General features: G+C 44.7%; 51 protein-coding genes and 1 pseudogene (2 of these 52 cut by a window edge). 37 read left to right on the top strand and 15 right to left on the bottom strand.

Translation table 11 applies throughout. The features are described from left to right. A protein-coding gene (locus PPRES148_RS05225; RefSeq protein WP_149453546.1) for a hypothetical protein crosses the window boundary here: on the bottom strand, window positions 1-753 show its 5' portion. 696 nt of this gene lie to the left of the window's left edge; 753 of the gene's 1,449 nt are visible here — the first part of the coding sequence; the start codon lies at window positions 751-753; the stop codon falls past the left edge of the window. Between the two features lie 897 nt (window positions 754-1,650). On the opposite strand from PPRES148_RS05225, the gene PPRES148_RS11165 reads away from it, so the two are divergent. Together PPRES148_RS11165 and PPRES148_RS05220 are read left to right on the top strand one after the other, a co-directional pair. Beyond that, window positions 1,651-1,803, top strand: a complete 153-nt coding sequence (locus tag PPRES148_RS11165; RefSeq protein ID WP_187820643.1) for a hypothetical protein — start codon at window positions 1,651-1,653, stop codon at window positions 1,801-1,803. Between the two features lie 354 nt (window positions 1,804-2,157). Next, window positions 2,158-2,355 carry a hypothetical protein gene (locus PPRES148_RS05220; protein WP_149452698.1) on the top strand — a complete coding sequence of 66 codons (198 nt, stop codon included), beginning with the start codon at window positions 2,158-2,160 and terminating at the stop codon, window positions 2,353-2,355. On the opposite strand, the gene PPRES148_RS05215 is transcribed toward PPRES148_RS05220, so the two are convergent. Both PPRES148_RS05215 and PPRES148_RS05210 read right to left on the bottom strand, forming a co-directional pair. Further along, the gene (locus PPRES148_RS05215; protein ID WP_149452699.1) at window positions 2,352-4,427 is read right to left on the bottom strand and encodes an IS256 family transposase; all 2,076 of its coding nucleotides are present in this window, start codon (window positions 4,425-4,427) and stop codon (window positions 2,352-2,354) included. The two genes, PPRES148_RS05220 and PPRES148_RS05215, sit on opposite strands and share 4 nt — an antisense overlap. A gap of 575 nt (window positions 4,428-5,002) precedes the next feature. Continuing rightward, complete coding sequence (locus PPRES148_RS05210) at window positions 5,003-6,100, bottom strand: transposase (protein ID WP_149453545.1); 1,098 nt, start codon at window positions 6,098-6,100, stop codon at window positions 5,003-5,005. A gap of 448 nt (window positions 6,101-6,548) precedes the next feature. Between PPRES148_RS05210 and PPRES148_RS12900 the strand changes: the two genes are divergently transcribed. The 6 genes from PPRES148_RS12900 to PPRES148_RS05180 all read left to right on the top strand — a co-directional run bounded on the left by PPRES148_RS12900 (window position 6,549) and on the right by PPRES148_RS05180 (window position 10,202). Next, a complete protein-coding gene (locus PPRES148_RS12900; protein ID WP_281289929.1) occupies window positions 6,549-6,671 on the top strand; it encodes a hypothetical protein in 123 nt (40 codons plus the stop codon). A gap of 274 nt (window positions 6,672-6,945) precedes the next feature. After that, window positions 6,946-7,170, top strand: a complete 225-nt coding sequence (locus tag PPRES148_RS05205) for a hypothetical protein (protein ID WP_149453544.1) — start codon at window positions 6,946-6,948, stop codon at window positions 7,168-7,170. Between the two features lie 122 nt (window positions 7,171-7,292). After that, window positions 7,293-7,700 carry a hypothetical protein gene (locus tag PPRES148_RS05200; RefSeq protein WP_149453543.1) on the top strand — a complete coding sequence of 136 codons (408 nt, stop codon included), beginning with the start codon at window positions 7,293-7,295 and terminating at the stop codon, window positions 7,698-7,700. Between the two features lie 672 nt (window positions 7,701-8,372). Then, window positions 8,373-8,555 (top strand): hypothetical protein, encoded by a 183-nt coding sequence (locus PPRES148_RS05195; protein ID WP_149453542.1) that lies wholly within the window; start codon window positions 8,373-8,375, stop codon window positions 8,553-8,555. 700 nt (window positions 8,556-9,255) lie between these two features. Further along, window positions 9,256-9,471, top strand: coding sequence for a hypothetical protein (locus PPRES148_RS05185; protein ID WP_149452654.1), 216 nt, complete (start codon window positions 9,256-9,258; stop codon window positions 9,469-9,471). A 14-nt stretch (window positions 9,472-9,485) separates the two neighbouring features. Beyond that, the gene (locus tag PPRES148_RS05180) at window positions 9,486-10,202 is read left to right on the top strand and encodes a hypothetical protein (RefSeq protein WP_149452653.1); all 717 of its coding nucleotides are present in this window, start codon (window positions 9,486-9,488) and stop codon (window positions 10,200-10,202) included. Window positions 10,203-10,527: 325 nt separating this feature from the next. Here the strand turns inward: PPRES148_RS05180 and PPRES148_RS11160 are convergent, their stop codons facing one another. Beyond that, entirely contained in the window at window positions 10,528-10,698 is a 171-nt protein-coding gene (locus tag PPRES148_RS11160; protein WP_187820243.1) for a hypothetical protein, read from the bottom strand. Between the two features lie 661 nt (window positions 10,699-11,359). Between PPRES148_RS11160 and PPRES148_RS05175 the strand changes: the two genes are divergently transcribed. The 13 genes from PPRES148_RS05175 (at window position 11,360) to PPRES148_RS05115 (ending at window position 25,306) form a co-directional block, all read left to right on the top strand. Beyond that, window positions 11,360-11,659, top strand: a complete 300-nt coding sequence (locus PPRES148_RS05175) for a transposase (protein WP_149452652.1) — start codon at window positions 11,360-11,362, stop codon at window positions 11,657-11,659. Next, the gene (locus PPRES148_RS05170; RefSeq protein WP_187820242.1) at window positions 11,656-12,261 is read left to right on the top strand and encodes a helix-turn-helix domain-containing protein; all 606 of its coding nucleotides are present in this window, start codon (window positions 11,656-11,658) and stop codon (window positions 12,259-12,261) included. The genes PPRES148_RS05175 and PPRES148_RS05170 overlap by 4 nt, the downstream gene beginning before the upstream one ends. Then, entirely contained in the window at window positions 12,189-12,392 is a 204-nt protein-coding gene (locus PPRES148_RS13300; RefSeq protein WP_149454154.1) for a helix-turn-helix domain-containing protein, read from the top strand. The genes PPRES148_RS05170 and PPRES148_RS13300 overlap by 73 nt, the downstream gene beginning before the upstream one ends. A 36-nt stretch (window positions 12,393-12,428) precedes the next feature. Then, a complete protein-coding gene (locus PPRES148_RS05160) occupies window positions 12,429-12,929 on the top strand; it encodes an integrase core domain-containing protein (protein ID WP_149452650.1) in 501 nt (166 codons plus the stop codon). A gap of 2,095 nt (window positions 12,930-15,024) precedes the next feature. Further along, complete coding sequence (locus tag PPRES148_RS05155; RefSeq protein WP_149453541.1) at window positions 15,025-15,336, top strand: alpha-helical endospore appendage domain-containing protein; 312 nt, start codon at window positions 15,025-15,027, stop codon at window positions 15,334-15,336. Window positions 15,337-15,390: 54 nt separating this feature from the next. Beyond that, complete coding sequence (locus PPRES148_RS05150; protein ID WP_149453540.1) at window positions 15,391-15,756, top strand: alpha-helical endospore appendage domain-containing protein; 366 nt, start codon at window positions 15,391-15,393, stop codon at window positions 15,754-15,756. Between the two features lie 138 nt (window positions 15,757-15,894). Continuing rightward, on the top strand, window positions 15,895-17,037 hold the full coding sequence (wecB, locus tag PPRES148_RS05145; protein WP_149453539.1) for a non-hydrolyzing UDP-N-acetylglucosamine 2-epimerase: 1,143 nt from the start codon (window positions 15,895-15,897) through the stop codon (window positions 17,035-17,037). Further along, window positions 17,034-17,882 carry a hypothetical protein gene (locus tag PPRES148_RS05140; protein ID WP_246142905.1) on the top strand — a complete coding sequence of 283 codons (849 nt, stop codon included), beginning with the start codon at window positions 17,034-17,036 and terminating at the stop codon, window positions 17,880-17,882. Before wecB ends, PPRES148_RS05140 begins: the two co-directional genes overlap by 4 nt. A gap of 1,025 nt (window positions 17,883-18,907) precedes the next feature. Continuing rightward, complete coding sequence (locus PPRES148_RS05135; RefSeq protein WP_246142904.1) at window positions 18,908-20,989, top strand: glycosyltransferase; 2,082 nt, start codon at window positions 18,908-18,910, stop codon at window positions 20,987-20,989. A 7-nt stretch (window positions 20,990-20,996) separates the two neighbouring features. Continuing rightward, entirely contained in the window at window positions 20,997-22,136 is a 1,140-nt protein-coding gene (locus PPRES148_RS05130; RefSeq protein ID WP_149453538.1) for a glycosyltransferase, read from the top strand. 278 nt (window positions 22,137-22,414) lie between these two features. Then, window positions 22,415-23,770: a methyltransferase domain-containing protein gene (locus PPRES148_RS05125; RefSeq protein ID WP_149453537.1), complete on the top strand. Its 1,356-nt coding sequence runs from the start codon at window positions 22,415-22,417 to the stop codon at window positions 23,768-23,770. 85 nt (window positions 23,771-23,855) lie between these two features. Continuing rightward, the gene (locus PPRES148_RS05120) at window positions 23,856-24,593 is read left to right on the top strand and encodes a glycosyltransferase (protein ID WP_149453536.1); all 738 of its coding nucleotides are present in this window, start codon (window positions 23,856-23,858) and stop codon (window positions 24,591-24,593) included. Continuing rightward, window positions 24,590-25,306, top strand: coding sequence for a hypothetical protein (locus tag PPRES148_RS05115; protein ID WP_149453535.1), 717 nt, complete (start codon window positions 24,590-24,592; stop codon window positions 25,304-25,306). The genes PPRES148_RS05120 and PPRES148_RS05115 overlap by 4 nt, the downstream gene beginning before the upstream one ends. A gap of 723 nt (window positions 25,307-26,029) precedes the next feature. Here the strand turns inward: PPRES148_RS05115 and PPRES148_RS05110 are convergent. Next, window positions 26,030-27,706, bottom strand: a complete 1,677-nt coding sequence (locus PPRES148_RS05110) for a transposase (RefSeq protein WP_149453534.1) — start codon at window positions 27,704-27,706, stop codon at window positions 26,030-26,032. Between the two features lie 1,799 nt (window positions 27,707-29,505). Between PPRES148_RS05110 and PPRES148_RS05105 the strand changes: the two genes are divergently transcribed. Beyond that, entirely contained in the window at window positions 29,506-30,447 is a 942-nt protein-coding gene (locus PPRES148_RS05105; protein WP_223127963.1) for a hypothetical protein, read from the top strand. A 1,387-nt stretch (window positions 30,448-31,834) separates the two neighbouring features. Here PPRES148_RS05105 and PPRES148_RS12295 read toward each other — a convergent pair. Then, window positions 31,835-32,275, bottom strand: coding sequence for a hypothetical protein (locus PPRES148_RS12295; protein ID WP_223127962.1), 441 nt, complete (start codon window positions 32,273-32,275; stop codon window positions 31,835-31,837). Between the two features lie 26 nt (window positions 32,276-32,301). On the opposite strand from PPRES148_RS12295, the gene PPRES148_RS12290 reads away from it, so the two are divergent. The 5 genes from PPRES148_RS12290 to PPRES148_RS11135 all read left to right on the top strand — a co-directional run bounded on the left by PPRES148_RS12290 (window position 32,302) and on the right by PPRES148_RS11135 (window position 35,034). Then, entirely contained in the window at window positions 32,302-32,595 is a 294-nt protein-coding gene (locus tag PPRES148_RS12290; protein WP_223127961.1) for a hypothetical protein, read from the top strand. Between the two features lie 339 nt (window positions 32,596-32,934). Beyond that, entirely contained in the window at window positions 32,935-34,134 is a 1,200-nt protein-coding gene (locus tag PPRES148_RS11145; protein WP_223127960.1) for a hypothetical protein, read from the top strand. 21 nt (window positions 34,135-34,155) lie between these two features. Then, a complete protein-coding gene (locus PPRES148_RS11140) occupies window positions 34,156-34,572 on the top strand; it encodes a hypothetical protein (RefSeq protein ID WP_187820637.1) in 417 nt (138 codons plus the stop codon). A gap of 132 nt (window positions 34,573-34,704) precedes the next feature. After that, window positions 34,705-34,863 (top strand): hypothetical protein, encoded by a 159-nt coding sequence (locus PPRES148_RS05075; protein WP_187820636.1) that lies wholly within the window; start codon window positions 34,705-34,707, stop codon window positions 34,861-34,863. Between the two features lie 21 nt (window positions 34,864-34,884). Beyond that, window positions 34,885-35,034 (top strand): hypothetical protein, encoded by a 150-nt coding sequence (locus PPRES148_RS11135; protein WP_187820635.1) that lies wholly within the window; start codon window positions 34,885-34,887, stop codon window positions 35,032-35,034. An 886-nt stretch (window positions 35,035-35,920) separates the two neighbouring features. Here the strand turns inward: PPRES148_RS11135 and PPRES148_RS05070 are convergent. From PPRES148_RS05070 to PPRES148_RS05045, 6 genes are all read right to left on the bottom strand, one after another. Then, window positions 35,921-36,622 carry an ABC transporter ATP-binding protein gene (locus tag PPRES148_RS05070; RefSeq protein ID WP_149454242.1) on the bottom strand — a complete coding sequence of 234 codons (702 nt, stop codon included), beginning with the start codon at window positions 36,620-36,622 and terminating at the stop codon, window positions 35,921-35,923. 27 nt (window positions 36,623-36,649) lie between these two features. Continuing rightward, entirely contained in the window at window positions 36,650-37,453 is an 804-nt protein-coding gene (locus tag PPRES148_RS05065; protein WP_149454241.1) for an ABC transporter ATP-binding protein, read from the bottom strand. Between the two features lie 25 nt (window positions 37,454-37,478). Beyond that, a complete protein-coding gene (locus PPRES148_RS05060) occupies window positions 37,479-38,762 on the bottom strand; it encodes a branched-chain amino acid ABC transporter permease (protein ID WP_149453532.1) in 1,284 nt (427 codons plus the stop codon). A 66-nt stretch (window positions 38,763-38,828) separates the two neighbouring features. Beyond that, window positions 38,829-39,824 carry a branched-chain amino acid ABC transporter permease gene (locus PPRES148_RS05055; RefSeq protein WP_149453531.1) on the bottom strand — a complete coding sequence of 332 codons (996 nt, stop codon included), beginning with the start codon at window positions 39,822-39,824 and terminating at the stop codon, window positions 38,829-38,831. 151 nt (window positions 39,825-39,975) lie between these two features. Then, window positions 39,976-41,256 (bottom strand): branched-chain amino acid ABC transporter substrate-binding protein, encoded by a 1,281-nt coding sequence (locus PPRES148_RS05050; protein ID WP_149453530.1) that lies wholly within the window; start codon window positions 41,254-41,256, stop codon window positions 39,976-39,978. 811 nt (window positions 41,257-42,067) lie between these two features. Next, window positions 42,068-43,369 carry a branched-chain amino acid ABC transporter substrate-binding protein gene (locus PPRES148_RS05045; RefSeq protein ID WP_187820632.1) on the bottom strand — a complete coding sequence of 434 codons (1,302 nt, stop codon included), beginning with the start codon at window positions 43,367-43,369 and terminating at the stop codon, window positions 42,068-42,070. Window positions 43,370-43,529: 160 nt separating this feature from the next. Here PPRES148_RS05045 and PPRES148_RS05040 point away from each other — a divergent pair, with 160 nt between their 5' ends. From PPRES148_RS05040 to PPRES148_RS05030, 3 genes are all read left to right on the top strand, one after another. Beyond that, window positions 43,530-43,715 (top strand): hypothetical protein, encoded by a 186-nt coding sequence (locus PPRES148_RS05040; protein WP_223127959.1) that lies wholly within the window; start codon window positions 43,530-43,532, stop codon window positions 43,713-43,715. Window positions 43,716-44,432: 717 nt separating this feature from the next. Then, entirely contained in the window at window positions 44,433-44,666 is a 234-nt protein-coding gene (locus PPRES148_RS05035; RefSeq protein ID WP_149453527.1) for a hypothetical protein, read from the top strand. 913 nt (window positions 44,667-45,579) lie between these two features. Beyond that, complete coding sequence (locus PPRES148_RS05030) at window positions 45,580-46,629, top strand: M12 family metallo-peptidase (protein WP_187820630.1); 1,050 nt, start codon at window positions 45,580-45,582, stop codon at window positions 46,627-46,629. 305 nt (window positions 46,630-46,934) lie between these two features. On the opposite strand, the gene PPRES148_RS12285 is transcribed toward PPRES148_RS05030, so the two are convergent. Continuing rightward, a complete protein-coding gene (locus PPRES148_RS12285) occupies window positions 46,935-47,144 on the bottom strand; it encodes a hypothetical protein (protein ID WP_223127958.1) in 210 nt (69 codons plus the stop codon). 292 nt (window positions 47,145-47,436) lie between these two features. Here PPRES148_RS12285 and PPRES148_RS05025 point away from each other — a divergent pair, with 292 nt between their 5' ends. The 7 genes from PPRES148_RS05025 (at window position 47,437) to PPRES148_RS04995 (ending at window position 55,193) form a co-directional block, all read left to right on the top strand. Next, complete coding sequence (locus PPRES148_RS05025) at window positions 47,437-48,219, top strand: hypothetical protein (RefSeq protein ID WP_149453525.1); 783 nt, start codon at window positions 47,437-47,439, stop codon at window positions 48,217-48,219. Between the two features lie 832 nt (window positions 48,220-49,051). Continuing rightward, a complete protein-coding gene (locus PPRES148_RS05020; RefSeq protein ID WP_149453046.1) occupies window positions 49,052-50,389 on the top strand; it encodes an IS256 family transposase in 1,338 nt (445 codons plus the stop codon). Window positions 50,390-50,649: 260 nt separating this feature from the next. Further along, window positions 50,650-51,003 (top strand): hypothetical protein, encoded by a 354-nt coding sequence (locus tag PPRES148_RS05015; protein ID WP_149453524.1) that lies wholly within the window; start codon window positions 50,650-50,652, stop codon window positions 51,001-51,003. 18 nt (window positions 51,004-51,021) lie between these two features. Further along, window positions 51,022-52,080 carry a transposase gene (locus PPRES148_RS05010; protein ID WP_149453523.1) on the top strand — a complete coding sequence of 353 codons (1,059 nt, stop codon included), beginning with the start codon at window positions 51,022-51,024 and terminating at the stop codon, window positions 52,078-52,080. Between the two features lie 232 nt (window positions 52,081-52,312). Then, the gene (locus PPRES148_RS05005; RefSeq protein WP_149453522.1) at window positions 52,313-54,022 is read left to right on the top strand and encodes a transposase; all 1,710 of its coding nucleotides are present in this window, start codon (window positions 52,313-52,315) and stop codon (window positions 54,020-54,022) included. A 435-nt stretch (window positions 54,023-54,457) separates the two neighbouring features. Next, window positions 54,458-54,916 (top strand): transposase, encoded by a 459-nt coding sequence (locus PPRES148_RS05000; RefSeq protein WP_187820628.1) that lies wholly within the window; start codon window positions 54,458-54,460, stop codon window positions 54,914-54,916. Between the two features lie 91 nt (window positions 54,917-55,007). Further along, the gene (locus tag PPRES148_RS04995) at window positions 55,008-55,193 is read left to right on the top strand and encodes a hypothetical protein (protein ID WP_149453520.1); all 186 of its coding nucleotides are present in this window, start codon (window positions 55,008-55,010) and stop codon (window positions 55,191-55,193) included. A gap of 388 nt (window positions 55,194-55,581) precedes the next feature. Here the strand turns inward: PPRES148_RS04995 and PPRES148_RS13295 are convergent. Beyond that, window positions 55,582-55,909, bottom strand: a pseudogene (locus PPRES148_RS13295) (IS256 family transposase); the annotation flags it as partial. Between the two features lie 427 nt (window positions 55,910-56,336). Further along, window positions 56,337-57,671, bottom strand: partial view of a magnesium transporter gene (gene mgtE / locus PPRES148_RS04990; protein WP_149453519.1) — the 3' portion only. The gene runs 27 nt beyond the window's last position; the window shows 1,335 of its 1,362 coding nt (coding positions 28-1,362); the start codon falls outside the window, past its right edge; its stop codon occupies window positions 56,337-56,339.

Raw genomic sequence — 57,671 nt, 5'->3', positions numbered from 1 at the left:
TCTTTTATCCCTGCTACCCTCTCTCCCTTCTAAAACGGTCTTACTGGGATTGGATTCTGTGGACTTTCCTTTTTCATGTTCTCCGTTTCTAAGGGTATTTTCCTTCATGTTCCCATTGATAGATGGACTCCCCCCGGAATTTATAGTATTGGGTGGAACTTTTTTGGGATCTCTATTATTGGATAGGTCTTCTTTAGGATCCTTATTATTGGGTGGGTCTTTTTTGGGATCCTTATTATTTAATGAGTCCTCTTTAGGATCCTTATTACTGGGTGGGTCTTTTTTGGGATCTTTATTATTGAGTGAGTTCTCTTTAGGATCCTTAGGGGTGATCTCATTGGCATTTTTCTCCCCCGAAAGTGTTTTCCAGCTCTTACCATCGTTATCAAATTTCAATATCTCGGGTTTTTGATCTCCCTTTCGGAATCGGAAAACATAACGTATTTCCCCTTTTTGAACCTGAATGTCATCGTAGAGGCCACTCTTATGCCGGTAAGGATAGATGGTAAAACCGCTCGTGTCCCCCCCTGTTTCCTTCTTGAGTTCTTCCTCTACACGTCCTTTGTAGGACGATTCCAATGACTTATCGAGAACCCACTCCCCTGTACTTTGTGTTGTAGGGTTGTCCTCACCTACAGAGTTATTTACTGTCTCTCCTTTGCTTCCCTGTGCCATTACTGGGGGGAGGGCTGCTATGAAAAACGAAAGGTTTGCGGTTAAGGCAATAATAAAGTGTTGTCGTTTGTAATTCATAGTAAAGAACCCCCTCTTGTCTCATCTGTTTTTACCTCCATAGGCTTATGAAATAATAAATTTATTTTTAATTATGAAATTTCTTAATTGAACACACTTAATTTACTAAATAAGGGTCTCCATCGCATGTATTTAGTAAATAGGATTTCATTACGGAAAATATAACAATTTGGGGCATGCCAAGACGATCGGCCAGTATTATTCCATACCCCTGACTCCTTTTGCTTTGCTGTTCATATTCATAAAAAATATTATTATTATTTATAATATCATATCTGTTTTCATATTATCAATAAATATTTTTAAATTTTTTTTTGTATTTTTTTCATTTCTATATTATCTATATTATCTAATATTATGTTTTTTATTAAATTGTTTGTTCTTCACCAGTATTCCAGCTCAATAGACGATCCCGAAACTCTGTGCACTGCCTAAATTTCACTCCCCCTGGATCTATGCATGTACTATATGGGACCGTGCAATTTCTTGTGGGGAATGCCCTATCTATGAATCTAGTCTCACCTTTTCGTAAAGCAATTGAGTAACATAGTTCCTGTTTTTGTATCCACGGGGGATTTATCTTATTTCATATGAATTTTTATAAATTTTTACTAGATCCTTGCGCGGAAGACGAACATTGTGTTGTAGTAAGATCCATCCTGTTTATGGTACGTACAAAAACAACAAAAAATCCGTAATGTTGTCAACATTACGGATAAGATGGAACAAGGTTCCATTACCATGGACAAAGCGATCTGATCAACAAATAGGGCACGATCGCACGATCTGCAGTGAAAAAGAATGAAGCGTTATTATGTAAAAAGGGGATGACTCATGCCCCCTATCTCTGATAGAATATTGATCACCCAAAGACAATAAACCCAGAGGAGGGAAAACATGAGCATCCACACCCATAATACAACATTATCAGGAAAAATCAATATCCAAAAAGAAGAGTTATGGATAGAGGGGTGCGAACAGCCCCCTCCTATTTACGTCTATAAGTATTACTACCCAAAAAAAATGTTTATTGATATCGATATTGTGTAATAATATTTATAGAAATAAAATATACATATAGTTTATTAAGATGAACATAACAATCTAAAATCAAGGTACCTTCTTGGTACAACCGTCAATGTAATTGGAAATTGCTGCTCATTGGAATTATCCGGGACCGTGCAGTTTCTTGTGGGGAATGCCCTATCTATGAATCTAGTCTCACCTTTTCGTAAAGCAATTGAGTGACATAATAACATTTTGTTATGACACTGTTCCTGTTTTGGTATCCCAGGGGTATTTATCTTATATTTATAAGGTGTTTCCTTTAATCACGAATTTATTGTAAATTCAGAAAATGACGGGCTGGACAGACCGTTGCGAGATTTAGGGGTATAATGGATATTGAGATGGGCGGCGGATACCCAGTCTGATGCTGGAAGGATTGTACCACATAGGTTACCCCCAGAACTAGGCGGTGGGATTCTTGAGAAGGAATATGGTACCTCCGTTCCGTGGAAGAACTCGTCGGATGGAGGGAGTTTCCCGGGGAAAAACCGTCGTGGCGCCTTAGACGGATTTTCCCCGAAAGGTGCTAGCTAGAAATCAAGGGTATGGACATCGTCCATACAACCCTGCCCTTGTTCCGTGTATAAGAGGGGATGAAAGTCATAAGCCGTGGTGGGGAGAGGTTCTCCGTTCGAAATTTCGGACTCGTAGTCAGCAGGGATCGAAAGAAGATCCTCGACAGGCAATGGGTTGGGGTTTTCTTTTTGTTTCCCCACCCAATAGAAAGCGGTAAGCATCAATTCCTTCATCGCTACCTCAAGACCAACGAATCCACCTTTTTTGCTATTCGTTCTCTCACGAAACAAAGCATTCAGCGATTCCGTGTAGTTCGTGGACAGTATATAGGGCAGAAGTATGGGGTTTTGGGTTATGGATGCCGCTTGTAAGCTCAGGGAGATTTTTTTAGGACTGAGCCTTTCCCATGCTTCGCACGTCGCCTTATTTCCAAACCGATACTTCCCTGCACACTCAGACCACCGTTCTAGTGCCTGTCTCATATCCCCAGACCGTAAGACGTAAGAAGCGTCCTTAGCCATTTCCTTCTTCATACTTTTAGGAGCTGCATTCATGATGTTACGAATCGCGTGAACGTAACATCGTTGGTGAACCGTATGGTGAGGAAAATGCTTGCGTACAACTAAGGGAAAAGCCCTATGCCCATCTGTGGTAACGATACGTATATCGTTGACATTCAGGCCCCGTTCCTTTAGTTTCCCTATATGCTGATCATAGGATTCCACATTCTCATCAGGCGAGGGGGTGATCCCTATTATATCCCGCCTCCCCTCCGCCGTGATACCCGTGCTGACTGCGATCGCCTTCGAAACATAACGACCCTCCTCCCGAATGGGAACAAAGAGGGTATCCATACCTATGGCTGTATATACTGTCGTGCTCAGATCCCTTTCGAAATATTGTATAGCATCGTTGTAATAAGGTTGCAACCACTGCGAAAGCGTTTCCGGGGGCGTCCGAAGGTTGAATCCTTCCTCCAATAGTTTACTAATTTTTCGCAAGGAGAGGCCCGGAAGATAAAGACGATAAACGAAATCTTTGAGGGTATTCTTTGCACTCTGATAACGTGGTAACGAGTACGGTGAAAATTCCCATCTTGTCCTAGGAACCTCTAGATCTAGTTCCCCAAACAGTGTGCTATATCCGCGATGATAGACCCCATTCCCCTCATCCTGGGGATATTTCAGACAATGGAGGGTTCGATCTACACGCATGCGTAAGTTACATAGGTCCTCGACAACGGGTTTCCAATTCTTTGGGTCGGTTAGAGGGTCTATCTCTGGGATCCATGCGTTTTTTAACAATCCAATCAGCGCCCGCACCAAAATACTACCACCGTCGTGATGGAACATGAGGCTAGTAATATCGTCCAGGGGAAGGGAATCCTTCGTCTTTTCCTTGTGGTTCGATGGACAACACAATAATAGCAGTTTCTCAATCAGATGCCTAGATTCCTCCCACTCCTTGGGACCCCATGAGGTAATTCCCTCCTTGAGATCATCGAAAAAACGTTGAGCACGTAAGAATCGATCCCGAGTTTTTGGATCGTGCAATTGATGATATCCATCCCCTTCGGATCGTGCATTCCCCGGACCTTTATCTTTTCCGTCACGCAAAGTTATGGATGGAGAATCCTCGATCAGTGGGTTGGGTTCCGTTTCTTGGGGGGCAGGGGACGGATTCGTACTATGTAATTTCCCAATCTCACCGGCTACCGCAGACCATTTTGTGTCCTTATTCCCTGCTTCCATTGCCGTTGCCTTGTTGGCTAGGGCCAGCTTCTCGTTTGCCATTGCCATTGTCTCGTTGGCTAGGGCCAGCTTCTCGTTTGCCATTGCCATTGTCTCGTTGGCTAGGGCCAGCTTCTCGTTTGCTATTGCCATTATGGTCCTATCGGTTAGAATCAGTTTCTCATCTATTAAGACATTATGGCTATGACAGAAGGGACACGTACTTTTCAGTGTTTTTCCACAATACGGGGAGTCAATGGATCGGTCGCCTATCTTCATCGAATTTCTAGCTATCCATGACTCTTCTTTTTGGATATTGATTTTTCCTGATAATGTTGTATTATGGGTGTGGATGCTCATGTTTTCCCTCCTCTGAGTTTATTGTTTGTTGATGATCAATATTCTATCAGAGGTAGGGGGCATGAGTCATCCCCTTTTTACATAATAACGCTTCATTCTTTTTCACTGCAGATCGTGCGATCGTGCCCTATTTGTTGATCAGATCGCTTTGTCCATGGTAATGGTAATGGAACCTTGTTCCATCTTATCCGTAATGTTGTCAACATTACGGATTTTTTGTTGTTTTTGTACGTACCATAAACAGGATGGATCTTACTACAACACAATGTTCGTCTTCCGCGCAAGGACCTAGTAAAAATTTTATAAAAATTCATATGAAATAAGATAAATACTCCTGGGATACCAAAACAGGAACAGTGTCATAACAAAATGTTATTATGTCACTCAATTGCTTTACGAAAAGGTGAGACTAGATTCATAGATAGGGCATTCCCCACAAGAAACTGCACGGTCCCAATTATCCAGTTCATCCCAGGGTTTTTCTTCCTTATTATGTAAAATATTACCATCATAGTGCGTACCGGGATGTTCTGATAGTTTTTTGAAAATTTTAAATTATTAGATCGGTGCCCCCTTCAGGAAATCTGCTGGTAAAAACGTCTACCCGGGGACTTTCTTATGTTTATGTTATTCTTTTTCTGAATCATACTATCAAAACATATAGTCATCATATATGAGACAATTAGCATGAATGCCTTATTATATGACGTTTGTCTATGTTTATCTAGCCCCATTGTATGCTTTAGTATTGTGAAACAATGCTCTCCTGATGAACGTTTTTTCATTAACTCCTTACATCCCTTTGTTTGTAGTCGATAAAAATTCTCCTTTCGCAGTGGACTGGTGATGGAGTTCTGTGTTTTGGCTCTTCTCTTATTATATCCAGCCAGTAATTTCAAACCGTGTTGTTTACATAATTCGAACAGATCATGTACGTCGTAAGCACTGTCTGCTACTAGGCCCCTACATCCTAAGGTTGATATCTCGGGGATCAGTAAACAGGACGCTTCAACCTCGCCTAAATTTGCGGGGCCCATGGCCAATACCAACGGTATTCTGCCGTCCATGGTTGCCACCCCGGTTACTCCTATTCCCCTGTGAAAGCCCTTATAGTTCCGAAGGGTGGCCGTATCTTTCGCCCGTCTGCTTGTCGACACAATCACTTGATCCAAGAAAAGATATTTTTCCTTTATTTCCGACAATATAACCTTCTGATCTTCTTCACTAAGAAGTTCTAATAGGTTAAAAATTATTGTTTCTCCGTTTTTTGCAATACATTTTTTAATGTTTTTATCATATAATGATCGACTAAACCCTTTCGTAATCCCTATAATATCTCTTATCATTTTATTTCCATTTATAATATTTATTAATTCCCTTTCACTTTGTAAATTCCAAATAGCCATAACGAAACAGCACAATATCGACACATGGTGATCGATCACACGGGTACGGCTTGACTTCTCCTCATTCGGGAAACCGTAGACCGTGGTAGCTAATGTCTGCAGCATAAGCAGTCGGCTTTTTTCTTCTGCCCCTATGCCCTCATGATCTTCCCAAGGCTGTTCTGAAAGATTGGGTTTCTTTTTCCTCACCTGTTCTCTTCTCTTTTTTCTTTCTAATTTCCCATGAAGATCTGGAAAATTACTTATATCGTCTATGGGATAGGACATCTATATCTACTCCCTTATTTTCATAGATATATTTTTTCAAATTATAACAAAAGAGTAATCGTATGTATAGGGTAATAAGTAAAAATTTATTATATTACATATATTTTACAATAATGGACACAGCGATCCGCTCGGGGAGATACCTCAAGAGGGATTTTTTGCATTTTCCATAACTGAAAATTAGTACTATTTAGTTTCATGGGAAAAAGGCCCCCAATTCGTTTACGCCAACTGTGGGGCCGGAGAGAGCAACATTCTTGACATATAAATTCATATTGCATATATAAAGAAACAATCAATATGAATAAAAATAGAATGATATAATAAAATACTATATAAACTTTATTTAAATAAAAATGTATATCCCTTTCGTTAGCCACCCTCAAAATGCAATGTTACACGGGACTCCTTTCAGCACTTCACCACCTTCCAAAAGTCAATAGTAGGTATGACATCCACCTGCCGTAGAATGGATAGCACGCTAATCAACAGCAACATAAGGAAATTGACCCGTAATGACGTGATCTATCTGGTGGCAAAAATGTGGTTTGTATCTCGGCTGAACTCCTGATTCCCCTCCCCGGCGGAGTGGGGGGTTTTTCTGGAGAAGGGGTGCCAAACTAACAGACATCGATAGTCGGCAATCATTGGGCTATCAGCCTCCCCTTCCCCCAAAAAAGGAGCAACCAGCAAGGGATCATAGGACTGCCAGAGCTAATTGGGGTTTGCTTGGCTGTAAGGGAACAGGTCTCCCACTATGACAACATCAGATCAACCAAGGAGTATGCATTGCTGGAAAGGGTGATCTGGGAACAAACTGAGGAGGTGAACAAGGAAATCTCAGGATGCTCTCCAAGGTGCGTTCTGGTAGTCTACAAAGCCCTTATGATCCTGATGCTCAGTACAGGAAGAAGAACAAACAGGAATGTTGGGGATATTCCGGACAAATCGTAGAGGATCGTGATGGAGAGAAGGGAGTAAGCCTAATTTCCTTCTTTGATATGAAAGGTTTCCCTTCATCCAGATACGGCCTTTGCGAAGGAGTACATAGAAACATGGGTTCCCCATGATGGAATGCGGTTGTGTGCCGATGGGGGGTACTACAGCCATGAGATAAGCGAACTTGCCCAATCAAAGGGTATTTCGCTATGCTTCACCAATATGACGGGCCGAAGGGAGAACCCCCGATAAATTGAGGGCAAGCACGTTTGTGCGAGACAAAAGAACAAAGGAAATTACACGGTGCGTGGCAAACAAGAACCCGAGAACAGCCAGTACAAACCAGGGAGAAAACCAGGAGCGGGACCAGTGTGGCTTATTTCAACGGGGAGGATTGCAAGAAGTGCCCCTTTGCGGATCAGTGCATTGGCAAACTCAACAAAACAGGGGAAGAACCATAAGATTAACCGACCGAACGTACTCGGCGGCGGAGCAAAGAGATCAATTGGAGGAGACAAAAATAGGGAAGCAGGGAACAGTCGTGCGGCCATTGAGGGCGTTTTGCTCCGCACTAAAAAATGCTTACGGAGCTCGCCGACTTAAGGTGCGTGGTGAACGAAGAGCTAGGTTGACAATGTTCGCAAAGTGTTGTAGCGTATAACACATCTCAAGTCTCCGAATATATAGTAAATTTATAAGAATAAGAAGGAGAGAAGTCATATCGTGATGAGCATATCTAATAATTTAAAAAATTCATAAAATAATCGGAACTATAGGCCGGTCTATTTGCGTGCCAAGTGTGCGGAATAGGGCATTCATTTCCGCGCTCATGGGTTCAAAACCGAGTTTCCATGGTTATAGTAGAAATCCAACCATAATCGTTACGTTTCACACATATCCAGTCCAAAACATTCATACTATTCAATTTTTTATTTACATTACAAATTATCCATACATATTATACAGAAGTAATTCATTAACTAATAGCAATCATATATATCATTTTGAAATATAATTAATATCGGAAAAAACCAAATCAACTGACTTTTAATTCCAGCACCAGCACCAGAACTAAATTTCCCGAGGTCCCCTTTTTCGGACGAAGTGAAAATCATGAAAATAGAGAAATTAGGAACTACAAAATTAGATATAAAATGAGTTATATCCTAGAGTCCATTGCCAACCGTTCATTCCCGGGAATCAGGTATTCCTGTGAGGATTCGGGAAACCTGGGACCCCCACCACCAACTCATCCTTACAATCCAGGATTAGGAAAAAACCACCCAAGGATATTTCAGGTCCGAAGTTTGGCCAAGAGTCAATTTGCCGAGCAATGTGCCGCCAAACCTCTGAAGAGGGGGGGGGAAGGGTCCTGCGCACCACGGATCAGTCCTACTCAACGGCGGAACAACGAGACAAAATGGAGCAACCGGGGTACAAAGAGAAGGGGAATCGTCGCGCAGCTGTGGAGGGGGTTTGTTCTTCTATGAAGAATCGTTTCAGGCCGCCAAAATAGAAGGTGCGTGGTAAGATGAGGGTGGCACGGGCCATGATGGCAAAAGGATCTGCTTATAATTTATCCCAGGCCGTTCGTTATCTTCAAAAGGAGATCAGGAAGAGAAGGATAAGATCAACCATAACTACATAGAGTTTAATATATAATACTATTTAAATAAAAAATAAAATTCGACTTTATGTCGGGTTTCTTTGGTGTGCGCAAAAGGGGCGAGATAGGAACCGGTTCTTATGATCCCACGGTGATTTCGGTGGTTCAAAAAAAAATAACCGATCGTACAAAATTTTCAGGTGCAATCCCCCAGAAAGGGGTATTTTTCCACCCCCAAGCACTTACGCCGGAAATACTCAAACAGACTATTTCTATACTCATTAACAATATAAACATTTCTATAACATATCATTTAACATAAAAAAATATTCTAATAAGTTTTATATCTTTTTTCGCGGTAGCACCTTAATTAGGAAAAAACTGCCCAAGGATATTCCGAGTCCGAAGTTTGGCCAAGAGACGCGGTTTGTAACCTGCTACCTATCAGCCGGTTACGAAGGGCCGAGCAACCTTCATCTCTTGAACGACTTCTTGACACACACCCTATACCGCAGAATAAGAAAAATGAAAATACATAATTATTTGCATGGCCGGTAACCATAGGGTACAATTTTCACCATACCCTCTGAAGAAGGAGGATGATCGGGTAATGAGGGACTCCCCCATACTTTGGTTTCCACCACAAAGGAAAAACGTAGCCGTAGGTACCCTGATAAGATTTTTTATACTAGCTTTTTCGTTCCAAACCATGATGCTGTTTCACTCCTACCTCTACGGTACGGACCTAGTATCCATCCGTCTGTTTCTACCTGATGGGAATCCTTGGCATGTTGTGGAACTTAGTCTTTTTTTTTCCTATTTGTGACTGTTTTTAGAGTCTTGGCTATATTCGACACATTCCATGATTACTTTCTCTATGTAACGGATCGTGTTTTTTGGTTGCATCACTATCGACAGCAGTGCTCCCGAATGGTCCAACAAAAGGGTGTACCCAAATGGAGTTGGTATGTCTTACGTTGGTTAGGACTGGGTTGGTTTTTGCTGACAATGGCCGTATTTTTGTGGATATGGGAATCTTCCTTAGTGTTGACGTTGGGGGTTGCGGGGTGGGTTACCATTCTCAAATGGCAAATCCATTGCGAAAACCGTTGGTGCGGAAAAGAAAGCCAGAATAAAACAGATCCACGTTTTGTAAATATAAGTCTATTTCTGTTCCTCTGTTACCCTTTGCCCTTGCATTTATATCAAATATTGTTTGAATATTTCGATATTAGTAATGAAGACTTCAGTCCCACCTTATACTCCTTTCTTTGTCTGATTTATATACAACTAATCTTCCCCGTTTGGTTTCACTTGCTCTTGGGCAAGCGGGCTATTTTTACAGAATATGGTATAAAGAGTCGTTATCATAAAAACAATAAAGGGGATCCATCTATGTTCCTCGGGGGGCTGATCTACTACGATGATTTTGGTGGAATGTTGGAGTCCATAAGACATCCTAAGTTTAAAATAAAGAAAATTATGGTCAGGACATTTATCACAATTTCCATTATCATAATTTCCTTTCTGTTTATTCTTGTATTAATATTTAAGTAAATAATAAAATTTAAAATATTTTATGAAAATATATTTTAAATAAAAACTGTAGATATCGAGTGGCAGCATCCGGACGGGTGTGTGCATCTTTCGGAGGGGATTTTTAGTCCCGCTTTTTTGCCTCCTTGGGTTACCTTTTGGCAGCATCCCGTTGGGGGTGTGAATTTCTGAACAAGGTTTTTGGGGGAGGATTTCCCCCCATTTGAGGTGCTTCCTCCATGGACTACTATATAAAATAAATTTACTATATTAAAATATAAAACGTGTCGAGTAGGTCTGGCATCTCAGCCAACCCTCTCACAGAACCACACGTAATACTCTCGCATTATGCGGCTCTTATTGCCCCATCTTTGCTTCTAATACGTGCCAGTGGGCGAAACAGGTCCCCGTACTTTCCTCGTATATACTGGATCCGCCTTCGAGCCTTTCGCCTGCTACCGAGCTTCTTGTACTTCTTTCTGTCGAGTAGACCCGGCATTTCAGCCGAGTCCCTCACAGAACTGGACGTGATACTCTCGCATCATCCAGCTCTTCCCATTCCATCCCAATCTTCAGACCCTTTGGGTCCTACTTCAATTATGGGGATGTTGCTCCGAGGTTCCAGTGATCTCCTCCAGTGGATTTCCACTAAAGTTGTCGTTTGATCTCCTCCAGCGGATCTCCCGCTAAAGTTCTCATCTAACTGTCCTCCGCAGGATGAGTCAGTCCCTTCGCTCCACTTCCATTACAGAAGCTTCCACACTACTATGAGCTGATCCGACTTCGTGCACGGGGAACCTCAGTTGTCCTCGGTCTTTCCATCTGGCGGCAGCCAGACGCCGTACGACGATCTCTCAAGTTCCGATCAAGAGCCTAAATCGGGTTCATCCGCCTATACACCGCATGCCACCAGGGGGCAGTAGATAGGTCATCCCCCACGGTTCATCCCGACGTTAGGACCCCACATCGGTTTTGACATGAACTAGCCTTTTTGATGCGTCTTCGAACGGTTCGCTTTCGCTGATCTCCCCGATTCCCACCTGACAGGGTCATGCCCTGCCTTTTCCTAGATCGCTCACAACCAGGGCACTTTACCCCAGCTATCTATTAGGCCCCCTGGTATAATAGGTCCAGGTGGGTATAATGGGAGCTGGTCCCCGTAAGGGGTGAACACGGAAATGGCACGGAGAAAATTTTCGTTAGAATTCAAGCAGAGGGCAATTGAACAGGTCAGGGGTGGGCAACATGTTGTCCAGGTATCTAGACAGCACGATCTTGCTGTTAGCACGATTAACCGTTGGATAAAGGAGGACAGGGAGGGTGTATTAGCCAGCTCATTCTCCTCCTCAAAAGGTCATCGTACGATGGATTCTTCGTCCCTCCGGTCTCTGCAGAAGGAGATTGATGATTTAAAGAGACTCCTGGGCAGTAAAGAATTGGAAATTAGTCGATGGAGGGAGAGAATGGGAGGGAAATGAAGAAAAAACGCTATGATATGAAACTAAAGAAGAAAATAGTTGAGGAAGCTCTACGTAGCGATAACATGTCTGAGATTGCTCGCAGACACGGACTCGCCCCTAGAACCGTTCGGGGTTGGGTAAAGCAGTACGAGGTGAAGGGGGATCTCTGGAAAAAAACCAGGGATAGTGCAAAAAGGGTTTCCGCGAACGAACAAGATGTTTCATATAAAACAATTATGAAATTGAGGGAGAAAATTTGCCAATTGGAGAAAGAGATGAAAAAACAAAAAGAGGGGGATCAACTTAGGATTGCGATCTTAGAGGACCTTATAAAAAAGCTGGATCTCTGCCCCCAGGATCGGATTGAGGTGGCAGAGTGCTGGATGAGACAGGGGTATTCTCAAAACAGGACCTTAGATATTGTCCATATATCGAAGTCCGTTTATCAAAAATATAGGAGGAATAAGAAAACGATTCTGAAAAACGATGGGCAAAAAATAGTTCGTATGCATCATAAAAGAGAAAAGAAGAAAGGAAACATCCCTGGATATGCCTTGGATGGGCAGGGGAAAAAAATAAGTTTGATGCCTATGGTTATCGAAAACTCGCATACAAACTGAGAAAAAAGGAGGATATTATTGTCAATCACAATAAGATGTATCGCCTCTGTAAGGAGGAGGGACTTCTCCGTTATCGGGGAGGAGGCGTCGTTCCTCCCCGCCTGCCCACAGAGCCTATGAACGACACATAACGGCCCCTAACCAGCTCTGGGAGATGGACATCCAGCATGAGCGGACTTCCCAATGGTACTCCAGTTTTCGTTCTGAGCATCCTCGATGTTTTTGATAGGGTTGTTGTCTTCTCTGACAGCTACCTATCCTGTAAATCAAGGGATGTAGTGAAGGCAGTTCAAACGGCCCTGGATCAATATGCTGAAAATGGAGAGGATAAGCCCGTACTACGGACAGACAATGGTTCGCAATTCATTAGTCATGAATTCTATGGTTTCGTTGGGGCGGAAGAAATCCATCATGAACGAATACCTAATAAATCACCCAATCATAATGCGCATATTGAATCCTACCATAGTATTGTAAAAAGTGATCTCTATGACAGGTTTGAGTTTCGCAATTTTGAGGAATTCCATAAGGAACATGTTGCGTTCGTAAGGCATGACAACGAGGAGTACTGTCATGGAAGCTTGGGGTATTTGACACCACACGAATACAGGAAAATCATAAAGGACCCCCGAAACCAGGGTCTAATCAGGGCTGTTAAGGTTATATAAATTTCTCACTCCAATTGCATAATCTACCCTAATAAGATCGAATTTTGATAAATATAATAATACATTTTTTTGATAAATATAATAATACATTTTTTATTATATTTTATAATGTTAGTATACGGTGTCTTTAATTGCGTTTAAAAATCCCGATTTCAGGCCAATTTCATCTATTTTTTATAATTTACCTACTTAATTTTAGGTAATAAATGTTAATGAGATTTGTTTTATTATTTACGATTTGTTTTTTACAACAGATAACAAATGGGGTCATTGGTTTCGATCAAAAATTAGTGGTTGAATGATAATCCATAAATACAAGTCTGTTTCGTTCCGAAATAGGCTGCTTTTCCCAGCGGGGCCGAGGGATGTCCGTTAGGGCATCCCAGGTGAAGGCCCCCCCGGGCTTACCTAGCACCTACCCTTTGGATCGCTTTTTTCGGTTTTGGGTGTATCGAAAAGTTGGCTCGGGATGCACTATAAATTACATTTTGCCTACGGTTTCGGGGGGCAATTTCCTACTTTGGATTACTTTCAGAAAACCGGACCTGATGAGAACGAATGGAGCTAGAGTCGGGGGTTATATGAAGCAATATCATAAAAATGGTTTATAAATTCGGGAATCATTACGAAGAAAATGGGGCATCGGCTTGCTTTGTGTCGCACAAGACGGATGGTAGGGCTATTTTGCCATGGTGGGTTGAAAATAGGGGGTTGACCCGCTATTTGCAGCCATCCCCGGGGGGATGCGGAAGTCCGATCCTGAGGAGATAAGGAACATCCTGGTAGATGATAGGATGAATTTTATGGGGAGAGAGGTTTTTATGATGTGGGATCACCTACGAGGCGCGCGGTAAAGGGGTTGACTGAGGAGGATTTTTTGGGATTACGGAATTGACCCAGCATGGAATGGCTCTTGGCCAAACTTCGGACCTAGAATATCCTTGGGCTTTTTTTTCCTAATTCTGGATTGTAAGGATGAATTAGGTGGGTGTCCCAGGTTTCCCGAATTCTCGCAGGAACACCTAATTCCCAGAGATGGACGGTTGGCAATGGATTCTAGGATATAACTCATTTTATCTGATTTTGTGGTTTCTCATTTCTCTATTTTCACGATGTTCACTTCGTCCGAAAAAGGGGGCCTTGGGAAATTTAGTTCTGTTTTCATATCGACAACCCCTTATTCCCCGATAGGGGGTGAGTTGCCCATGATTATAACACATAAAACTTTAAATTTTATAAAAATAATGTATATGTCCTACTGTGTTCCCGCAAGAATACCTTGGAATACAGTGAGAGAGAATCCAAATCTAGGCAGACATAAACACAGAAACTTACCACGATACATTCGATCTATCGAACCATGGTTCAACCCCCACCCCTGAGACTGAACCCCCAGGTCCGAAGTTTGGCCAAGGTCCCATGGAATAAAGGGGGTGGCGATTTTCAGATAGGTAGAGGATATGTTATAAAATAGAGCAAAATATAGTATGATCCGTTGTAAATACATAGGAGGGGCGAATAGCCTCCCCCATTGGCTAGTTCATCACGTCTACGTCCTCTTGGCATTGAAAATTTCTTTGGTTTGTATCGCATAGGATTATATACCCAATCGCTTTGACCGCTTGCCTTGCCGATATTCCTATTTTTTTAAATATTTTTAAAAGATCCAAAGGATCGTTCTTTATACACCCGCTCCCCTAATTATAAAAAATTATATAAAAAAACATTTTAGATTAGGCTCCTTTGATCCATTGGATATCTGTGGGGGGATCATTGATATGGTGTTGTGATGGACATTTCGTGGAGTTGATTGGGTAAGTCAACCCGAATGTTCGTTTTACCCTTCGTACTTGTGGTTCCCATAATGCGTTTGTGGGTGTATAGGGAAATTTCGTCGAGATGGTTTCCAGGAATAGGGCATCATTGTAGGGATAGGCGGAAAGGACTCGGTCTCTTTTTTAGTACAGACATGAATAGATACACCATACATAGAATGGGAATTATCGTTGTGCACTCGTGATGCAGTCCCGTGTTCGGGTGGAAACCGGGCAAGGGCGTGTATTACAGGTAGCTGAGAAAGGTGAGGTGAAGTTTTTTGTCTCAAGCGAGTATCCCCAATATTACCCCGGTGATCAGTATTACACCAGGGCAAAGTATTTCCTTAATGCTCTCCTCTGTGGCTATGGAGGAATTGGCTTTGGCACATGTCATCAACGCGGAGGCAGAGAAAATTCAATTTGTGGTGGGGACCCTGCCTGGCGTTTCCTCTCCCCCTGTGACAGTTTCTGGTTTGATCAAGATTAACGATATTGTCAATCGTACTTTGCAGGATGTTATCAAGACGGAGATGTTGTTACAGTTCAAGTTGGAAAACATTATTGGTATCCTCGGAAGCGGCAGAATCTAATTTTTGTTGGTGCCGGAGTAATAGGTATCCATTCCTTAAGGAGAGGTGAAGTTTGTGTCCCAAGCAAATATTCCGAATATTACGCCTATTATAAGCATTACTGCAGGACAGAGTGTAGCCCTGATGTTGTCCTCCATAGCTCTTGAGGAACTAGCTCTGGCGCATATCATCAACGCGGAGGCCGAAAAAATCCAGTATGTTGTGGGAACGTTGGAGGGCGGTGGCCCGTGTCCCGTTAACGTCAGCATTGATGATTTGATCAATGTCAATTGTCTGGTTTCGCGGACCCTCCAATCGGCTATCAAACAACAGATTCTACTGCAATTTAAGCTGGAGAACATTGTAGATTTGATCAATATCCTCCCATGCCCACCACCACCACCACCACCACCCCCTCCCGTACCTGTCTGCTGTTCGTAGCGGGGTGGTGGTGGATTGTTTCGAGGGAAAGTAGTTGGGAAGAGTGGCATGGTTGTACAGGTGCCATGCCCTCTTTCTTTCTGTAGTGGGTTCATCCTCCGATGAAATTGATGGCGTGGAGAATGGAGTTTGTCGAGTATGAACATTCTTGTAGTTTTCGGTACACGACCAGAGGCCATCAAAATGGTGCCACTAGTGCGGGAACTCCAGAAGCAATCATCCATGACCCCGGTTGTGTGTGCTACGTTTCAACACGACGAAATGCTGAAGCAAGTACTGGACCGTTTCCATTTCAAGGTTACCTACAATTTAGCTGTTATGACCAAAGGACAAACACTTGTTCAGATTACCACCCGTATACTTCTGGGGTTGGAAGGGATTCTGAGACAGGAAAAGCCTGATCTCGTCCTGGTGCAGGGGGATACTACCTCGACCCTGATCGCCTCCTTGGCGGCCTATTATTTCAAGGTTCCCGTGGCCCACGTTGAGGCTGGACTCCGTTCCCATTCTCCTTACAATCCTTTTCCAGAGGAAATGAATCGTAAGCTTACGGATGCCCTGGCAGATTATTATTTTGCTCCTACCGTGAGGAGCAAACAAAACTTACTGAGGGAGGGCATTCCTGAAAATCATATTTATGTAACAGGGAATACGATTGTGGATATGATTTCGCAAACCGTGGATTCAGAATATGCGCACCCTGTCCTAAAGGATACAAAGGGTAAGCGACGTATTTTGGCTACCACCCACCGGAGGGAGAGTTTTGGCGAACCCATTCGTCGCATTGTGCGCTCTTTGTGCCATATTGCGGATTTATATAAGGATGTAGCCCTTATTTTTCCTGTTCATCCCAATCCTAACGTATTGCGTGCAGTAGAGGAGATTGATGTAGCGAAATATCCCAATATTCATCTGCTCGATCCCTTGGATGTGGTAGATTGTCATAATTTTTTGGCGCGTAGCTGTTTACTTCTCACCGATTCCGGTGGGTTACAGGAAGAGGCTCCTAGTTTGGGTGTACCCACGATCGTGATGCGTACCGTGTCCGATCGGCCAGAGTCGGTGGAGTTAGGATTGGCCAAATTGGCTGGGACACAGACACGGGATATTGTGGATTCTGCCGTTTCCTGGTTGGAGAATCCCCCTTCATGGTTGCATTCCAGGGATTCCATAAATCCCTATGGGGATGGCAAGGCCTCGCAACGGATTGTGCAGGCGCTTATGTATCATCTCGGGCTATCCCCTACACCCCCCACCCCCTTCAGGGGAGGTGAAAAATGATGAAAAATACCCGTCCCTGTCGTGTTTTGGTGGCAAGCCCCGTACACCAACATCGTACGATTCTGGAGTACTTTTTAGAGGGATTGGAAAACTTATCAACTCGTCATCTGGAATTATCTTTTTTATTCATTGATGACAACACGGAGGAGGACTCAAAGGAAGTACTTATGGCCTTTTCTAGAAAGTGGCCGAAAACATTGGTCCTGCCTTCTCATAGTAAAACTGATTACTATGTTGATGAAACGACACATTACTGGAATGAGGAACTTGTATGGAAGGTAGCTCGACTGAAGGATGAAATCATCGAATATACTCTGCGGAAAGGGTACGACGCTCTTTTCCTTATTGATTCTGACGTTGTTGTTCATCCGTTGACCCTTGAGCAATTACAAAAAGCGGGAAAACCAATCATTGCTAATATATTTTGGACATCGTGGGTTCCCAATTCCCCGGAATTACCCCAAGTGTGGTTGCAAGACAAATATTCCCTTTTTCGACAGGATGGGAATGAGAAGCTGGACAACGATGAAATCGGCCGACGGGTTACTGAATTCCTCACGCAGTTGCGTAAGCCGGGCGTGTATGAGGTGGGTGGTTTGGGTGCGTGTACGTGGATCGATCGTGTCGCCTTGGAGAAGGGGGTTCGTTTTGCCAGAATTCCTAACATAACCCTCTGGGGCGAGGATCGTCATTTCTGTGTTCGGGCCATGGCGCTTGGACTTCCTTTGCACGTGGACACCCATTATCCAGCCTATCATATTTATCGTCTCTCCATGGTAGAGGGTGTCAGGGATTATATGAACAGAGTCAAGGGGGAGACAGAGGACTTTCTCATGGATCGATAGGACGAAGGAGATGGATGGATTTCTTGTGATTATAGTTCCTGGGTACGCATAGTGGTACAAAAGACTGAGGGACTCAGCCGTGATCCAAATGGAATACGGGGGTTCCCGTTCTTAGTCCTAGGGGAATAACAGTGGACACGGGGTCTGGGGATAGGGCATAGGATGTGAATCAGAAGCATGTTTCCTGAGGGGGCTTCCCCCGCCCCTATGGGGTGGTTGTGGTACAGACTGGCCCTGTGCTCTCCCCTGTCTGTTTGGTCCCTGTGTTGTATTCATGGATTGGTCGTCAGGAATAGTTTTTATTTCCCATGATCCTATGGGGTACACCATTCCTATCGTTGTATGTCAGGGACCATGTCGGTCTTCCCAAGGACAAGTAGGATGTCGTGGTGCATTACGATGTGTGATTTGTATCAGGTTGTTTTTTATAGTTTTTTATTAAGGAATGGATCATCTTTGTAGACGGCAATGGGGGTATCCCCCGAATTCCCCCCGCGCGGATGCTCAGGACATCCACTGTATCCCCCCGGTGATGGGATTGAATCAGAATCATTATGTGTTGGTGGAGGGGGATATACGCGATAGGAGGGGGATCCCATGGGTAGGAGAGAGCTTCTTCCGGATCCGAGAATCAAAATCGTGGATTTTTTACCCCAGGATCATCGAGCGGTACGGTAAAAGGCCCGAAAACCGATCATTTCCAGTATTTTTTGGACATCCAATGTACTTTATTTTTCCGAAATGCCCTAGATGTAGCTCTAGGGGGATTGTAATCCTTATCAGGGAAAATGGGTAGGAGGTAAACTTCCCAAGGGGATTCCCAATCTCTCCTCTTAGAGTGGGGATCGTTCTTTCCGTGTTCGGGCAACGGGTTTCCCAGGTTCCCCTCTGTATGTGGATTACAGTATCCTGCCCATCGCATCCATCCTCCCCCTTATGCTGGGGGAAGCAAGGGGATATCTGGGGAGGGCCAGGAAGGAAAGGGAGAATTATATGCAGAAGGAAGAAGGGGATGGGGATCGACCGTGATTACCGTCAGTTTGTGTATGATTGTGAGGGATGAGGAAAAAACCCTGGCCCGTTGTTTGGATGGAGTGCAGGATTTTGTCGATGAGATGATTGTGGTTGATACGGGGTCTAAGGACCGAACGAGGGATATAGCAGAGCAGTATGGGGCTAAAATTTACGAATTTCCGTGGTGTGATCACTTTGCTGATGCACGTAATTTTGCCTTTTCCAAAGCTACACAAGAGTATATTTTCTGGGTGGATGCGGATGACATAATAGAATCCGCTGACTTGGTCAAGTTGCAGGAGCTAAAGAAGGTATTGCCGGTTACGGTGGATAGTGTGGCGATGTTGTACCATCTGAGTATTGATAATCGAGGTAGGCCTTCTGTCAGTTTGCGACGCAATCGGCTGGTACGACGTGACAGGGGTTTTCGTTGGCATGGTCCTGTTCATGAATATCTTGCTGTTTCAGGTAATATCATACAAAGTGATATAGGAATATATCATAAAAAAGAAAAGTCCTATACAGATAGGAATCTCCGTATCTACCGAAGTCGTGACGAGAAGGGCGAGGATTTCAATCCGCGCGATCTCTATTATTTTGCCAATGAATTGCGTGATCATGGTTTTTATGAAGAATCAGTAGTTTATTATTTACGATTTCTCAATACACAGCAGGGATGGGTAGAGGACAACGTCGAGGCTTGTATGAAAATGTCAGAGTGCTATGGCTATTTGCGCGAGCGTCTGCCAGAGTTTGATTGCTTGGTGCGGAGTTTTCTCTATGATAAACCCCGCGCAGAGGTGTGTTGTCGGATTGGCCTCTTCTTTTTCCAAAGTAGGCAGTTACTGCAGGCTATTTTCTGGTATACCTTGGCCACACAGTTGGGCGATCCACCGGCTACTATGGGTACCCAAGATCAATCCGCCTGGACCTGGTTGCCTCATCTACAGCTGTGTCTTTGTTATGATCAACTTGGGGATGTTGAGAAAGCGGAGGAGCATAACAATCGGGCCATGGTTTACAATCCTCTTCATCCCAGTATTTTGCATAATCAGCAGTACTTTGCTGGAAAAAGGGAAGCTGCTCGGGAGGGGAAACGTACGGCGTCCCCCTTCATGATTCCACCTGAGATAGGACCGGGTGCACCGCGTGAGGTTCCATCTACATTGAAAAAGTCTAGTAATTCAAAAAATAGTGACATGAATGAAGTTGATCCAGTTTGTTCCCATAAAGAAAAATGTGATTCACAGAAGGATCATTCTAATAACTCTAGGGATATGAATTCCGGAGGGGAGAAACCCTTGGAAGACCCCGAAGGATTTTTGCAGAGAGTGACTGGGGAGTGGCAGATGGGAAAGGAGGATACGGGGGGATATCTGAAAGAAGGTTTGAAGTCGTCCAAGGAATGGTTGGCGGGCCAACTACCGTGGCGAAGGAAGTCAGAGGACGTTACGGGAGCGGAGGGTTCTGGAGGAAATGTGGTAAAGGTAGAACCCGGTGTCTCTGTTGTGAAGGAGGATGCGGTAAGGGTAGAACCCGATGCCTTAGAAGGGAGGGGACCCACGGGGGGAAACAAGGGGGGGAGAAGGCCGGCTACCTGGGAGCAGGTACAAAAGGCGCTTGCGGAGGCCCGTAAGGCTATCCTGCGGACCGATAGGGAAGATTCTGGAGAAAGGTTTTCTCGTGTTCAGGCAGAATGGATGAAGGGAGAGGAGACAGCGGATGTTTCTGTGTCACCCCCCTCCACCGGTGGGATTCCCAGTGGTAGGGATAGGCCCGGTATTTCATCCTCGGAACCCTCTGATCGGGAAGGGGGGTCTGTGGAAGAGGGGGACGCGGTACTAGATCATGCAATGTCGGAAGGTTCTGTCCCGACCCCAAAATCGTCAGAGTCAGCGGAGAAATCCATTGCAGGGTGTTTACCCCGGGGGGAAGCGTCAAGGGGAATCACAGAGGGGGATGTTTTCATCCCATCCTCCGGGGAAGCAGTTCCGGTAGCTCACCGCACGGAACGGTCCCAGCGATCCAATTCTTCCAGGAAATTGAAACAGAAGGCGGTATCGAATAGAAAGGGCAAGAGGAAACGGAGGTAAGGGTGCTATGCGTTGGATTTATCCGCCGCTCATTGCCTGGGAGGGAGAGGATGAGCAGGAGGCGGTTTTTCAGCGCCCTCAACAGATTTTCCGAGCGTTGGCCGCAGCGGGGGAGGAGGCGATTTTTTTCGAGTACAATCGAACAGACAGTCGGGTACAGATTAGGGATGGTGTGAAAGTGGTTGGTCTCCCCTATGCCATCCCCCCTTCCCCGCAACCAACGTTTCTCTGGGTTACGCATCCCTCACACAGCCGTTTCCAGAATATATTTCGTGCCGATAGCTTTGTTTTCGATTGTATGGATGAGATGACGGACGAATTTTCAGTTTGGGGTAATGAAGATTTTGTTAGGGAAGTGAATGGGGCCTCCCTAGTCACAGTTGTCAGTCAGCGCCTGCATCGGTTGCTTTGCGAACAGTTTCCCAAACAAGAACATATTTTACGTTTAGCTAATGCGGCCGATACGGAACATTTTCACTCTGCCGGTCAACAACCTTGTCCGCAGGAATTACTGAGTGTACCGAGACCCATCATTGGTTTCATGGGTTCCCTTTCGACATGGATTGATCATAAACTTTTGCAGGGGATCGTTAGGAATCTCGATGTGGGTACGTGGGTTTTCATTGGTCCCGATCATATAGGGGTCCGGGAGTTGTTGCGCCCGTTTTCCAATGTGATCTTTCTCGGGAAAAAGTCCTATTACGATCTACCCGCCTACGTTGGACAGTTTGATGTGGGTATTATTCCCTTTGAGGTACGGGCAATGACCCATAGTAGCTCGCCCATCAAGATGTATGAATACCTTGCTGCAGGTCTATCCGTAGTTTCTACACCGATTCAGGAGGCGCTCGATTGTCCCCATGTAATTACAGCAGAAACGGTAGAAGAATGGGAGCAGGCCCTCCGGCAGGGTTGGGAGGAAAAACAGGATCCGAGGATGGTTCGGCAACGGAAAGTCTATGCTGAGAGGGAGAGCTGGGGGGTACGAATTCACACCCTTCTCGTGTCGATGCGGTGTATCTGGGCTCTTCATAGGGGGCAGCAGAGCCCCGTTGTTGGTTTGCAGGATGTCTTGTACGGTGCAAGGCATCGCCATGGAGCTACAGGGGGGCCTCAGCATCTTTATATTCCTGCCCACTTCCTATAAGATCTCTCCCTCGGGGCGGGCAGGGGTCTCATTTTTTTGATTATTTGGTGGAATTGCGACCCTATTGGGATGAACTTGTAGACGGAGGAGGGATTCATGGATGAGATTCTCCATAGGGTATGAATGGGGAATATAGGTAGGGTGGGGGAGTTACCTACGAACAGCGAAATGGTTAGCAGGATTCTTGGGGAATTTTCCTTATATTTTTATTATTATTATTTTTAAAATAATAATATGTGTAATTATATATAATTATATGTATATGAAGGGGTAATGGTATGTTATCGCGACCCCGGATAGTCCTCTCCATGGTTGTACGCAATGAAGCGGACCGTCATCTGGAACGCGTTTTACTGGCCAATCGCCGTTTTGTGGATGCCGCCGTGATTATTGATGATGCGAGCACGGATTCCAGCGTGGAAATATGTCGGGATGTCTTTCAGTCCATTCCCCTCACCCTCATCCTCAATGAACAATCCCGTTTTGCCAATGAGGTTTCCCTCCGCCGTCAGCAATGGGAAGCTACGATTGAATTACAACCCCATTGGATTCTGAATTTGGACGCGGATGAGATTCTGGAGTCCTCCTTCCTGGACACGATGGATGGTGTTTTAGGACAGAAGGATTATGATGCGGTGTATTTTCGTTTGTATGATATGTGGGATGAGGATCATTATCGTGAAGATATTCATTGGAATGCTCATAAGATTTATCGACCCTTTCTAGTACGTTATAAGGAGAAACCTTGTTATAAATGGAAGGATGTGGCTCAACATTGTGGCCGATTCCCCCTTGATATTTTACATTTTCCCTATTGTACCCATTCGGCCCGTGTTCTTCATTACGGATGGGCTAGTCCCGAGGATCGACAACGAAAGTATGCGCGATATAAGGAGTTGGATAAGGATGCACGATATGGTTTCAAGTCTCAGTATGAGTCGATCCTAGATGAAAACCCCCGTCTTATGCCCTTGGCAGAAGAACCCGTCCTCAATAGTCGTGCGTATTGGGAACATCGTTTCAAAACAGATTGGGTACCTAACGGGGGTCCTGAACAGGTAGCTTTTCATGGGCGGTTGGCTTTGGGAATGTTACCACAGCGCATTAAGGAGAATCTGGAGAATGGTAAACTGACCCTTTGTGATGTAGGTTGTGCGTCCGGGGAGGCCACCAATATCTGGAGTCAAGCGTTCCCCGAAGCATGTTGTGTGGGAGTGGATTTTGCGGAACGGGCCATAGGGAAGGCAAAACGGCAATATGGTTCTTGCGATTTTGTTGTTTGTGATCTACGGGAGTTACCTGATATGTATGATGTTGTCTTTGCTTCGCATGTGTTGCATCTTTTTCATGAACCAATTAAGGTTGTACATGATATATTACTTAATACGGTTAAGTATCTTGTTATTTTAGTATCATTTTCTATGAATAGGCTACCTTTAGAACACCAGTGTCGTTTGGACTATACCACCTTTCCCTTTCAGATTGGGGGAGCGCAGTTGGTTGTGTTTCGGGTGAAGGATTGTGCAAACGTACCAGGGAGTATGTGGGGCGGGGAACAAGCATTGGTTGTTTATGCAAAGATGGGCGAGATGGATATGCGGGAATGGAATTTGGCCGACTGTTTGGGTTTGTGATGGCTAGTTCCAGTGGCGATTTACAAGTAGGAAATTATTTAATAAATATAAGGATAAGGTGATTCATGGGGGATGGCTTTGTGCGATGAGAGAAAATAGAGAAGTAGGGGAAAATGGTTCCTGTCCCAAGTTGGTTTTATCGATGATTGTACACAATGAAGCGGATCGTTATCTAAGAAAGGTTTTGATGGCCCATCGTGAGTGGGTGGATGCCGCGGTTATTATCGATGATGGTAGTACAGATCATACCGTGGCGGTGTGTGAGGAACTTTTGTCCGGGATTCCTTTGTATATCCATTCCAATCCGATTCCAAAGTTTGGTAATGAAGTTACTCTTAGGGAACAGCAATGGGAGGCAACCATTGCTCTACAACCTGAATGGATTTTGAATTTGGATGCGGATGAAGTTTTGGATCCGTCATTTTTTGATAACAAGCACAAATGGTTGAATCAGAACGATTTCCATGTTATTTATTTTCGTTTGTATGATATGTGGGATGAAAAGCATTATCGGGATGATCCCCTGTGGTGTGCCCATCGTTTTCCCCGGCCCTATCTTATTCGTTATTTGCCTAATTTTACTTATATTTGGAGGAATACCCCCCAACACTGTGGTCGTTTTCCTTTCAACGTCTTACTTCTTCCCTATCGTTTCCATTCGGCACGTATACGCCATTATGGGTGGGCTCGTTCGGAGGATAGGAGAGAGAAATATGAGCGTTATCGACGTTTGGATCCCGATGCACAGTACGGAATCAAAGAACAGTATGATTCTATATTAGATGAAAATCCTAATCTTATTCCTTGGGAGGAAGATACATGATTGTACGTGATATTGAATGTGCCCTGAGGGATTCGGTGGGGGTTGAAGGGGCCCCCGGTTACACTGAGAGGGAGATAGCTAAGAGTGCGTTGGTTCATCTCATTCGTCGTGTGGAACGGCGGGAGCAACCCTATCAGATTGTTGAATTGGGTGGAGGACAGTCCACGTTATTTTTTCAATCGTTATTAAAGTTAGAATTGCTCGATATATGTGTGAGAACATTGAGCCACCATAGGGAAAATGTAGAATCATTGAAGGGTACGTTGGAGGATGGAGAGGGCCGGATTCAGGTACACCTTCTACCCCTACAACAGGTTACGGATGTGGAGAGAAAGTTGCTTTTCGCAGAACCCGATCTGGCGATGGAGCGCTGGCCTACATTGGGTCATCCATTATTGGCGAGGGAATATCACAACTATACTATAAAAAATGTTTTCTACGGAAATTTGCACACCCTGAATTGGGAATCCAATGGTGTGGATATTTTGATAGTCGATGGTCCTAATGGTGATGGTAGGGGACTCGCCTACCCGCTCCTCACACCCTTCCTACGTGAGGGGTCCCTGGTATTGATTGATGATTTTGATCATTATCCGTTTTTGGATGATTTGAGGAGCATTTTTGTAGTGGAGGAACAGTATCGGGAAATCGTTGAGGAAAGTCGCTGGGTGTTGGTGAGGATAGTGAAACGACATGTTGGGAAAGCATATTAGAAAATTTTTACAAAAATTAGGTTAAAATGGTTATGATAGTGGGAAGGGAGCGATTTGTTAGCCCATTTTAACCTATTCATGGGGGTAGCCAAGGACAGAGGGGACAAATTTTTATTTAAGTAAATTTTATATAATATTTTTATGAATCAAGCTATTTATATTTCCTTTTTATGTATACATTAAATATGAATTTATATGTTAGGAATATTGATTTCTTCGATTTCGTGGTTGGAGTATAGGAGATTGTACTGGGGAAGTACCTTGGTTTGGGCAGTGTTCGAACGGGTGTGTACCTTTTCTCCCCGGGGGATCTTTAGCCCTATTTTGGGGCCCTTCTGGGGAACCTGTATCCGAATTTTTTACTGGTTTTCTTATTAATGGTGCTGGTGCTGGAATTAAAAGTCAGTTGATTTGGTTTTTTCCGATATTAATTATATTTCAAAATGATATATATTGATTGCTATTAGTTAATGAATTACTTCTGTATAATATGTATGGATAATTTGTAATGTAAATAAAAAATTGAATAGTATGAATGTTTTGGACTGGATATGTGTGAAACGTAACGATTATGGTTGGATTTCTACTATAACCATGGAAACTCGGTTTTTGAACCCATGAGCGCGGAAATGAATGCCCTATTCCGCACACCTTGGCACGCCAAATAGACCGGCCTATAGTTCCGATTATTTTATGAATTTTTTAAATTATTAGATATGCTCATCACGATATGACTTCTCTCCTTCTTATTCTTATAAATTTTACTATATATTCGGAGACTTGAGATGTGTTATACGCTACACACTTTGCGAACATTGTCAACCTAGCTCTTCGTTCACCACGCACCTTAAGTCGGCGAGCTCCGTAAGCATTTTTTAGTGCGGAGCAAACGCCCTCAATGGCCGCACGACTGTTCCCTGCTTCCCTATATTTTGTCTCCTCCAATTGATCTCTTTGCTCCGCCGCCGAGTACGTTCGGTCGGTTAATCTTATGGTTCTTCCCCCTGTTTTGTTGAGTTTGCCAATGCACTGATCCGCAAAGGGGCACTTCTTGCAATCCTCCCCGTTGAAATAAGCCACACTGGTCCCGCTCCCTGGTTTTCTCCCTGGTTTGTACTGGCTGTTCTCGGGTTCCTTGTTTGCCACGCACCGTGTAATTTCCTTTGTTCTTTTGTCTCGCACAAACGTGCTTGCCCTCAATTTATCGGGGTTCTCCCTTCGGCCCGTCATATTGGTGAAGCATAGCGAAATACCCTTTGATTGGGCAAGTTCGCTTATCTCATGGCTGTAGTACCCCCCATCGGCACACAACCGCATTCCATCATGGGGAACCCATGTTTCTATGTACTCCTTCGCAAAGGCCGTATCTGGATGAAGGGAACCTTTCATATCAAAGAAGGAAATTAGGCTTACTCCCTTCTCTCCATCACGATCCTCTACGATTTGTCCGGAATATCCCCAACATTCCTGTTTGTTCTTCTTCCTGTACTGAGCATCAGGATCATAAGGGCTTTGTAGACTACCAGAACGCACCTTGGAGAGCATCCTGAGATTTCCTTGTTCATCCTCCTCAGTTTGTTCCCAGATCACCCTTTCCAGCAATGCATACTCCTTGGTTGATCTGATGTTGTCATAGTGGGAGACCTGTTCCCTTACAGCCAAGCAAACCCCAATTAGCTCTGCAGTCCTATGATCCCTTGCTGTTGCTCCTTTTTTGGGGGGAAGGGGAGGCTGATAGCCCAATGATTGCCGACTATCGATGTCTGTTAGTTTGCACCCCTTCTCCAGAAAAACCCCCCACTCCGCGGGGAGGGGAATCAGGAGTTCAGCCGAGATACAAACCACATTTTTTGCCACCAGATAGATCACGTCATTACGGGTCAATTTCCTTATGTTGCTGTTGATTAGCGTGCTATCCATTCTACGGCAGGTGGATGTCATACCTACTATTGACTTTTGGAAGGTGGTGAAGTGCTGAAAGGAGTCCCGTGTAACATTGCATTTTGTTTTCTCCTCGTATGCCAACAACCGTTTTCTGCCTTCGTATAATGTTCTCCTACCTATAAGGGGCTTTCCTTTTTTGCCCCCCAGAGCTTCAAAGAACACTCCTTCCCGTGGAATACGTTCGATCAATTCCCTGTCTGTCCACCCAAAGGTTTCTTTAATGGACTCCAGGATTATGGTAAAAAGGATATCCTTGCAGGGTTGACCGATAGTATTATGATAATCGGCATATGTTTCCTTGTACCATGAAGCATGTTTCTCATAATACTCGCAAAGGGTTGCAAGTTTAATTTCTTCCTTGGTGGAACACCAGCGCCACTTATCCGCGAAGCATTCAATCCATTCCTCTACCCCTTCCAAGTTCGACTGTTCTATGGTACAATACCCTGAGACCATCTGTTATCAACCTCCCTTTATAGTGGGTATAAAGAGGATTGTATAGGAATAACAGATGGTCTTCAAGTTTCTTTGAGGGTATTTTTCAGGTAATACATATAAAGTTGTTTCGAATGTACGTAAGGAAGGTGGGGTCATATCCTATTTTGACTATATATTCGGAATATTATTATAATATCGGTAACCTAACCATAATTAGGGAACCGAGCTTCTATAGATAGTATGATTTCATAAAAGTTTATGTAGTTATTTTTATGAATCCGCAAAAGCCCACTTTCCATTTTTATTCGAACCTCAGGAAACAATTGTGAACCTTTTTAACGGCACCAGCACCAGTAATTTGTATGGTCAGAAAACCCGTTCCTGTTTTTTTCCTTCCCCCTCAATTTTTAATATAAATAATATGGAGATTGGGAGGAAAGGAGGTTCCTACTTTATCCCGATATCCAATACCATCGGGGAGGGCTGGTCTCCCAGCCAACCTCCCCATAGAACCAGGGTCTCCATACTTTAATGGTTACGGAATCAGGGGGACCTAAGATGGTCCTATTTTTTTGTGTTTCATAATAAAAAAGACAACGGAAGGAATTGAATCAGCATACCCATACCGCAATGGTTTTGTTCAGTATAAATGAATTTAAAATTGAATATGTTACATTCTTAATATGGATCTGGAGTTTTCATTGTACTTTTCGGGAAAAATGAATAGTGTGTAGACACAACCCCTTCTCTGTACCGAACGGATCAGGAGGATCCCACTGATTTCTTTATTTTCGATAGATGACGCCTGCTCTGTAAAAGTTTTTTGTTAATTAGGATGAGATCATTGTACAAATTCCAAAGTTTTCTTCTATGTAATTCCCCGAGGATAAACCGAGGTTCCGTGCACGAAGTCGGATCAGCTCATAGTAGTGTGGAAGCTTCTGTAATGGAAGTGGAGCGAAGGGGCTGACTCATCCTGCGGAGGACAGTTAGATGAGAACTTTAGTGGGAGATCCACTGGAGGAGGCCACTGGAACTCGAAGCAACATCCCTATAATCGAAGTATGACCTAAAGGGTCTGAAGATTGGGATGGGATGAGAAGAGCTGGATGATGCGAGAGTATCACGTCCAGTTCTGTGAGGGACTCGGCTGAAATGCCGGGTCTACTCGACGCTAGGGAGGACAACGGTGGGTGGGTTCCCCGTCCCCGTGATTTTGTTTCAGGGATAGGGGGATAACCCTTGTTTCATCATCGAATGGATCTCTTTTGATGTTTTTCCCCATGGGTTGCCTTTCCCGTTCTTGTGGGACGTTGTCTGTGGCCTACATGTTGTGGGTTGGAGAAATTGTATCTTCCTGCGCTTATCGTGTGTCTCTGCGAGATTTTTTGAAACGATCCCTGGGGTAACATCCTATCCATAGCGAGGATGCTACCCACACGGTAGGTTTGTGGCCTAGGAATTGTTACAATTTTGCAATAGTACTTTTGATCAACAAAAAAATGAGATAATATGGTATTGGTAGGTGGCGTAGAGAAGGGGGGTAAGCAATCGGCCGCTGCAGTTTTGTTTCCTCGTTCTGTCCTTGGATGATTCGGTAGGGATTTGCGATTTTAGGAGGAGAGAGTTCAGTGGGGGATTTTGTTGGTAACGATCATATAATGAATCTATTTAATTATACGAATTTGCTGTATTCACCTACATTTGCTCTATTGGTGTTTTCAATTGCAGCTTATGTCCTACCCATTATAGGGGTAGTTGTTGGTACCTTTTATGATCGGATGGGGGCCTGTTCCATCCAGAATAGGGGTTCCAAGATGCGGTGGATGGTCCAGATACCCCTGGTCCTAGCTTGGATTATGGGTATGTTTATGAGTATTATATTTTTGCAATCTTCCATAAAGATTTATGAATACGTAGATGGGGGGATAGAGGCCTGGATCCCATCCTTTGATCTACCCATGGCTATAGGGACAGAAATATGGGCGGGTCTTTTGGTGGTTTTAGGTATAGCCCTAGTGATTCCTTTGTCCCTGAATTGGTTGATGGATGTATTGAAACTCGATAAAACCCGTTATCTCCATAAGTTTATGTTGTTTATGTCCTATTTTTTTGCCAGTGCCCTCTTCCTGGGTATCGCTACTTCTCCTACCATGCAGGATGTATTTCCTCAGGAAGATCCATTTTCCTATTTGTCTAAAGGTTTTTTATATGCCCTAATTGCATTATTGAGTGTGGGTTGGTTGGTTACACGCAATTTTAGGGAAACAGTGGATCGTTTGGGTTTACAAAGGTTGGACACGAAGGGTATGGCTATAGGACTTGTAGTTGGTTTTTCTGTAACCTGTTCCTTCCTATTGTTTCACATGAACTCTGATTTTCTTCAGGCTAAAATTCCCTCCCAGTTTTTTGTGAATGGGTTGCTTGGTGATAGCTGGCCTTGGTTTGTTAGTTTTCTTGTTGGAGCGTTCGGCATTTTGGGTTTTGAACTGCTGTTCCGTGGTGTATTGCAACCCCGATTTGGGCTGGTTTTTACGAGTATCCTCGCCGTACTTTTTGGTGGTGGTGTGGCGGTTATCGATTGGGTACCTTCCTCTATGGGTTGGATACCGTTCATCCTGTCCCTTATTCTTTCTTTTGGTTTGGGGTTGTTGGCGAGATGGTATGGCGTTTTGTCCGCTATCGTCGCACATTGGGCGGCCTGGTTTGCTATCGTTCTGTCCTATATAGTGTTTGTAAGAGAGGGATTTTTGCAGTAGAGGGTAACGGATCAAAAAGGTTTGTTGTATTCATATTTTTGCATTAGGTTTTGGGATTTTTTCCTAATTCCACTTTGTTCTTCGCGTTTTCCACCATCCCATTGGGGTATTTCTATCTAATGGGTTTGTGGATTCGTATCATATGGGAATATATACCGGATTATTTATGAAAATAAAAACAAAACTTACTGTTTACAGTAGGTTTTGTTTTGGGGAAAGTTTCTGAATAGGCCCTTCTGAATATAATGAATTCGGAATGGTGGGGGTAGGCCATTTCAACTTCTCTCCTAGAATCCAGTATCTAAAAGGGTCTCCAGATCCCGATGGTTGCAGAATCAGGGGGACCTAGGAGGTTCCTATCTTTTATATGATGAATCATAAAAAGATAACGGAAGAAATCAAATCAGCATACTCGTGTTGCAATGTTTTTCTCAATATAGATGAATTTAAAATTGCCATTCTGCGCATGGATATAGAGCACTCCTTGTATTTTTGTGTAACTTTTATCCATTTAATTCTTGTAATTAAAAATACATTAATATATAGGACTATTCGTGGTGGCCCAATAGCACGATGCTTATCATATTGCGCATCATTGTGCTTACTACGCAACCCTCCTACAAACTGCCCCAGTCCACGAATTGTACTTGATGATCCTAGGACTCCACCCTCAAACAAAATTCCTTTAAAAGTCTTTATATTTATTTTATTTCAAAATAAATATATACATATGGTTGAATCTGTTCTTGCAGTAGGTACATTTCCATTGTTGGGTCTTCATAACGTATTCAATGGAATACAATGGGAGGGAATTGAAATTTAGGAAGATGTAAACACAAAACCCTATCACGATACATTCGATTTATCGAACAATGGTTAAACCTCCACTCCCGAGACTGAACCACTAGGTTTGGTATGCGGCCAATATCCTTAAATTGTTAAAAATAAATAACTAATAAAAAATAGACCCTGAAATGGGCCATCAGACGGACATAGGGGGGACAGAAAAAGGGTTCTTTGGGGTTCTGATACCAGATTTGGAATGCAACTGGGATGCTAGGGTCGTTTTCTCATTATCCTTTTTTTATTATTCATAAAAAAATAGAATCACTTCAAGTCTTCCCCCTTGCCTTGTAACCGTTAAGATCCGGGGCTCCTAAGGTTTTCCCAGGTCCATAGGATGATTGCCTAGTGATTGATAAGTAGAAGGTTGTATTTTCCATAGTTTTCCCCCTTTCTCACATTATTTTTTGGTGTGCTCTTCCTGAAGGGAGGAGAATATTTCATGGGAAAATTAGGAACGACCTGTTTTTTGTGTCGTTACCCATTTTCATAAATAAATAAATTTTTTAAAAATTATTCATATTATTATATAATTTTTTATTTTCTAACTTAGTTTGAAAATTCTAATGTTTACATTTTTCGTGCCTACATGGTCTCCTGATGATGCATCAAAAACAACTAATTCTAACACAGAAGCGTTTTTATTGGTATGAACTATGCATCCTCCATGTAGTACGATATGTCCCTGGAGCTGATTGAGAGAGAGGAGATCGGAAGAGGATTCTGAACCTAGAAGGAAAAAACCATTCAATCGTAGAATTGAAATCAAATCCTGGCATCTTCCCCCGGCGGAGAGGTTGTAGTTGATCCAGTAAATTTCATTGGGGGCAACAGTAATTTGTGTGGATCCCGGTACGTGGAAAAAGAAGGAATTACTGGGTGTGAAATTGACCGTGAGGGGGATGGCATTACCGGAAGGTACTTGCTGCGTCCCAATCGTCCCCATACCCGCGGTTGCTACAATTTCCATTTTTATTTTGCCCAATTTCCCCGGTTTACCTGGGGGTCCTTGTGGCCCGGTGGAGCCCACCGGGCCCGGTGGGCCTGGTGGACCTAGTGGACCTGGTGGACCAACAGGTCCTGCTGGACCTGTTGGACCCCCTAGACCTGGTGGCCCGGTGGAGCCTACCGGTCCCGGTGGACCTGGCGGACCCGATGGGCCTATTGGTTCTGCTGGGTTTGTTGAATCTATTGGGTTTAATGGATCTGGTGGGTCCTGGGGGTATTGTGGTTCTATCCACTCCCGGGTGTTGGTTTGTTTCTGATTCCCGATGGATACGTCCCTTCCCATCGGTAGGATACTGATAGGCCTCGTATTTTGTTCGATATGGTGCGTGACGGGAAAATTTTCTGATGATTTTATTTTTTCTGTCTCGCTAAAGGTTTTCTCCATATTGGATTCATCATCCGCGTCGTTCTTGTTATTGATGCAGTTGTGATTGTTTTTAGATATGGTTATATTTTCTTTGTCTAGTGGATCATTGTTATTTGATGAAGGGTTATGGTCTGATGGTGGGGAATCCATCATTGAATTACTATGCTCAACGGAAGGGTCAGAGGAATCTCCGATATCGACTGATAGGGCAAGGGGTTCTTCTCTGATAAGATCCGCGGTGTTTTTTGGGGGATCGTTTTCCCAAAACGGTGATAGACTCATCGGAAAGGTGGGTCGTTGGGGTCGTCGTTGAGGATGTTGCCGTGAATGGTTCTTCTTCTGCGGACGGGATGATTGTGGTTGTGCAGGTTGTGATGGCTGTGTGGTCCGTGCGGGTTGCGATGGTTGTGGCTGTTGTGGTTGTGTGGTTCGTGATGGCTGTTGTGGCTGTTGTGGTTGTGATGGCTGTTGTGGTTGTGTGGTTCGTGATGGCTGTTGTGGCTGTTGCGGCTGTTGCGGCTGTTGTGGCTGTTGTGGTTGTGATGGCTGTTGTGGTTGTGATGGCTGTTGTGGTTGTGTGGTTCGTGATGGCTGTTGTGGTTGTGTGGTTCGTGATGGCTGTTGCGGCTGTTGTGGCTGTTGTGGTTGTGATGGCTGTGGTTGTGATGGCTGTTGTGGTTGTTGTGGCTGTTGTGGTTGTGATGGCTGTGGCTGTTGTGCAGGTTGTGATGGTTGTTGTGGTTGTAGTGGTTGTTGTGGCTGTTGTGGTTGTGATGGCTGTGGCTGTTGTGCAGGTTGTGATGGTTGTTGTGGTTGTAGTGGTTGTTGTGGCTGTTGTGGTTGTGATGGCTGTGGCTGTTGTGCAGGTTGTGATGGTTGTTGTGGTTGTAGTGGTTGTGATGGCTGTTGTGGTTGTGATGGCTGTTGTGGTTGTGATGGCTGTTGTGGTTGTGATGGTTGTAGTGGTTGTGATGGCTGTTGTGGTTGTGATGGCTGTGGCTGTTGTGCAGGTTGTGATGGTTGTTGTGGTTGTAGTGGTTGTGATGGCTGTTGTGGTTGTGATGGCTGTTGTGGTTGTGATGGCTGTTGTGGTTGTGATGGCTGTTGTGGTTGTGATGGCTGTTGTGGTTGTGATGGTTGTAGTGGTTGTGATGGTTGTTGTGGTTGTGATGGCTGTTGTGGTTGTGATGGTTGTTGTGGTTGTGATGGTTGTTGTGGTTGTGATGGCTGTTGTGGTTGTGATGGCTGTTGTGGTTGTGATGGCTGTTGTGGTTGTGATGGCTGTTGTGGTTGTGATGGCTGTTGTGGTTGTGATGGCTGTTGTGGTTGTAGTGGTTGCTGTGGTTGTGAAGGTTGCTGTGGTTGTGAAGGTTGCTGTGGTTGTAGTGGTTGTGAAGGTTGCTGTGGTTGTAGTGGTTGTGAAGGTTGTGAAGGTTGCTGTGGTTGTGAAGGTTGTGGAGGCCATATAGGTTGTGTAGGTTGTATGGGCTGTGATGGTTGTATTATGGGCTGCTGTGGTTGTGGTTGTGGTTGTAGTGGTTGTTGTATGGGCTGTGATGGTTGTATTATGGGCTGCTGTGGTTGTATGGGTTGTTGCATGGGTTGTGGTTGTGGTTGTAGTGGTTGTTGTATGGGCTGTGATGGTTGTATGGGCTGTGATGGTTGTACGGGCTGTTGTGGTTGTATGGGCTGTTGTGGTTGTATGGGCTGTGATGGTTGTACGGGCTGTTGTGGTTGTATGGGCTGTTGTGGTTGTATGGGCTGTTGTGGTTGTATGGGCTGTGATGGTTGTACGGGCTGTTGTGGTTGTATGGGCTGTTGTGGTTGTATGGGCTGTTGTGGTTGTATGGGCTGTTGTGGTCGTATGGGCTGTTGTGGTTGTATGGGCTGTTGTGGTTGTTGTATAGGCCGCCATATGGGCTGTTGTGGTTGTAGTGGTTGTTGTATGGGCTGTGATGGTTGTGGTTGTAGTGGTTGTTGTATGGGCTGTGATGGTTGTGGTTGTAGTGGTTGTTGTGTAGGCCGCCATATGGGTTGCTGTGGTTGTAGTGGTTGTGAAGGTTGCTGTGGTTGTAGTGGTTGTGAAGGTTGCTGTGGTTGTAGTGGTTGTGAAGGTTGCTGTGGTTGTATGGGCTGTGATGGTTGTATTATGGGCTGCTGTGGTTGTATGGGTTGTGAAGGTTGTGGAGGCCATATAGGTTGTGTAGGTTGTATGGGCTGTGATGGTTGTATCATGGGCTGCTGTGGTTGTATGGGTTGTGTGGGTTGTGGTTGTTCCTCGTGGAGCGGATGGTTTTGGATTGTTGAATTGTGTGGGGTCGATTTCCCAAGGATACTCGCGGTATTTTCTTCTTCACGAATCCGATTGACGATGTTGGATGTGGATTTGTCCCCTAATAGGGGCGGTATTTCTACATTGTTGTTACGGACCTCTATACTATGTTCCCGCTGGTGGGTATCGTGGATGTTCTTTTGCGTTTCCTTCCTCAGTGGGGTCCCCCAATCATGGTGGTTGCCCCTCTGCAGATGGGTGCTAGGAACGATTTTGGGTTCCTTTCTTCTCGTGGGAATCCTTGCATCATGGATACTGCCATTTTCTTGTAGATGAGCACCACCGGGTGGTGGGGAACATTTTTCTGTTGGTATTTTTTTGTCGAGGGAATTCCCTTCTCTCCGTAGGCGCCTGCTGTGGACGGTTCCCGAGGATGTCTTTTCGGTAGGGTGAGCCTTGGTGTTGTGATGCTGGCGTGTTCCACCCCTTTTCAGGTGTTTTCCTGTGATGATCGTCGTGCCTTTAGGCATTCCCTGACCACGCAACAATCCAGATTGTTGTGAAGGGGTTGGCGAATGGGGATCCCATGGTGATTTCATAGTCAATCTTCCTTTTTCCGTATAGGGAATAGGGCCTGCCTTTATCTTGGGATTCATTCAAAGTGCTTTGTATCTATAGTCTATGCCACCCTTCCTAAGGGTATACAAAAAAATGGCTGATATAGGGGAAGATGATGCACAGTTTTCTAAAAGGATTCATTACTTTTCCACAGAAAATAAGCCCACAATGTGCTTCTACATGGTGGGGTTTGATTCCCAGGGGGTACTCTGTGTCCTTATACACCCTACGAGAATACTGTACTATTTATGATAAATATGATGGTATTCATAATAAAAATAATAAAAAAATCACAGGAAAAATAAAATGTACAGGGATGGCCCATGCTCCTTCCCCCCAGTCCATACGGTGGTGGTGTAAGGAGGTTAAGAAAGATAGGCCTCGCGTACCTGAGAATTATTGAGCAATGCCTTTGCGGGACCCTCCAGGGTGATTTCTCCCGTTTGGATTACATATCCACGGTGAGCAATTTGCAATGCCTGGTAGGCGTTTTGCTCCACTAACAAGACGGTCATCCCTTTTTGATTCAGTTCCTCAATGATCTCAAAAATCTGTTCAATGACCACCGGGGCTAGACCCATTGAGGGCTCATCCAACAATAGGATAGAAGGATCACTCATTAGACCGCGCCCGATAGCAAGCATTTGTTGTTCACCGCCGCTCATCGTACCCCCCTTTTGCTGTAAACGTTCCTTTAGGCGCGGGAAGTAGGCAAAGACCATCTCCATTCGCTCTTGGATTACAAAGGGTTTGCAATTGTGGTACAGGGCCCCTACCTCTAAGTTCTCTCGAACGGATAACTGTGGAAAAATGCATCGACCCTCTGGTACGTGGGAGATCCGTGTTTTAGCTATGATGTGCGGGGGTTTGCCCGTGATGTCCTCTCCAAGAAAACGTATACTCCCATTGACACGTACCTGTCCACAGATGGACCGTAGGGTGGTCGTTTTGCCAGCTCCATTGGAACCAATGAGGCTGACAATTTCCCCCTTTCGGACGGTAATGGAGAGTTGCGTCAACGCTTGAATGGGTCCGTAGTAAGCATCCACATGGGCGAGCTCCAACATGGTTTCCATGGATGTCATCCCTTTTCTTCAGGATTTTTGGGTTTCATCGGGGGACGTTGGGGGGGTAGCAGCACCTTTGCCTAGGTAGGCCTCAACAACCGCGGGGTTGTTGCGAATATCCTCTGGTTTACCGACGGCTATGGCTTTCCCATAATCGAGTACGAGGATGTGCTCTGAAATGCCCATGACGAGCTTCATATCGTGTTCAATTAGAATGATTGTCAATTGAAAGTCATCCCGGATACGGATGATCAGTTCTGTTAATTCACGTGTTTCACGTGGGTTCATGCCTGCTGCGGGCTCATCAAGCAGGAGGATTTTGGGTTTGGCAGCTAGTGCACGCGCAATTTCCAGTAGGCGTTGTGATCCATAGGGGAGCTCACGAGCGTTTCGATTGGCATCTTGATCGAGCTCCATATAGGCAAGTAATTCATAGGCGCGAGAAACTGCTTCCTCCTCCTCTTGCCGGGCTTGTGGCATGTTGAAGAGGGCACTGAATATGCCGTACTTGAATCGGGTGTGCATGCCTATCAATACATTGTCTAGGACGGAGAGTTCGCCGAAGAGACGAATGTTTTGAAAGGTTCGTGAAATCCCCATAGCGGTGATTTGATCAGGTTTGTATCCCAGCAGGGACTTTTTTTGCAGGCAAACACTTCCCTCGTCGGGGGGATAGATGCCCGTAATCGTATTAAAGAAGGTGGTTTTACCGGCCCCATTAGGGCCAATTACGGCCGTGATGGAGTGATGTTGAACATCAAAATTGACATTGTTCACAGCGGTGAGACCGCCAAATCGTTTGGTAAGCCCCCTCGTTCGGAGAATAGACATGTGGGAATTCACCCCCCTTTCCTCGTTATGAATCATCAGATTCGCTGGATGGGTTATCCTGCGGGTATGCTACCCCTTGTGGCTGGGTTGCCATGGATACGGGGGGGGGGTAGAAATGGTTCTTAGCTGGAATCAGACCCTGTGGCCGGAAACGCATAATACAAATGAGGAGCACGCCAAAAAATGCCTTTTGCATTTTTTCGGGTGAGTATTGGGGATCAAAATTGAATCGGGTTTCGAGGAACTGTGTGAGATCGACGAGAAGTCCTAAATTGACAATCCCAACAACGGCTGCGCCAAGAATTACCCCCGGTACGCTACCCATACCGCCTACAATCACCATAGCGAGGACGATGATGGTTTCCATGAGGATGAAGTTGGTGGGATCGACAAAGGTGTCCTTGGCGGCGAGCATTACACCGGCACAACCCGCGAAGGCAGAACCAATCGCAAAGGCCAACAACTTCATACGAACGATGGGTACCCCCATGGCCTGTGCAGCAATCTCATTCTCCCGAATCGACTTCCAAGCGCGGCCTATGCGGGATTTTTCCAATCGTAAAATGATAAAGAGGGCCAAAGCCAACAGGGCCAGAGCGACGAAGTATAGTTGGTTGTAATCTTTGAGATCTATGCCGAACAAATTTGGATAGGAGATCAGGGGAATTCCCTTGGATCCATTCGTAATGTTAATGGGGGTGCTAAGATTTTCGAGGAATATTCTCAGTGCTTCGGCAAAGGCCAGTGTGATCATAGTCAAATAGTCTCCGCGTACCCGTAGTACTGGGAGTCCAACGACCAGGCCGGCGATGAAGGCAAGCCCAGCACCTAGGAAGACTATGAACCAGAAGGAGGATCCTGAGAAGGGATCAACATCGGTGTTAGGGAGAAGCTGCTTGAGTTGGGGACTAGCCAGGATGGCGTAGGTGTATGCACCTATGGCGAAGAAGGCAATGTATCCAAAGTCCAGGAGCCCTGTGAAACCAACCGTCACATTCAAACCAAGTGCCATGATGGCATAAATGCAAATTTGGGTGGCTAAATTCATGTAAGAGCTTTCAGATCCGGTTCCCCCTGCAGCCAACGGAAGGATGATGATGGTGAGGACAGCACCAATACCCCATTTGGTTTTTGCGGGAAAGGATGTGTAGTAGAGGAGGAGGAGGGATCCGAGAAGCAGGTAGAGAGCCAACGGAAATTGTTCGATAGTTCCTAGGCACAGGGCGCCTATGCCCGCTGTTCCTAAGAGGGCCCAGGTTTGAAAGGAACGGCTGGTTCGGAATAACTTATAGACGTTGCGTACAACCACAGTCGATGATCACCTGTGCCTTTCCCCATAGAATGGATGATCTTGTTGTGTGGGTATGGGAGTACCTCACACCTTTTCCCTGATGGCCCTTCCCAGCAAACCATTGGGTTTGAAGAGCAGTACTATGATGAGAATGAGCAAGGCAAAAATATCCTTGTAGGAAGACCCAAAAGCTCCGTTCGTAAGCTGACTCAGATAGGACCCACCTAATGTTTCACACATCCCTATCAGGATTCCCCCCAGAACGGCACCGCGTAAATTACCAATCCCCCCCAGAACGGCTGCTACGAAAGCCTTGATACCGATTAGTACGCCAATGTAGGGATTGACATTGGTATATTGTTGGGCGTACAGGACGCCTGTGGCACCGCCAATGAAGGAACCTATGAGGAACGTGATGAGAATGACCTTACTTACGTCGATCGCCATGAGTGAGGCTGTGTGCCGGTCTTGGGCCACGGCTCGCATGGCTGTCCCCCATTTGGTGCGGTTCACAAAGAAATCGAGGCCCGCTACAATGATCAACGTGGTAATGATGATGACGATATGGTTGATCTTCAGCTGGAAGTCATGGAACAGTCCCCCTGTATATTGGGACATCCGGACAGGGATGGATCCACTCATCAGGGTTTTACTCGTGATTTCATAATTCCCACCGGAGGTGAGCTCTATGAAAAAACGGAAAGAGTCCTGGAGTATGAGGGAAACGGAGAGGGCCGTGACTAAGGCTGCCAGTTTCTGGGTACTTTGTTTTCTTAGGGGCCTATAGGCCAGACGCTCGACACCGACACCAAACACACCTGTGATGATTCCACTGATGAGCAAGAGCACGAGCAGCATTAGGATAGGGGGAAGGGAATTAGCCCATTCGTATCCTTGTGTTTTGATGATCATGAGTGTACTGACGACGGCGCCTGCCATAAAGATTTCCCCATGGGCAAAGTTGATCAACTCGAGGATCCCATAAACCATGGTGTATCCAAGCGCTACAACGGCATATACGAATCCCAGTACAAGCCCATCGATCAGTACCTGTGGCAGATTAGTAAACATCCCTGTCATTACGGTCCATCCTTTCTCCCCGCCTTGTGGACAGCGGATAGGGGAATAGGTTTTTGTGGGTGCGTTGTGGGTAGTACGCCATTCCCTGTTGACATAGGGGGTCCGGGGATGGGGGATATAGACCTACTACTATTTGCGGAATTTTCAATATTCATGATGATATCCCACTGAGATCGAATTTTTTAATAAACTCCCCCGGGTACTGGTTGTTGCCTGTAAATTTAAAGAGGAACACCTTGCTAAGAGCATTATTACCTGCATTGTCTAGTTGTATTTCCCCGCCCTTATTGAAGTACCCAAAATTCCGGACAGCTTTTTGAACTAGATCGCGATCGATATGACCCTTCTTGCCGTCCTGAAAGAGACTGGCAGCGGGTCCCTGTTTCGATGATTTGATGGGATAACCCTCGGAATCGATTTTCCTGTCCAGAATGTTGAAAATGACTTCGAGCAGATACACACCCGCTAGGTAAGCATTGTACGTAAGCACATCATATTCTTGGTTGGGGAACTGACGTCTGAAATTTTCGATCCACTTTCTTCCCTCAGGGGTTTTGGTGAGATCCTCTCCGATGGAGGTGTAGTGGACATCGGAAAGGCCCGGGTTAGAGCCTACCATGGTTGCCAGTCGGGGGGAGTCCACGCCGTCACCGGTGAGGAAGGAACCCGTAAAGCCCTTCAGGCGAGCCTGCCGGTAGAAGGGGGCGAAATCAGGGTAGGTTCCACCAAACATGATCACGGTGTCTGTAGGGTTACCCGCTCTCGCCTTTGTCTGCAGGATGGAGTTTAAGATCCCACTGTGGTCCTTTTCATTGGGCGTTATGCCCTCGAAGGCAAGGATAGTGCCCCCTCTTTTTTTGAAGTCATCCCTGACTGATCGTGCTAGTCCTTCCCCATAGGAACTTTTGTTGTGGATGATAATCATGTCCTTGGAGTGGAGGGATTCAGTAGCAAAGGTAGCCAGCGCTAAGGCCTGTTGTGCATCACTTGGACAGATACGGTTGACGGATTTGAATCCTAGTCGGGTAACCTCATTCCCCGTGTTGGAGGGTGACACTAATGGGAGTTTGCATCTCTCATAATCGTTGGCAGCAGCGATGGTTGTGGTAGTACTTTGGTGCCCGACTAGCCCTGCAACCCTAGGTGTGGAGCAGAGGTTGACGGCGTTTTGCTTGGCCTTAGCGGGGCGTTTTTCATCATCCTTAGCCGCTAGTTTCAAGTGGAAATTTTTTTCCTCGAAGCGTTTTTTGTACTCTAAGATAGCAAGACGTACGCCAACTTCAAATGCCTTTCCCTGTGCCGACTGATCTCCTGATAGGGCTGACTGTGAGGCAATCATGATGACCTCTAGATCGCGGGAAAAGAGATTGTCGATAGAGGGTACGGCCGCAACGGCGAATGCCAAACTGAGGCCAATCCATTTCCTCTTCATGAGTGTGCGAAGCCTCCTTACCCCTTTGGTTCTACGTTGCCACCATGCGGGTGGTAATGTAGGTTTGGGATGGGGGGTGGTATGGGTGCACGATCTGAATGCATGTGCATACGCCCCTATTCCTTAGATATTTTTCTTGCAATAGAGTCCTTTCATTGAATTTCCCTGTAACGGATTTGTGTCACGGATTGGTTCTACGTAGTCCCCCACAGCATTACATAATCCCCGGACGGGGCGGCTTTGGATCGTATTTCTGTATTGGATCACTGGGATGATGCATCCGAACCTATAGGGTGGGAGTAGGAACCGCATTAGGAATACAAAATATTTATTTTCAGCGAACATAAACTGGTTTTGGCCACGGAAATACAATGCAAATAATAAATTAATTTAAAAAACACCCGGCAGATAGCACACCTTGGAGCGATGGGACGCTTATTCGGAAGGATTGCTAACCCCTAGGACGTATAGACGTGATTATAGCACAGTTGCGCCCTTTCCTTCCAAAATTCCCTGTAGGGGGGATGGGACACACCCTGGGTTGCTTTTTTGTTGGGTACTATTAAATTAGATATTTCCGGGATCCATGGGGCATGCACAAACGAAAACCATTCCGTTTTCCCCCAATAAAATTTCCCGCATGGGATACGGGATAGCTACTGTGTTGAAAATTTTGTGGTGCTTATACATGGACGTCCTTTTCCCGTGCCGCATTCCATCCCCCGCTCAGTAGAGGGCAGGGGGGATGGATGTTTCCATGGGGAGGGGGGTACCCCCCCTGGGATCTCGTTTCTTCTGCCCCCATTGCTAGTTATGTGGGATCCCCTGGGGATCCCATTGCACGTGGGGATGCCATTTTGTTTACCGGTAGGAGGACTTTTTGTTCTTTATCGTATCGACCCAGTATTTTGGCGGGATATTGTGAGGTTATAGATCGTATGTAGACGTCGGCGTATCGATTGTCGCCCTTTTGATCCAATTGAACTCTGGCACCGAGGGGGCTCGTATAGAGGGGGGCATTTCTGATGGCGCGCATGATCAATTTCCGGTTAGGATATCCGTCCCTGTTGAGGGGGGAACGTACCTCTTCTTCTCCCGCGGCGTATCTTGCCCGGAAGGTGGGGTCGTGAAAGAGTTGATAGATGACATGGAGCGAATAGCTGGCAGCGAGATAAGCATCGAAAGCGGTTGCGTCGGGCGAGATGTGGAAGGTTTGGAAAAATCGTTTGGACCATTCTGTCCCCCCGGGTGTGGATTCAATATCCCCCGTGAGGGTGGTCATGTACACGTCATGGATGCTTTCCCCAATCATCTCCAGGGTTTTTGGTGAGTCGATGGCTTCCCCGGCAAAAAAGTTCCCGTTGAAGCCCTTTGCTCGGGCCTGTTTGTAGAGAAGGGAAAATTCTGCATAGAGTCCACCAAAGAAGATGCCGTCAGGATTCCATCTTAGGAGGGAATTCACAGGCCCGCTAAAATCCTTCTCCCCTATGGTAATGGCCTCTATATTCGTGACCTGGCCCCCAAGTGCAGTGAAATGCTTTGCGAAGGAGTCTGCAAGACCCGCACCGTATGCAGTTTTGTCGTGTAGGACACCGATTTTGCGCATTTCCCGATAGCGATAAGCTATGTGGGCAAGGGCTTCGGCCATCTCATTTTCCCGTGCGCAGACGCGATTGATGGTGGGATTATGCAACTTGGTTAACTCGTCCCCCGTATTGTGGGGTGAAACGAGTGCTAAATCGCATCTTTTATAGGCGCCAGAGGCTGCAATGGCTACACCTGTATTGTAGTGGCCAATGACGGATCCCACGGAGGGGTTCTCAGAACAGAGACGGACGGCATTGCTGATGCCCTTTGCCGCTCTCGATTCGTCATCCATGGAGGTTAGGCTCAGGTTAAGGCCTAGATCATTTTTGAATTCGTCCCTCGCATCCATCACGGCTAACCGGGTACCATTCAGGGACATCGTTCCCATGGCCGACGATGGGCCCGATAGGGGGGCTTGTAGGCCGATTTGGATTGTTTTTGTACGATCCTGCTGGAGGAATAAACCCCTAGAGCTTAGTAGACAGGCGGCCAGGATGAGCGCGAAGACTAGGGTTCGCTTTACCACAAGGACAATTTGACCCCCTTCAATATCCCTGTCTCCTTCGAAACGTAGTGGTTATTTATCTTGTGGCTTTATTAGGGGACAGGGGGAAGATGATGGTATCTTTTTAGGTATGGTACGTACTTCTTACCGATTGGAGGGGGAGTTGCCAGGGGAACCCAGGGTGAAGCTGTGTCAGCCTGGGATTAGCTCCTCCAACCTGTATGGGTTTAAAAAGAGTTTGGCTGTGATTATAGCACATTTTGAGCCCCTGACCGTGTGGGGTCTTGTTACGTCCCCAAATCCGGGATACAGGGGGCCTCCTATGCCGGGGGATCCATCGCAACAGGGGGTTATGGTAGGATCATAGGATGGGGGAATGTTTGTTATTTAATGTTTGTTAGTTAATAAAAAATAATTCATTGTTTTCGTATATTATTATTCGATAAATTTTTTTGGTCTATATTACCCTGGAAATTGGAATGGAATGAGGGTAGATTACTATCATTTTTCATAATTTTTGCATTGTACAATTATTACATATTATTGATTACCTAATCATCATTTAATTAAAAATATTATTTATTTTTTATGAAAAAATAGGGGAGTGAGGGGGTATGTCAGAGGATCATAGGGAAGATAGGGGGAAACGATTTTTTCCAGGATGAGGGTTTGGGGTAGGAATGGTGTAGGATGGTCTTTCTACCCCATGGCAGTGAAGTATACATGAAATTAAACTAAAAATCCATAAATTTTCAGTTGATGCAGACGGACGGCCCCTGTCCTTTTCGGGTGTGCATGGTTGGACGTGTGTCAGGTTGCATCTGACCGCGTGCGTAAATTCTCCCGGGACGGGTCAACCCCCTATTTTTACCCCACCATGGCAAAATAGCCCTACCCCTCGTCCGTGCGGAACAAAACAGGTCCATTCCCCATTTTTATTCATAATTATTCCTAAAATAATAATTATAATTAAATTTATAAGGTATTAGGAACTCACCATCGCTAGTTTATGTCCTACGCTCGTTGGTTGGGTCCTCAGTCCTCCGGGACAGTCCGAACAAGAGGGGAGTTGCCTACCGGAATTGTGAACAAAATGCAGTTCCAATCTGCAGCAGGAGACCATGAGCCAACTCTCCGGAATCGTACACAAAAAAACCCGATGCATTCGATCTGTCGAACCATGATTCAGCAGCCCTCACTCCTGAGACTGAACCCCCCGGGTCCGAAGTTTGGCCAAGAGCCGCCCATAGTAGCCAAGGGAGATATGAACAAACCCCTTCTGTGTACGTCCACAAGTATCACTATCAAAAAATATTAATTTATATTTATTTTTTATAGGTATGAATATAGCAACTCAAAATCAGGGTACCCCCTTGATAAAATCTTCAATACAATGGAAAAACGATGCTCGTTGGGTTCATCCCAGTTCGTTCTATAGTTTTTCCTTTCTTTATGTAAAATATCATAATCATAGTTACGAGTGGGAATGAAATACCTTTACGAAATAATTACCATGAATGCCTGATTCTATGAAGTTAGTCTATGTTTATCTAGATTCATTGTCTTCTTTAGAATTGTGAAACAGTGCTCCCCTGATGAATTTTTTTCATTAATTCCTTATATCCCTCTATTTGCGGTCTATAAAAATTCTCTCTTTGCAGTGGATTGGTGATGGAGTCCGGTGTTTAGGTTCTTCGCTTGTTATATCCAGCCAGTAATTTCAAACCGTGTTGCTTACATAACCCGAACAGGTCATGTACATCGTAGGCACTATCTGCATCTGCTACTAGGCCTCTATCTAATTCACTTTTAATAATTTAATCAATTTTTAAATAGAGCACTGTATTCTTTTTCTTTTATTTTATTTATTTTTATAGTTTACTTTTATATGTTCATATAATTACATTTTTTATTATTTTATTGTTATTATTTAAACATATATGTATTAAGAAATATATAGTATTATATTATATAAAGTGATATCAAATGATCAATGATGAATTAATACAGAGGGAAACATGATTTAATATTAATTTTATTTATATTTTAAGAAAATAAAAATAGGGAGGGAAGATGCTGTGAATAAAATATACAAAAAAATTATTATATCAATACCAAGTTTATCTATGTTATCCTTTCTTGTTTGTCCCCCGTCCACCGTAGGGGCGGGGGACGGCCTGCCTCCACCCAAGGAGCGAAACCCCTACTTAAATTCCCCTGCGGAGGGGGGGATGAAAGCACCCAAGGGAGGCTGGAGAAGGGTATCTGCTGACCATATAGGTAATGATATAAAATCTTTTATAAAATATAATATTTTAAAAGATAATAATTATGAGATACTAGATTCCTATCAGAAAGTAAACGATTCAATCTTCCATGTTCGGGCTCGTCTCCTTCCTGATAATGCTAATTTGAATGTAATTATAGATACAAAGAATGAATTAAAAATAAAGTCGGTGCAGAAACAACTCCCCAGTGGTGAATGGGCACCCTATAATAAGGATCAATGGACCCAATCCAACCAGGACAACGGGCCAAAGACAAGAGATGAAAAGGATCATATGAACAAGGGTCCAGCTGACCAGGACAACGAGCCAAAGACAAGAGATGAAAAGGATCATACGAACAAGGGTCCAGCTAACCAGGACAACGAGCCAAAGACAAGAGATGAAAAGGATCATACGAACAAGGGTCCAGCTAACCAGGACAACGAGCCAAAGACTGAAAACAATAAGAACGATACCTCGGAGGGGAAAACCCTCCTTGCTTCTGTCTACGCCACCCCCTCCTACAACCGGGAGAGAGGGAAGGATAAGGCTGATCAATTGATTCAGTCTACGAGTGATTGTTTATCCCATAATATAGGTTTTAAAGTGAAAATGGTTGATTATCAAACTTTGAATATGGATATGCCAAATATATCCCAAGTTTTCTCAAAATTTTCGGGAATGTCTAAAAAATCCTCCCACCGTGTGCATTTCAACATCTGTCTCATGTGGAATCCTAGTGGTGAGGGGATGGTAACAGGTTTGGCTTTTATAGGGGGAAGTGCGGATAAACTACCCTACCCTATCGTTGTTAATCCGTCGAAACTCAATACGGATAAGGTCGGTGCACTTTCTGTAGCACACGAAATTGGCCATTCTCTTGGGCTTACCCATGATAGGGGTTCTACTAATCTAATGAATCCCACCGTTGATAATAATAGGTCCGAAATGTCGCCCGACCAAAAAGCAAAAGCCAAAAAATCAGCAGAGAGTTATGTTGATAAAATCAAGTAGGTGTTGTTTATAATAAAATTATATAAAAATTGTATAAAATAATATTATTATTAAGGAATAATACGATTGGGTATGACCTTGTCCGTCGGAAGTCGAATCGCTAAGGTCCTGGGAAATCCCAAAGCCAAGATGAAAGGGGGGGAACTCTTCGAGTACCTACCATAGGAGGATAGGATAGCTCGGACGGTTGGGTCAGGAATCGACTCGAACCCCCCCTGATTCCTATGAATGCCGCGCTCCGGGGAAAAAATTCTTCCCCGGATGAGGGACCAAGGGCACACATCGTATGAGGGTGTCTTAAGCCCTCATTTGGCCCCATTGGTTCCTGCACTATCACCCTTTTGGACCGATGGTTGCAGGAATAACGCCATTCCGGATGTCCGGGGATATGGGGTGCAATTTCCCTGTTGAAATAGGCCACACTGGTCTGGTTTTCTCCCTGGTTTGTACGGGCTGTTCCCGGGTTCCTTGTTGGCCACACATCGTGTAATTTCCTTTGTTTTTTTGTCTTGCACAAACATGCTTGCCCTCCATTGATTAGGGTTCCCCCTCTGGCCCGTCCGGGTCTCCGCTGTTCATAGCGGGTAGATGAATGGCGACTCTTTAGCATGGATTTTTTTATAGGAATCGGGTGGGCGGTGACGTATTAGAAAACGAATAAGATGCTTGCTAGGGAGCACCTATCCGATGACTGTAAAATTAAGGATCATGGTCCCCTAGTTTGATAGTTATTAAGAAAACAACAAAAAAATTAGGTCATTAGCCCCTCTTCTGCTATAATGCTCCATAGAGAACCCTCAAATTCCTATGGAAAAGCAGGTGTTAGAGCTAATGACCTACCCCCACTCTATCACAAATCTCCTTGGCAGTATAGACAGCGTAATATCTTATGTTGAAGTCGGTTTATCGGACGTACCCAAACACTGTGGACGCATTTTCCAGAGTAGGGTTCGGGACCTTTCCGAGGTTCTTCTGAACATGAACCCCAACAAGGATTTGGATCCCGAGTCTGTCGTAGAGAGCATTCAATTTTTATCTGTTAACAAAAATAAATTACAAACCACCTATTGGGCCAAGGATTTTATAACCACAAAGATATTGCTTGAAGCGGTGATTGGGAAGCTACGGAACCTTGGCTTTAATGATATAGATATTTTTGAGTGGATAGCCATAACACTCAAGGAGGCTCTAGAGGAGGCAGAACCTTCACAAGGATGTGTCATTGGGAACTACTACCTGTGGTTGATGGACCGGACGTGGATTCCACAACAGTTTGGGTATCTTCCTAAGACAGAGGAGGGCTTTATCGACTATCTGAAACAAAGCTTGTCCCTCATGCAGCTATGGGGAATACCTTGTACAGAAGCAGTCCGTGTCGTTGTCCTAAAAATACAAAGGATCCCCAATCAATACAATCTGCCCTTGACAAGCGCCTATACCTGGTTGAAAACGGAGGGTTATCAGGACGTACTGGATGGTATAACTATGCCTAAGGATCAATCTATCGAAGAAACGGAAAGGACTACTGTATCTATTCTTCTAGATCCGGATCATGTGAAAAATTTGGTCATATCCCACTTTCCGCTGTAAGATTCAAGAGCGGGTAGTCTGTGGTCCCTAAAAATTCCCTATTTGCGTCTTTTCGATGAACAATTGTTTTTATGTTTTTAATAAATAGATAGAAATTTATTGTTAAATCATATTGTAAATAGCACAAAAGGCGTTATAGGGGTGCTTTTTCTCGGAATCGTGGTTAGATATATCTTCAGAATAATTTTATTTTAATCAGGGGGTTTCCTCTGGAGGAATCCATAGGTCAGCAAAACGTCCCTCCTACACGAAACGGGAATCTCAGTAGAACCTAAAGCTCCCCCTTTCCCTGTTTTTGGTCTCTGTTTTTGTCTTTAGTCCCTTGATCTTTTGTTTTGATTCCCTTGTGTTTTTGTTCCTTTCCCCCTGCCCCCTGGCCTAAGCCAGGGGGTTTTCGCGCCCCTACCCCTCCTCCCCCCAACTCACCGTTGTTGTTTGTGTTGGCCTGGCCCATTGTGTAATGGAGCCCGGCTTCCCCATCGTGGGGGCTCCAGAATGGCGCTGCTGCATGGCTTTCCTTTATCCCTCCCTGTGTGTGGGGGAGGAGGGTTCTTCTATGACTGTCATTGCCCTTATGTAGCCCTGTGCGACCCTATAGTCCTTCTCACTTTTACATACACAATTCCGCTATTGTCCTTCGGAAACAGTCGATCCTCTACTCAAAAACTCTGTTCCATGATCCCTTCTGGATCCTCCATTCCACGATATGCATGATGATCAACAGGGTTAGATGAGATAGAAAAGGGAAATACAAGACAAGAGTGGGGAAATGTATAGAGGACAACCGCTTGGTTTCTGAAATGAAAAACTTAATATAGGAAAGGTTGGTTTTATGATTCCAATTGACTTGGATATAGACAGAATGGAAAAAAGGATAGAAGAACGTATACAACATTACGAACAGAAAGGATTATCGCTTCAGGAATCCATCCCCCATGTAGTGGAAGAGATCGAGGAAGATTCTGAATGGGCTCCTGGTCCCATGGGGAGGGCTTATACTTTTATAGCCAATTATCAGTTTAAAAAACAAATTTTAGGTGGACGGGAGAAACACCAAAGGGGTCCCGATTTCCCAAAAGTAGACCGAAATGGTTATAAAAAACGTAAAAAACGCACCAGCAAAGGAATTGTGGTTTACTATGACCCCCAGCCAAGAAAAGGGCATTTCCGATCTGCGGTTACTAAACCCTACAAAAAATATACGAAGTCGTGTATAGATATTCTTTCCTCCTTACGTAAGGCCGGTATGTCCATAAAAAAAATATCCGAATTGTCGAATGATATTCTGCGATCAAAAATCTCACGCTCCACTGTGTCAAGATTACTTATGGGACATCTAAAGGAAGAGAATAGAGGATTCAATGAGGAACCCATAAGAAACCCGCATGAAATTAGGACCGTAAAGGTGGATGCTTACTACAAACCCGTTCGTGGATTCGGGAAAGTAGCTGTCTATGTCATAAAAGCGAGTAGGAAAAATACATCAGGGATAAAAACAGATGAGGTTTTATCAAGTTTGGTAAATCCCCCCGAAACAGCTGAAACTTGGTATGAAGCCCTCCAAAATGTTTACGACCGTGGTTTACGGATGGGTCCTGATACCCTTTTTATTGCTGATGGTCATAAGGGAATCAGAAAGGCGCTAAGCCAAGTATATCCCGAAGCAGGTTTTCAAGGGTGTCAATTCCACAAAATGGTGAATCTTTACCAGGCCTTCAGAAAGGATAGACCGAGAAAAAAAGGAGTGAAGTGGGAACCCATCCGAAGCCGGATTTATCAAGACATTTTTCATGTTCTTGACAAAAAAGAAGCCCTTCATGGCTTGATACGCTTTAGTGATGACTATCAATCCAAGTTGCCCAAGCTCGTTGAAGGTCTATGGGCTTCCTTTGATGATGTGACAACGTATCTCGATTACGACCTAGCGGATGCTGTTCAAAATCGTACAACGGGTTCCTTAGAGAGAAATCACAGAGAGGCCAGACGTTATACGAATGGAGTGAGCTGTTATCCTACCCTTGATTCATTCCAAAGGGTGATTGATTCCGTGTATAAAAATTTCAACTTAGAGCAGGCAAAGAAACTTAGTGGGATGGATAATCACTCTGTGTCCGCATGGGGACTGGGAGAATTCGCTATCCCTGCCATGTATCCCCTATCTTCACACTAAAAAAAGAATATTCTTACATTTATTTTCAGGAAAACCAACCTACCCTGAGTATGGGTATGGCTTCCATTTTTTTACATAATTGCCATTTACAGTAATTTTTTATGTTTTATTATAATTTTTAAATTATTGTGTAATTTTAACTTTTATTATGTATGTCAATAGTTGTAATTCACTACGATGATATGATTTCTGAAGGATGGGGAACCCAAGAAAATCAACCAGGGGGAGATTACAACCGAAAAAGGGATATCACCAAAAATTTGAAGGATGCGGTAGCAATAAGGGAGTTCAATCACAATATGCCAAAACCCGGCCTTTCACCCCCCGCTCATGGGATACCCGAAGTAGAGGTGGTAGGCTTGGTGGCAGCACATCTCCCAGAAAAGTACGGACCTGTTGGGGAGAGGGTGTCGCTGACCCTACTTGAATCTCGCGCAAAGCAACCCTCACCTGAAACAAAATGTGCTGCCTGCGGGTGTTGCTTGGTAAAAACGGGATACTGGGTAAACAAAGCCGGTTTTCAGGATAAACCAAGAATTATAAAACACGGAATCATCAATGACTGGGTTTGTTTATCGATTATGCGTACACAGAGATGGGAGTGCCCGTTGTGAGGGAAAGACGTTACCCATGTGTATTCCATAATTGAACCTAAGAACACGTACACAAAGGCATGTAAAAAATCAGTTGCTGATATGGCAAGCGTTTCGACAGCAAAAGCTTCCGCAGGGTATCATGGGATTCCAGAGAAGACGGCTTATGGGATGTTGTTTGAGGGGGCCCTTCCGAAACAAGGACAGGAGCTAGCAGCGGAGGCCTTGAAAAGATACAAAAACCGGGAGGTCAGTCCAGAAAAGATGCGGGAGATTTTGCATTGGATTATCGAGACAGGGAACAAAAATATGGTAAAATCAACAGATCTTGATAAAATTGATAGTTCGGACGAACTCCCGCTGATGGATCCAAGTCAGAAAAATACCATTATGTACGATGGAGAAGGAAGGGGTGTAGTGTTATCCCCTCAGGAACTGAAACGGCTCCGTGCCCTGTGTACATATGGTATCGTTTGCATCGATGATACCGCCGTACGTAAAGGAAATGAGTATGTAACCCTCTTTCATGATCCAATTCATAAGACTGTATTGGCCGTGATCAAGGGGAGAAGTCAAGAAGAACTCGAAAAGAATATCAAGGAGTTCCACCCGGAATTGCTTGAGCTGAAACCAGCTGCCGTTATTATTGATCGCGCTAGGTCCTATCGGAATTTCATAGAAAAAAACTATTGTGATGCGGTGATCATCCATGACAGATTCCATATTGTTATGAACATAAGGGATCATGCCCTGCATCCAATGGTAACGGGCTTTTTCAAAAATAAAAAATTCGTTGATTTTGTTGATCAAATGCTTCTGGATTTGCTTCAAAAGAGCCTTTATAAGCAACTTACACCCCAGGATGAACTGGCACTGCAGGAGCTACTCCAATACTTTCCTGACCTCAAACTCCAATACGAGAAAATAGAGAAAACACGCTCCCGTTTTCGGAAACAGTATGAAAAATCTATGCTATCTAGGAATGATGTTGATGAATGCATATCAGGTGCTACCGCAGAAAAGAACGATCCGACAAGTACCACCCAGAGCATTGGTTTCCAAAATTTGGTTCCCTCCCCGACCTATAATAAAATTTAATAAATATAGTAATGTTATTTGATAGTACTTGCTCCTTCATTCAATGTATCGCCGGGGAATAGATCAGCACGATATTTCATAATAAACAGTTTATTTAGATTATTATGTATCAAACCATGGTAATTAAATCTTGTTAGTTAAAAAACATGGTAAGAGATATGGAAAAGCCATCTATCCTTGTTGTATAATCTTCCTTATCAAAATAAAAAAATATAAGGAGACTAGAGGACAGATGGCTTCCCAACGTTGTAACACAATACCCAATGACTACGAAACAGAGGAAATAGAACAAAGGGAAACTTACTTGCAGAATCGTCTATTATCCCTGGTGGGTACGAATCAACCTTCTGATATAGAATTTGTTTTCATCCTCCTTGGCCTGTTCTTCACCGAATATGCATCCTTATATAGGAAGAGATACAGTGGTTACCACAATACCATTGGGAGGCCATGCATACATATACTCATACCATTGATTTTCGACATAATCAAGGAGTTTTTACGGTGTAGCGACCGTATGCTGATCATTCAAATTCCACGCGAAGGCCCTCTCTTTGAGGCATTGGGTGGTAAAGAAGGTAGACCACTTATGGGTGAAAGAACACTATATGAGAGTCGAAATCGCCTCAATGTCTATGAGGAAACCGAAGGCTATAATGTGAAGGAACAGTTCTACTCCGACTTCACCCAATTTTTGATGGGGATCGTGGGCATGGATCCCAGTATTTATCGGATGGATTCAACCCTTATCGATAGCTGTATCAGGAAACTGAGCCGCAATATGTTGATTTTTTTGGTGATTAGGATTTCGGTTCGTACGATGGCCAAACTTGCCCTACCTCTTCCTTCCGAATGGGAGATCTTCTTGCAACCAGATTGCGGGATGGCCGATGTGAACGAAGCCCAGGCCCATTCTTATAGGTCCCTCCTCCTTCTACCAGCGGATCACCCAACGGACAAGATGAAACGGAGGGCAACACTGCTAGAGATTTGCCTAGCCCTCAAACACTTTGGGAACCAGTACAAGGAGTTTCAATCCGCCCCAGTCCATATACTGTTGCAAAGGGTGATAGGAGAGCAGACAGAGGGAGTTGAACAGGAAGGGCAAAAGAGACTCATGGTGCGTTCCACCTCGCCATCAGGCAGTCTGCAAAGCCCCTTTGATCCAGACGCCCAATGTCGTATCAAGGGTAAGCAATTGTGTAGAGGGTATGTTTGTAACCTTGTCGAGGCCCGTGATGAGGTGAAGAGATTGAGTATACTCACCCATGTGAATACCCAAGGGGCACTTCATTCCGATAAGGATTTTGGAGTTGACTATATATCCAACCATGCACCAGAGGACAACAAGACCTTGTATTTCGACGGAGGGTACAACTGCCATGAGGTAAGGGAGGCGGCTAAAGAACGTACTATCGATATACACCCAACCGATATGTTGGGAAGAAAGGAAAATCCCAGTAAAAAAAGGGTAAGCGGGTTCAAGAGGGGGAAGGATGGAAAGATCCATCGGTGTCCTGGTGGCAAGACCCCCGACTCATCCACGTACCAACCCGGAGAGAAGGGCAAGGGTAAGATAGTGGCCCGCTTCCATAAGGGGACCTGCGGGGGATGTAAATTTGCCGAGCAATGTGCAGCCAAACCTCTGAAGAGGGGGGAAAGGGTCCTGCGCACCACGGATCAGTCCTATTCAACGGCGGAACAACGAGACAAAATGGAGCAACCGGGGTACAAAGAGAAGGGTAATCGTCGTGCGGCTGTGGAGGGGGTTTGTTCTTCTATGAAGAACCGTTTTCAGGCAGCCAAAATGAAGGTGCGTGGTAAGACGAGGGTGGCACGGGCCATGATGGCAAAAGGATCTGCTTATAATTTATCCCAGGCCGTTCGTTATCTTCAAAAGAAGATCAGGAAGATAAGGATAAGATCACCAATAACTACATAGGGTTTAATATATAATAATATTTAAATAAAAAATAAAATTCGACTTTATGTCGGTTTCTTTGGTGTGCGCAAAAGGGGCGAGATAGGAACCGGATCCTATGATTCCACGGTGATTTCGGTGGTTCAACAAAAAATAACCGATCGCACGAAATTTTCAGGTGCAATCCCCCTAGAAAGGGGTACCTTTCCACCCCAAAGAACTTACGCCGGAAATACCCAAGCAGACTGTTTTTATATACATTAACAATATAAACATTTCCTGAACACATTATTTAATCTACAAAAATATTTTAATAAGTTTGATACCTTTTTTCGCGGTAGCACCATATCATATATTATCGATATGTATGAAAACCTAATATCAGAATACAAACATATGCCTAAAAACAAGAAAAAGAATTGTTTTTTAAAAATAAAGCAGGCAATCCGCGGGGCCTTGAAGAACCGTTATTGGGAAACCATGGATTCACAGGTGAGAGCCTTCATAAAAAGGGTTTTTGAGTATACTTCCTCTTGGTCCCATTTGGAGAAAGCTTACGGGTTTGTAACTGCACTGGGGCATTGGTATGACAATGAGTTCCATACGATCCAGGAGGATCGGGACGCCCTGCGTGCCCTGATAGAAGCAGGACTACAATCCCGGTGCGTGGGCATTCAAAACGCGGCAAAAAGCTTAGAATCCGGCGAGAATTATATCGCCAATTACCACCTCTGTAGAATGACCAATGGCGTTGCAGAGGGTAGAAATTGTTTCGTCAAGTCCATCATGCGCCGATATTTCGGGATTAAGAATGATAAAAATTACAAAAATCTAGTGATTGTGTTATCCAACCGTCCTCGCACCCAAACCGAGTACAAACCTCGATATTCCCGTGTTAGATCCTGGGCCTCATAATCATTTTTTACATATAGAACTACATGGGTAGTTGGGAGAGGGGGATATCCCGTTTGTTTCGGCATTCCAAACTAAGGTACTATGTTGCACAGTGAGCGTCCCATTGGGCCCATCCCCCTTGTACATTGTGCATGCTGCTCGAACGTATAGGGAAAGGTCTGTTGTTGGTTTCTCCCCCTTTCGCTACTTTTCCCGAGGTACCATACCCCTTAGATTTGGCGTGTACTTAGTCGCAGCTGCTGTCCATAATGAAAAGGGGGGAGAGACTATCAACTAGGGTTATAGGGCAGCCCGGTGAACTCAAACAATCTGTTTGCCTACCATCCGTTCTTCATATGCTACTCCATAATACTGCCTGCCTGATTCATGCAATAATTTCATACCCTAAAGCCTCTGTTCATCCACCCGCTATGAATAGCGGAGACCCTATTCCCTGATAGAGGGTGAGTTACCAATTATTATAACATATAAAACTTAAATTTTATAAAAAAATGTATATGTACTACTGTGTTCCCACAAGAATACCTTGGAATACAGTGGGGGAGAATCCGAATCTAGGCAGATATAAACACAGAAACCTACCACGATACATTTGATCTATCGAACCATGGTTCAGCCCCCACTCCTGAGACTGAACCCCCAGGTCCGAAGTTTGGCCAAGAGCCGAAAAAAGTAATGGGACCCCTATGGGTATCTAAAACACGTTTTCTATATCCATTTCTGATGATTGTACAGCGTGCTCCGTTGTCCCTTTGATATCTTTTTCGCCCCAGATATTGATCCCTCTCATAGTTGGCCAACCATGTCCAAGCTTTTCCAATGGTGGAATTTCCGCAGTTTTTATCATGCAGAATAAAATGCACGACAGTTCGAACGGCTTTCTCTTATGATAATTCTGATTTTTGTAAATATTGTACCCGCTCTAGGAGATCGTTCTCCATTTTTTTATCACAAAATAGGAGCCGGTAGAGCGGTATAAGTATTGTGGTTCATCCATTCTATATCCCCTCTATTCCATAAAATTTTAAATTTTTTCGGAATAGTGTAACAGAAGGACAAACAAAAATAAAATGGAAATTTATTACCATTTTTAATGAATAAGGATGGGCTAAGTACTTAGTGAATAGGTAAAAAAGGGAGGATAGAGCTAGAAAACCAAAATATACTTTTTATATTTTAATATAGTAAATTTATTTTATATAGTAGTCCATGGGGGAAGCACCTCAAATGGGGGGAAATCCTCCCCTGTTCAGAAATTCACACCCCCAACGGGATGCTCTGCCTGAACGGTTCATCAGATGATACGGGGAGGACAAAAAAGGGGCCCCTGGGGGGACCGACATCAGATTTGGGATGCAACTGTCTTTGAATGACTATCCTGGTGGGAGGGAGTTCTGTTGGGGGATTTTGACCTTAACCTTCACAGACGGAGAAACCATTGTGCAAGTTTGAAATAGATCACCAGCCCGGTTGCGTCGACTACAGTACTGATGAGCGGTCCTGAGACAACAGCCGGGTCCAATCGCAACCGGTGAATGAGCAAGGGTAGCAGGGAGGAAACAAGGGAGGACCATACTACAATAGCGAGTGTAGCTGCAGGGATAATGTATAGGACGCGGGTATCACCACCAAATTGGTAATGTACGAGGAGATAGGTGAGTCCGTAGGCCATTATGGCAAGGCTGCTGCCCAGCAGGAGGCCACTTGTACACTCCTTTTTTATGACACGGCCAAGATCCTGGAAGCGAATTTCCCCCACATTGAGGGCGCGTACGATGGTATTGATGATTTGGGAGCCCGTGTTCCCCCCGGTCCCTGTGAGGAGGGCAATGAAAAAGGACAGAACAGCGTGTTGGTTGATTTCCAGTTCGTAATGGCTTAGGACCTTGGCAGTGAGGGAGCCACCGATGAACAGGGTGAGCAACCAGGGGATACGCCTACGGACAAGCTGGAATACAGATGTTTGCAGGTAGGGGTGAAGGAGAGGCCGACTACCACCTAATTTTTGAAAATCCTCCGTGGTTTCCTCGCGCAGTACATCGGCTATGTCGTCGTAGGTGATGATGCCTACCAGTCGGCCTTTCGGGTCCACCACGGGGAGAGCGTAGAAATCATAGTGGGAGAAAATGGAAGCAGCGGCCTCCTGTTTCATGGAGGCAGGGATGTTGATGGGATTTTGATGGCCCATAGTTTCCAGTTTTGTGAATGGATTGGCTAGAATGATCTCCTTGAGCGAAACAACACCGCATAATTTGCCATGTGCTGAGGTTACGTAGATGTAGGAAATGGTCTCTGCTTCTGCGCCCACTTTGCGTAAATGTTGGATGGTTTGTTCGCAGGTCCAAGAGGTCCGTGCGGCTATGTAATCAACGGTGGCACGACCACCAGCGGTAGAGCTTGGATAGGTCATAAGGGCATGGATTTTCTGGCGATAATCGGTTGCAAGGAGTTGTAGAAGGGTTTCTGCTTGTAGGGGGTGGAGGGCGAGTAGCATATCTGCCACGGAGTCACTCGACATTTGTTTGAGGAGGGGTGCGGCGTCGGTTGCGGGTAAATGGTGTAGAATCCGGTATTGCACTTCAGGATCCAGATAACTAATAGCCTTAGCTGCTAGGACACGGGGTAGTGGTTCGATGATATGCAATTGATGTCCATGGGGTAGTTGCTTGATTACCTCGGCCAGATCACGGGGTTGGAGATGGGGGAGGCTAGGAGGGAGTTTTTCCGTGGGTTTCCATTGCAGTGCAGCATCTAT

This window comes from Pasteuria penetrans (assembly GCF_900538055.1).
GTDB lineage: Bacteria > Bacillota > Bacilli > Thermoactinomycetales > Thermoactinomycetaceae > Pasteuria > Pasteuria penetrans.
This window is presented reverse-complemented; position numbering and strand designations above follow the sequence as displayed.

Excerpts from the sequence above, each read along its gene's own strand:
- PPRES148_RS05005 (WP_149453522.1), top strand. The coding sequence starts at position 52,313 with ATGGCTTCCCAACGTTGTAACACAATACCCAATGACTACGAAACAGAG.
- PPRES148_RS05215 (WP_149452699.1), bottom strand. The coding sequence starts at position 4,427 with ATGAGCATCCACACCCATAATACAACATTATCAGGAAAAATCAATATC.
- PPRES148_RS05160 (WP_149452650.1), top strand. The coding sequence starts at position 12,429 with ATGAGCGGACTTCCCAATGGTACTCCAGTTTTCGTTCTGAGCATCCTC.
- PPRES148_RS05125 (WP_149453537.1), top strand. The coding sequence starts at position 22,415 with ATGTTATCGCGACCCCGGATAGTCCTCTCCATGGTTGTACGCAATGAA.
- PPRES148_RS05110 (WP_149453534.1), bottom strand. The coding sequence starts at position 27,706 with ATGGTCTCAGGGTATTGTACCATAGAACAGTCGAACTTGGAAGGGGTA.
- PPRES148_RS05130 (WP_149453538.1), top strand. The coding sequence starts at position 20,997 with ATGCGTTGGATTTATCCGCCGCTCATTGCCTGGGAGGGAGAGGATGAG.
- PPRES148_RS05210 (WP_149453545.1), bottom strand. The coding sequence starts at position 6,100 with ATGTCCTATCCCATAGACGATATAAGTAATTTTCCAGATCTTCATGGG.
- PPRES148_RS05105 (WP_223127963.1), top strand. The coding sequence starts at position 29,506 with ATGCGGTGGATGGTCCAGATACCCCTGGTCCTAGCTTGGATTATGGGT.
- PPRES148_RS12900 (WP_281289929.1), top strand. The coding sequence starts at position 6,549 with ATGACATCCACCTGCCGTAGAATGGATAGCACGCTAATCAACAGCAAC.
- PPRES148_RS05140 (WP_246142905.1), top strand. The coding sequence starts at position 17,034 with ATGATGAAAAATACCCGTCCCTGTCGTGTTTTGGTGGCAAGCCCCGTA.
- PPRES148_RS05020 (WP_149453046.1), top strand. The coding sequence starts at position 49,052 with ATGATTCCAATTGACTTGGATATAGACAGAATGGAAAAAAGGATAGAA.
- PPRES148_RS05195 (WP_149453542.1), top strand. The coding sequence starts at position 8,373 with ATGTGCCGCCAAACCTCTGAAGAGGGGGGGGGAAGGGTCCTGCGCACC.
- PPRES148_RS05030 (WP_187820630.1), top strand. The coding sequence starts at position 45,580 with ATGAAAGCACCCAAGGGAGGCTGGAGAAGGGTATCTGCTGACCATATA.
- PPRES148_RS05120 (WP_149453536.1), top strand. The coding sequence starts at position 23,856 with ATGAGAGAAAATAGAGAAGTAGGGGAAAATGGTTCCTGTCCCAAGTTG.
- PPRES148_RS05170 (WP_187820242.1), top strand. The coding sequence starts at position 11,656 with ATGAAGAAAAAACGCTATGATATGAAACTAAAGAAGAAAATAGTTGAG.
- PPRES148_RS05185 (WP_149452654.1), top strand. The coding sequence starts at position 9,256 with ATGAGGGACTCCCCCATACTTTGGTTTCCACCACAAAGGAAAAACGTA.
- PPRES148_RS05065 (WP_149454241.1), bottom strand. The coding sequence starts at position 37,453 with ATGTCTATTCTCCGAACGAGGGGGCTTACCAAACGATTTGGCGGTCTC.
- PPRES148_RS05175 (WP_149452652.1), top strand. The coding sequence starts at position 11,360 with ATGGCACGGAGAAAATTTTCGTTAGAATTCAAGCAGAGGGCAATTGAA.
- wecB (WP_149453539.1), top strand. The coding sequence starts at position 15,895 with ATGAACATTCTTGTAGTTTTCGGTACACGACCAGAGGCCATCAAAATG.
- PPRES148_RS05115 (WP_149453535.1), top strand. The coding sequence starts at position 24,590 with ATGATTGTACGTGATATTGAATGTGCCCTGAGGGATTCGGTGGGGGTT.
- PPRES148_RS05050 (WP_149453530.1), bottom strand. The coding sequence starts at position 41,256 with ATGAAGAGGAAATGGATTGGCCTCAGTTTGGCATTCGCCGTTGCGGCC.
- PPRES148_RS05025 (WP_149453525.1), top strand. The coding sequence starts at position 47,437 with ATGGAAAAGCAGGTGTTAGAGCTAATGACCTACCCCCACTCTATCACA.
- PPRES148_RS11165 (WP_187820643.1), top strand. The coding sequence starts at position 1,651 with ATGAGCATCCACACCCATAATACAACATTATCAGGAAAAATCAATATC.
- PPRES148_RS05055 (WP_149453531.1), bottom strand. The coding sequence starts at position 39,824 with ATGACAGGGATGTTTACTAATCTGCCACAGGTACTGATCGATGGGCTT.
- PPRES148_RS05070 (WP_149454242.1), bottom strand. The coding sequence starts at position 36,622 with ATGTTGGAGCTCGCCCATGTGGATGCTTACTACGGACCCATTCAAGCG.
- PPRES148_RS05205 (WP_149453544.1), top strand. The coding sequence starts at position 6,946 with ATGCTCTCCAAGGTGCGTTCTGGTAGTCTACAAAGCCCTTATGATCCT.